This is a genomic window from Nostoc sp. UIC 10607, assembly GCF_047228265.1.
In the GTDB taxonomy this organism is placed as follows: Bacteria; Cyanobacteriota; Cyanobacteriia; order Cyanobacteriales; family Nostocaceae; genus Nostoc; species Nostoc foliaceum_A.
In genome coordinates this window covers 168194-225864 of sequence record NZ_JBIQNW010000002.1, presented here as the reverse complement: position 1 = coordinate 225864, position 57671 = coordinate 168194, and the positions used below count along the sequence as shown (strand labels likewise).

51 protein-coding genes and 5 pseudogenes (2 of these 56 running past the window's edge) are annotated in these 57671 nt (G+C 41.9%); 23 read left to right on the top strand and 33 right to left on the bottom strand.

The annotated features are described in order from the left end of the window. Together ACEYW6_RS03165 and ACEYW6_RS03160 are read right to left on the bottom strand one after the other, a co-directional pair. Positions 1–1128: the beginning of a bifunctional acetate--CoA ligase family protein/GNAT family N-acetyltransferase gene (locus ACEYW6_RS03165; protein WP_412978585.1), read on the bottom strand. The gene continues 1644 nt to the left of window position 1, outside the view; the window shows 1128 of its 2772 coding nt (coding positions 1–1128); the start codon lies at positions 1126–1128; its stop codon lies beyond the left edge, outside the window. A 44-nt stretch (positions 1129–1172) separates the two neighbouring features. Further along, positions 1173–1646, bottom strand: coding sequence for a hydrogenase maturation protease (locus tag ACEYW6_RS03160; protein ID WP_242059189.1), 474 nt, complete (start codon positions 1644–1646; stop codon positions 1173–1175). A gap of 188 nt (positions 1647–1834) precedes the next feature. Here ACEYW6_RS03160 and ACEYW6_RS03155 point away from each other — a divergent pair, with 188 nt between their 5' ends. Then, entirely contained in the window at positions 1835–2164 is a 330-nt protein-coding gene (locus tag ACEYW6_RS03155) for a chitin binding peritrophin-A domain-containing protein (RefSeq protein WP_412978584.1), read from the top strand. Between the two features lie 104 nt (positions 2165–2268). Here the strand turns inward: ACEYW6_RS03155 and ACEYW6_RS03150 are convergent, their stop codons facing one another. The 11 genes and pseudogenes from ACEYW6_RS03150 to ACEYW6_RS03100 all read right to left on the bottom strand — a co-directional run bounded on the left by ACEYW6_RS03150 (position 2269) and on the right by ACEYW6_RS03100 (position 10279). Then, positions 2269–3123 (bottom strand): sulfurtransferase, encoded by an 855-nt coding sequence (locus ACEYW6_RS03150; protein WP_412978583.1) that lies wholly within the window; start codon positions 3121–3123, stop codon positions 2269–2271. A 147-nt stretch (positions 3124–3270) separates the two neighbouring features. After that, positions 3271–4719 carry a Ni/Fe hydrogenase subunit alpha gene (locus ACEYW6_RS03145; protein ID WP_412978582.1) on the bottom strand — a complete coding sequence of 483 codons (1449 nt, stop codon included), beginning with the start codon at positions 4717–4719 and terminating at the stop codon, positions 3271–3273. A 122-nt stretch (positions 4720–4841) separates the two neighbouring features. Next, entirely contained in the window at positions 4842–5387 is a 546-nt protein-coding gene (locus ACEYW6_RS03140) for an oxidoreductase (protein WP_412978581.1), read from the bottom strand. Between the two features lie 40 nt (positions 5388–5427). Continuing rightward, positions 5428–5952, bottom strand: coding sequence for a DUF3122 domain-containing protein (locus ACEYW6_RS03135; RefSeq protein ID WP_412978580.1), 525 nt, complete (start codon positions 5950–5952; stop codon positions 5428–5430). 36 nt (positions 5953–5988) lie between these two features. After that, the gene (gene hoxU / locus ACEYW6_RS03130) at positions 5989–6705 is read right to left on the bottom strand and encodes a bidirectional hydrogenase complex protein HoxU (protein ID WP_412978579.1); all 717 of its coding nucleotides are present in this window, start codon (positions 6703–6705) and stop codon (positions 5989–5991) included. Positions 6706–6842: 137 nt separating this feature from the next. Then, positions 6843–7040 (bottom strand): hypothetical protein, encoded by a 198-nt coding sequence (locus ACEYW6_RS03125; RefSeq protein WP_412978578.1) that lies wholly within the window; start codon positions 7038–7040, stop codon positions 6843–6845. A gap of 9 nt (positions 7041–7049) precedes the next feature. Further along, positions 7050–8735 carry an NADH-ubiquinone oxidoreductase-F iron-sulfur binding region domain-containing protein gene (locus tag ACEYW6_RS03120; RefSeq protein ID WP_412978577.1) on the bottom strand — a complete coding sequence of 562 codons (1686 nt, stop codon included), beginning with the start codon at positions 8733–8735 and terminating at the stop codon, positions 7050–7052. Beyond that, entirely contained in the window at positions 8722–9255 is a 534-nt protein-coding gene (gene hoxE, locus ACEYW6_RS03115; RefSeq protein WP_412978576.1) for a bidirectional hydrogenase complex protein HoxE, read from the bottom strand. Before hoxE ends, ACEYW6_RS03120 begins: the two co-directional genes overlap by 14 nt. 280 nt (positions 9256–9535) lie before the next feature. Continuing rightward, a pseudogene (locus tag ACEYW6_RS03110) lies at positions 9536–9625 on the bottom strand (Uma2 family endonuclease); the annotation flags it as partial. A gap of 98 nt (positions 9626–9723) precedes the next feature. Beyond that, a complete protein-coding gene (locus tag ACEYW6_RS03105) occupies positions 9724–9993 on the bottom strand; it encodes a hypothetical protein (RefSeq protein WP_412978575.1) in 270 nt (89 codons plus the stop codon). After that, positions 9941–10279, bottom strand: a complete 339-nt coding sequence (locus tag ACEYW6_RS03100; RefSeq protein ID WP_412978574.1) for a DUF6972 family protein — start codon at positions 10277–10279, stop codon at positions 9941–9943. The genes ACEYW6_RS03105 and ACEYW6_RS03100 overlap by 53 nt, the downstream gene beginning before the upstream one ends. A 519-nt stretch (positions 10280–10798) precedes the next feature. On the opposite strand from ACEYW6_RS03100, the gene ACEYW6_RS03095 reads away from it, so the two are divergent. The 3 genes from ACEYW6_RS03095 (at position 10799) to ACEYW6_RS03085 (ending at position 13170) form a co-directional block, all read left to right on the top strand. Next, on the top strand, positions 10799–11866 hold the full coding sequence (locus ACEYW6_RS03095; RefSeq protein ID WP_412978573.1) for a reverse transcriptase domain-containing protein: 1068 nt from the start codon (positions 10799–10801) through the stop codon (positions 11864–11866). Between the two features lie 26 nt (positions 11867–11892). Further along, positions 11893–12429: a hypothetical protein gene (locus ACEYW6_RS03090; RefSeq protein WP_412978572.1), complete on the top strand. Its 537-nt coding sequence runs from the start codon at positions 11893–11895 to the stop codon at positions 12427–12429. A gap of 84 nt (positions 12430–12513) precedes the next feature. Continuing rightward, positions 12514–13170: an RNA recognition motif domain-containing protein gene (locus ACEYW6_RS03085; protein WP_412978571.1), complete on the top strand. Its 657-nt coding sequence runs from the start codon at positions 12514–12516 to the stop codon at positions 13168–13170. 159 nt (positions 13171–13329) lie between these two features. Here the strand turns inward: ACEYW6_RS03085 and ACEYW6_RS03080 are convergent, their stop codons facing one another. Together ACEYW6_RS03080 and rimI are read right to left on the bottom strand one after the other, a co-directional pair. Next, entirely contained in the window at positions 13330–15798 is a 2469-nt protein-coding gene (locus ACEYW6_RS03080) for an ATP-dependent Clp protease ATP-binding subunit (RefSeq protein WP_292740456.1), read from the bottom strand. Between the two features lie 418 nt (positions 15799–16216). After that, the gene (rimI, locus tag ACEYW6_RS03075; protein ID WP_412978570.1) at positions 16217–16768 is read right to left on the bottom strand and encodes a ribosomal protein S18-alanine N-acetyltransferase; all 552 of its coding nucleotides are present in this window, start codon (positions 16766–16768) and stop codon (positions 16217–16219) included. Between the two features lie 92 nt (positions 16769–16860). On the opposite strand from rimI, the gene lysA reads away from it, so the two are divergent. The 4 genes and pseudogenes from lysA to ACEYW6_RS03055 form a co-directional block, all read left to right on the top strand. Next, a complete protein-coding gene (gene lysA, locus ACEYW6_RS03070; protein WP_412978569.1) occupies positions 16861–18270 on the top strand; it encodes a diaminopimelate decarboxylase in 1410 nt (469 codons plus the stop codon). Positions 18271–18371: 101 nt separating this feature from the next. Continuing rightward, positions 18372–19295 carry a diadenylate cyclase CdaA gene (gene cdaA / locus ACEYW6_RS03065; protein WP_190895093.1) on the top strand — a complete coding sequence of 308 codons (924 nt, stop codon included), beginning with the start codon at positions 18372–18374 and terminating at the stop codon, positions 19293–19295. Continuing rightward, positions 19292–20041, top strand: a complete 750-nt coding sequence (locus ACEYW6_RS03060) for an isoprenyl transferase (protein WP_196511731.1) — start codon at positions 19292–19294, stop codon at positions 20039–20041. The genes cdaA and ACEYW6_RS03060 overlap by 4 nt, the downstream gene beginning before the upstream one ends. 477 nt (positions 20042–20518) lie before the next feature. Beyond that, positions 20519–21094: pseudogene (locus tag ACEYW6_RS03055) on the top strand (N-acetylmuramoyl-L-alanine amidase family protein); the annotation flags it as partial. Positions 21095–21212: 118 nt separating this feature from the next. Here the strand turns inward: ACEYW6_RS03055 and ACEYW6_RS03050 are convergent. Both ACEYW6_RS03050 and ACEYW6_RS03045 read right to left on the bottom strand, forming a co-directional pair. Beyond that, positions 21213–21485 (bottom strand): DUF3143 domain-containing protein, encoded by a 273-nt coding sequence (locus ACEYW6_RS03050; RefSeq protein ID WP_069071493.1) that lies wholly within the window; start codon positions 21483–21485, stop codon positions 21213–21215. A 31-nt stretch (positions 21486–21516) separates the two neighbouring features. Beyond that, positions 21517–22041 (bottom strand): J domain-containing protein, encoded by a 525-nt coding sequence (locus tag ACEYW6_RS03045; protein ID WP_412978655.1) that lies wholly within the window; start codon positions 22039–22041, stop codon positions 21517–21519. Positions 22042–22188: 147 nt separating this feature from the next. On the opposite strand from ACEYW6_RS03045, the gene ACEYW6_RS03040 reads away from it, so the two are divergent. Then, entirely contained in the window at positions 22189–22548 is a 360-nt protein-coding gene (locus tag ACEYW6_RS03040; RefSeq protein ID WP_412978568.1) for a type II toxin-antitoxin system prevent-host-death family antitoxin, read from the top strand. Further along, a pseudogene (locus tag ACEYW6_RS03035) lies at positions 22545–22843 on the top strand (type II toxin-antitoxin system RelE/ParE family toxin). The gene ACEYW6_RS03040 and the pseudogene ACEYW6_RS03035 overlap by 4 nt, the downstream one beginning before the upstream one ends. Before the next feature lie 153 nt (positions 22844–22996). On the opposite strand, the gene ACEYW6_RS03030 reads toward ACEYW6_RS03035, so the two are convergent. Further along, the gene (locus tag ACEYW6_RS03030) at positions 22997–23992 is read right to left on the bottom strand and encodes a DnaJ C-terminal domain-containing protein (protein WP_190895096.1); all 996 of its coding nucleotides are present in this window, start codon (positions 23990–23992) and stop codon (positions 22997–22999) included. A gap of 186 nt (positions 23993–24178) precedes the next feature. Beyond that, positions 24179–26257 (bottom strand): molecular chaperone DnaK, encoded by a 2079-nt coding sequence (dnaK, locus tag ACEYW6_RS03025; protein ID WP_412978567.1) that lies wholly within the window; start codon positions 26255–26257, stop codon positions 24179–24181. A gap of 317 nt (positions 26258–26574) precedes the next feature. On the opposite strand from dnaK, the gene ACEYW6_RS03020 reads away from it, so the two are divergent. The 4 genes from ACEYW6_RS03020 (at position 26575) to ACEYW6_RS03005 (ending at position 32614) form a co-directional block, all read left to right on the top strand. Further along, complete coding sequence (locus tag ACEYW6_RS03020) at positions 26575–27423, top strand: M28 family peptidase (protein WP_412978566.1); 849 nt, start codon at positions 26575–26577, stop codon at positions 27421–27423. A gap of 407 nt (positions 27424–27830) precedes the next feature. Continuing rightward, complete coding sequence (locus tag ACEYW6_RS03015; protein ID WP_412978565.1) at positions 27831–29177, top strand: class I SAM-dependent methyltransferase; 1347 nt, start codon at positions 27831–27833, stop codon at positions 29175–29177. 328 nt (positions 29178–29505) lie between these two features. Beyond that, positions 29506–30096, top strand: coding sequence for a type IV pilin-like G/H family protein (locus ACEYW6_RS03010; protein ID WP_412978564.1), 591 nt, complete (start codon positions 29506–29508; stop codon positions 30094–30096). A 301-nt stretch (positions 30097–30397) separates the two neighbouring features. Continuing rightward, a complete protein-coding gene (locus tag ACEYW6_RS03005) occupies positions 30398–32614 on the top strand; it encodes an O-linked N-acetylglucosamine transferase, SPINDLY family protein (RefSeq protein WP_412978563.1) in 2217 nt (738 codons plus the stop codon). An 85-nt stretch (positions 32615–32699) separates the two neighbouring features. Here the strand turns inward: ACEYW6_RS03005 and ACEYW6_RS03000 are convergent, their stop codons facing one another. Further along, complete coding sequence (locus tag ACEYW6_RS03000; protein ID WP_412978562.1) at positions 32700–33332, bottom strand: transposase; 633 nt, start codon at positions 33330–33332, stop codon at positions 32700–32702. 113 nt (positions 33333–33445) lie between these two features. Then, positions 33446–35056, bottom strand: coding sequence for an FkbM family methyltransferase (locus ACEYW6_RS02995; protein ID WP_412978561.1), 1611 nt, complete (start codon positions 35054–35056; stop codon positions 33446–33448). A 1009-nt stretch (positions 35057–36065) separates the two neighbouring features. Here ACEYW6_RS02995 and ACEYW6_RS02990 point away from each other — a divergent pair. Beyond that, on the top strand, positions 36066–36284 hold the full coding sequence (locus ACEYW6_RS02990; protein WP_012407469.1) for a DUF4327 family protein: 219 nt from the start codon (positions 36066–36068) through the stop codon (positions 36282–36284). A 54-nt stretch (positions 36285–36338) separates the two neighbouring features. Here the strand turns inward: ACEYW6_RS02990 and ACEYW6_RS02985 are convergent, their stop codons facing one another. The 3 genes from ACEYW6_RS02985 to ACEYW6_RS02975 all read right to left on the bottom strand — a co-directional run bounded on the left by ACEYW6_RS02985 (position 36339) and on the right by ACEYW6_RS02975 (position 40341). Further along, complete coding sequence (locus ACEYW6_RS02985) at positions 36339–37610, bottom strand: protein kinase domain-containing protein (protein WP_412978560.1); 1272 nt, start codon at positions 37608–37610, stop codon at positions 36339–36341. 208 nt (positions 37611–37818) lie between these two features. Continuing rightward, on the bottom strand, positions 37819–39795 hold the full coding sequence (locus ACEYW6_RS02980; protein WP_412978559.1) for a serine/threonine phosphatase: 1977 nt from the start codon (positions 39793–39795) through the stop codon (positions 37819–37821). Positions 39796–39903: 108 nt separating this feature from the next. Then, positions 39904–40341, bottom strand: a complete 438-nt coding sequence (locus ACEYW6_RS02975) for a transporter substrate-binding domain-containing protein (RefSeq protein ID WP_412978654.1) — start codon at positions 40339–40341, stop codon at positions 39904–39906. Between the two features lie 224 nt (positions 40342–40565). Between ACEYW6_RS02975 and ACEYW6_RS02970 the strand changes: the two genes are divergently transcribed. Beyond that, entirely contained in the window at positions 40566–41765 is a 1200-nt protein-coding gene (locus ACEYW6_RS02970; RefSeq protein WP_412978558.1) for a PLP-dependent aminotransferase family protein, read from the top strand. 156 nt (positions 41766–41921) lie between these two features. Here ACEYW6_RS02970 and ACEYW6_RS02965 read toward each other — a convergent pair whose 3' ends face one another. The 3 genes from ACEYW6_RS02965 to ACEYW6_RS02955 form a co-directional block, all read right to left on the bottom strand. Beyond that, positions 41922–42548 (bottom strand): J domain-containing protein, encoded by a 627-nt coding sequence (locus tag ACEYW6_RS02965; RefSeq protein ID WP_412978557.1) that lies wholly within the window; start codon positions 42546–42548, stop codon positions 41922–41924. Positions 42549–42774: 226 nt separating this feature from the next. Further along, complete coding sequence (locus ACEYW6_RS02960) at positions 42775–43386, bottom strand: ATP-dependent Clp protease proteolytic subunit (protein WP_196513260.1); 612 nt, start codon at positions 43384–43386, stop codon at positions 42775–42777. A gap of 104 nt (positions 43387–43490) precedes the next feature. Continuing rightward, entirely contained in the window at positions 43491–44153 is a 663-nt protein-coding gene (locus tag ACEYW6_RS02955; protein ID WP_412978556.1) for an ATP-dependent Clp protease proteolytic subunit, read from the bottom strand. A gap of 238 nt (positions 44154–44391) precedes the next feature. Here ACEYW6_RS02955 and ACEYW6_RS02950 point away from each other — a divergent pair, with 238 nt between their 5' ends. Together ACEYW6_RS02950 and ACEYW6_RS02945 are read left to right on the top strand one after the other, a co-directional pair. Then, positions 44392–45669, top strand: coding sequence for a vWA domain-containing protein (locus ACEYW6_RS02950; RefSeq protein WP_412978555.1), 1278 nt, complete (start codon positions 44392–44394; stop codon positions 45667–45669). Further along, entirely contained in the window at positions 45666–46946 is a 1281-nt protein-coding gene (locus tag ACEYW6_RS02945; protein ID WP_412978554.1) for a vWA domain-containing protein, read from the top strand. Before ACEYW6_RS02950 ends, ACEYW6_RS02945 begins: the two co-directional genes overlap by 4 nt. A 343-nt stretch (positions 46947–47289) precedes the next feature. On the opposite strand, the gene ACEYW6_RS02940 is transcribed toward ACEYW6_RS02945, so the two are convergent. The 3 genes and pseudogenes from ACEYW6_RS02940 to ACEYW6_RS02930 all read right to left on the bottom strand — a co-directional run bounded on the left by ACEYW6_RS02940 (position 47290) and on the right by ACEYW6_RS02930 (position 49657). After that, complete coding sequence (locus ACEYW6_RS02940; RefSeq protein ID WP_190891518.1) at positions 47290–47718, bottom strand: MAPEG family protein; 429 nt, start codon at positions 47716–47718, stop codon at positions 47290–47292. A 9-nt stretch (positions 47719–47727) separates the two neighbouring features. Further along, a pseudogene (locus tag ACEYW6_RS02935) lies at positions 47728–47898 on the bottom strand (pentapeptide repeat-containing protein); the annotation flags it as partial. 832 nt (positions 47899–48730) lie between these two features. Next, positions 48731–49657 (bottom strand): AraC family transcriptional regulator, encoded by a 927-nt coding sequence (locus tag ACEYW6_RS02930; protein ID WP_412978553.1) that lies wholly within the window; start codon positions 49655–49657, stop codon positions 48731–48733. 240 nt (positions 49658–49897) lie between these two features. On the opposite strand from ACEYW6_RS02930, the gene ACEYW6_RS02925 reads away from it, so the two are divergent. Both ACEYW6_RS02925 and ACEYW6_RS02920 read left to right on the top strand, forming a co-directional pair. Then, positions 49898–50974, top strand: a complete 1077-nt coding sequence (locus tag ACEYW6_RS02925) for an alpha/beta hydrolase (protein WP_412978552.1) — start codon at positions 49898–49900, stop codon at positions 50972–50974. 192 nt (positions 50975–51166) lie between these two features. Next, on the top strand, positions 51167–51553 hold the full coding sequence (locus tag ACEYW6_RS02920) for a VOC family protein (RefSeq protein ID WP_412978551.1): 387 nt from the start codon (positions 51167–51169) through the stop codon (positions 51551–51553). Between the two features lie 207 nt (positions 51554–51760). Here the strand turns inward: ACEYW6_RS02920 and ACEYW6_RS02915 are convergent. After that, positions 51761–51883: pseudogene (locus tag ACEYW6_RS02915) on the bottom strand (Uma2 family endonuclease); the annotation flags it as partial. 422 nt (positions 51884–52305) lie between these two features. Then, entirely contained in the window at positions 52306–53382 is a 1077-nt protein-coding gene (locus ACEYW6_RS02910) for a PIN/TRAM domain-containing protein (RefSeq protein ID WP_190891524.1), read from the bottom strand. Positions 53383–53632: 250 nt separating this feature from the next. Between ACEYW6_RS02910 and hemW the strand changes: the two genes are divergently transcribed. The 3 genes from hemW (at position 53633) to ACEYW6_RS02895 (ending at position 56982) form a co-directional block, all read left to right on the top strand. Continuing rightward, positions 53633–54814 (top strand): radical SAM family heme chaperone HemW, encoded by a 1182-nt coding sequence (gene hemW, locus ACEYW6_RS02905; RefSeq protein ID WP_412978550.1) that lies wholly within the window; start codon positions 53633–53635, stop codon positions 54812–54814. A 69-nt stretch (positions 54815–54883) separates the two neighbouring features. Then, entirely contained in the window at positions 54884–55771 is an 888-nt protein-coding gene (locus ACEYW6_RS02900; RefSeq protein ID WP_412978549.1) for a sugar phosphate nucleotidyltransferase, read from the top strand. Positions 55772–55860: 89 nt separating this feature from the next. Then, positions 55861–56982, top strand: a complete 1122-nt coding sequence (locus tag ACEYW6_RS02895) for a THUMP domain-containing class I SAM-dependent RNA methyltransferase (protein ID WP_412978548.1) — start codon at positions 55861–55863, stop codon at positions 56980–56982. Between the two features lie 236 nt (positions 56983–57218). Here the strand turns inward: ACEYW6_RS02895 and ACEYW6_RS02890 are convergent, their stop codons facing one another. Continuing rightward, positions 57219–57671: the 3' portion of a PEP-CTERM sorting domain-containing protein gene (locus tag ACEYW6_RS02890; RefSeq protein ID WP_412978547.1), read on the bottom strand. The gene runs 195 nt beyond the window's last position; 453 of the gene's 648 nt are visible here — the last part of the coding sequence; its start codon lies off the right edge, out of view — the gene reads right to left on this strand; its stop codon occupies positions 57219–57221.

Below are 57671 nucleotides of genomic sequence, written 5' to 3'. Positions count from 1 at the left end.
AGCGTCGCCCAGAATATCAATCGGGTTGCCGTGACTCCAATGTGCTGGTAATAGTTGGTTAAGGGATGCGCTAGTTTCTTCAGAAATTGGTGCAACTTCTCCACCAGCAGCAATCAGAGCATCGGTGGCAAGTACTCCAGGGCCACCTGCGTTAGTTAAAATTGTCAGGCGTGGCCCTTTGGGACGGGGTTGTTTTGCCAGCACCTCCGCCATATCGAACAAGTCAGAGATGCTGTTGACGCGCAACACTCCACAACGCCGGAAAGCTGCATGAAGAACCTCATCACTTCCTGTTAGTGCACCAGTATGAGAAGCTGCTGCCTTTGCTGCGGCTTCAGTACGGCCTGCTTTAATCACAATAATCGGTTTGGTTAAAGCAACTTCCCGCGCTGCTGAGAGAAATGATCGCGCATTCCCAATTGATTCCATGTAAATGACAATACTTTTGGTATGCGGGTCATCACCCAAATAGTAAATCAAATCTCCCCAACCCACATCCAGCATTGAACCAAGGGAAATAAAGGCACTAAATCCGACGTTTTCCCGAAAACTCCAATCAAGGATAGCAGTGCAAAGCGCTCCACTTTGACTAATAAAGCCGACATTTCCAGGACGTGCCATTGTACTGGCAAAAGTTGCATTTAAACCTGTTCGTGGACTCATCACACCTAAGCAGTTCGGGCCAATAATCCGCATTTTGCCACGATGTGCTTGCTCAAGTATTTGCTGTTCTAAAGCTACACCCTCTGCACCAGCTTCTTTAAAACCAGCACTAAGAATAATTGCACCTTTGACACCTGCATCCACACACTCATTAATAATGCTTGGGACTGTTGGTGCTGGGGTGGCAATAACTGCTAAATCCACTAGTTCTGGAACATCAAAGATAGTCGGGTATGCTTTGATTCCCAATATGCTGTGCCGCTTGGGATTGACAGGGAAAACAGTTCCACCAAAAGGATTGCTAATCAAATTCCATAGCAGGGTGCGTCCAACACTATCAGCTTTTTCGCTAGCACCAATTACAGCAACACTTTTTGCGGCAAAGATAGCATCAAGGGGATTAGCTTTCTCGGTTCGCAAAATATCATAGGCGCGATCAACGGATGACTGGATAGGCTTTTGCATGATTCGCTGTTACCTGTGGTGGAAAGTAACCGTTCAGGAAAATTTTAAAGAAGTAAGCTGAAATTTTCGTCTATAATTTGGGTAATTTTTTTTAGGGCGATCGCTACTCCAATTTCAGCAAATGGTGATAAGTAGCAACCTAATTCAAAGTTTACTCCTGGTACTTTTATCCACCAAGCTGGCGGACAACGACCGTATACAGCTTGAGTCAGAGCTAAGAGCGATCGCGGATCGCCTATATGCCCTGCAATAATCTTGAAAGATTCAGGTGAAAGCGATTGTACTTGTACCTGAGAACTTTCAGAGGTGAAACAAGCATCGATAAAGACTGCCAAATCAGCATTTGCTAAAGCTTCAGCCAGTTCAGGGGTGAGTTGGTGGACAGCAAGAGATTTCACGTTTGATAGATGCAACGCCTTAGCTACTCGTTGCCCAATGCCATCATCGCTACGCAATTCATTACCGTAACCAATGGCGATCGCCTCCGGCGGCGCGTAGCCCATCGCATTGCAATTCATAGTTTTTGGCTGTCTAACACTACTTTCAAGTTATGCAAAAAACTTGAAGAACTTGTGAAGAACTGCTCAATCGACAAATTTTCTGGTTTTTTCTTTAACTGTCTTATCTGTCCTTGCATTCTCACTTTTATGCTGAGAATATATTCAAATTGATACACCAACTCGTAATTTATAAGTAAAAAGAACCCATGAAAAAAATACTGTTGTGCTGTTGTGCAATGATTTTAGCAATGTGGGTCGCCATTAGCCCTGCACTCGCTGCTGATAGCAACAGTCCTGCACCTGCTACGGATAGCAACAGCACTGCACTGGCTGGCAAATGTACATCTGAGGGATTTTTCGTCAATCCAGAGGACTGTACCAAATTCTTCCGTTGCGTAGATTTCAGCCAAGACGGGAAATCCTTTACAAAGTTTGACTTTGACTGTGGGGAAGGCACAATTTTCGATGAATCCATCTCAGTATGTAACCATCCTTGGGCAGTTTCTCCAGCTCCTAAATGCAAACAGGCTAGTTAAAGTATCTATCTAACAGCAAGAAACCTCGTCTGCGATGCCTAGGTTGGGCTACGCCTACGCGCAGGGAAAATGCACCTAAAATTGATTCGCTAACTATCTGAAGCTCACATTAATCTATTATCAATAGGTAGTGAAAAATCACGAGACCATTCATTCCAAGAGCCAAAATAATTTCTGCCAGAAATTCCAGCCTGTTCAAGGGCTATTAATGTATTAGCAGCCCTTGAACCCTTAAAGCAGTAAATATACACAATGGACTCTGAAGTAATACCTACTGACTGACAAATTTCTCGGATTTCATCTGGCGATCGGAACGTGGGGATTTCCGATTCAGAATTCATTAGATGATGCCATTCTAACCATACAGAGTTAGGGATTCTACCTTTGCGGGGACAAAAATCAGGATTGTAGGGAGAAGAACTTAGCCCAAGCCATTCGTTGCGATCGCGCACATCTAATTTAATAATTGCTGGATTGTCAATTGCTTGCAACATCTCGGCGGTAGTCACCATCATGTCAGCGTTGGGATGCAATCTAAATATGCTGCTTTCACGTAATGGTACTTCATCGGTAGTAAATAATCCCTCTCTGAGCCATGCTCTATATCCTCCGTGTAAGATAGATACCTGAGTGCAACCCAAATACTTCAGTAAGAAAGCTGCTCGACAAGATTGACCATAACCTCTATTTAAAGCATCTTCATACACAATTATCCGTTCTGCACCCGATATTCCCAGCTTGCTCATAATTTCTGCAAAATACTCTTGCAATACCTTTAATCCTTCTGGAGAGGAATTCTCTAAAAGATAGGTGAAAAAATCTCTAATATTTATGGATTGAGGAATATGAGAAATAGCATAATCTTCGGGAGTTCGCGTATCGATAATGACAGCCTGTGACGATTTTTCTGCTGACAGCGACGTGAGTTCTTGAGGAGAAATGAGGAGTTTTGTATTCACGCTTTCATGCTTCTGTTATCCTACCATTAGGCATTATCGCGCCCGGTAGATTTGCGTTTTGGAATGCAAATCACAGAAGAAGAAATATTGAATGTTACAAGAGAACTTTTGTGGCTGTATTGTTTTCAAGCAAGAATTCAGAATAGATTAATCTCGCCAAACTTCATTTACAATATTCCCATCTGTCCCAATTAATTGAATATGCAAAGGCATTTGTCCTGCCGCATGAGTTGAACAACTCAAACAAGGGTCAAAAGCTCTGATTCCCGCTTCAACACGGTTTAACATCCCTTCAGCAATTTCTGAACCGTGAATAAAATGCCGCGCGATTTGCGCTACTGTGCGATTCATTGCTAAATTATTCTGACCTGTGGCAATTACTAAATTTACTTTCTGAAGTAAGCCATTTTCATCAACTTGATAATGGTGAAATAATGTCCCACGTGGTGCTTCACTTACACCCACTCCTTCTAATTGATTAATGCCAGCATCAGCACGCAATTTTTTAGACATTAAATCTGGGTCATCTATGATAATTTCTATGCGTTCAATGCAAGCCAGAATTTCAATTAACCGGGCATAGTGATAGAAAAATGATGAGGTGACAGTGCCTTTTCCTCTGTCTCTAAATTCTCTCAATTCTGCATCAGCTAAAGGTGTACCAATATGACTGCAAATATTCAGACGTGCTAGCGGCCCTACCCGATAAATACCACTATCTAAACGACAATGGTCGCTCTGGTCAGGATAACCTAAAGGGCGATAGTAGGGAGATTTTAAATAAGAATCTGGTTGAACTGCTTCACCGATAAATTCTTGATAATGAGTTGGATCGAGTTTATCAGCAATAATATTCCCGGCGCTGTCTACAAAACGAATATGTCCGTCGTAGTTTTCCCACAAACCATCAGGAGTGACTAAACCCATAAATAAGCTAGGAAAATTACCAAAGGTTTGCACTTCTCTTTGATAATCATTGAGTAAGCCTTTAAACCTACCCAGTGCATCTAATATTGTGGTGCGTGCTTCCGGGATGCGGTTCTGAATATGGGTGCGTCCTTCCTCGGATAAGGGTTCGCGGACACCACCAGGAACCGCCCATGATGGATGTATCTTGCGCCCTCCCAATTGTTCAATAATCTCTTGTCCAAATTGACGCAAGCGGATTCCTCCACGCGCCAGTTCTGGTTCGGCTGCAATTAAGCCAAATACATTGCGTTTTTGGGGGTCGCTATCCATTCCTAATAATAAATCTGGGGCGCTGAGGTGGAAGAAACTCAAGGCGTGGGATTGGATAATTTGTCCCAAGTTCATCAAACGGCGCAGTTTTTCAGCAGCTTTAGGAATTGTAACCGCAAGAATGCGATCGCCTGCCTTTGCTGATGCTAATAAATGACTCACCGGACAAATCCCACAAATTCGCGCTGTAATTCCTGGCATTTCCCAAAGCGGACGGCCCTCACAAAACTTTTCAAAACCACGAAACTCTGTGACATGAAAACGAGCATCGCTTACTTGTCCCGTGTCATCTAGATAAATAGTGATTTTGGCGTGTCCTTCAATTCGGGTAACTGGGTCAATGATTACTTTTTTCATAACTAGTTCAGGTCAAGCAAATTTCTAATATTGCTGATGCAATATGGGTATAAATTGCTTTTAAGATCCTTTTGTAATTGCCTCACTCCAACTTAGATAAATAATCTGAGTAACTTGTGAAGTTAACCAAACTTGATAAATTCACGTCCTTCTAGCTGTGGTTTTTCTCCCCTTAACAGTGGCTCTAACACTGCTCTAATCCGAGTTGCTGAAGGTGGACATCCTGGTAAGTACACATCAACTGGTACTACTGTATGTACTGGTATCACCCGATCTAGCAAGGTTGGCACAATACCAGGTTCATGGGGAATTGTGCCGTGAATATCTGCTGCTTCGATGTAACAACGTTGAAGAACCGGTTCAGCACTACCTAAAGGATTGCGTAAAGCAGTAACATTACCAGTAACAGCACAATCACCAAAGGAAACAAGAATGTGCGATCGCTTTCTTACTATCTGAATCATTTGCAGATGATCTTCATTGGCAACTGCACCCTCAACTAACACCACATCCACCCCTTGAGGATATTCTTTGGCATCAGCAAAGGGACTAAAAACTAAATCTACTTGTTGTGCTAAATCAATCAGCCATTCATCCAAATCGAGAAAAGACATATGACAGCCAGAACAGCCGCCTAGCCAAACCGTCGCTAATTTTAAACGAGCCATTTTCTTTTTTTGAGGAGCAAATGAATTTTGACCTTAGGACTTAGGACTTTAGTGCCACTTCTTGCCATTCCTGCACGATGTATTGAGGTATTGATAGATTGATGAAGTGTTGTTTACCTACAGGTATACCAATCAACAAATCTTCCGTTGGCAATTGAGGTAAAACATCCTTGAAGTCATACTGACCAATAGTTGGTGCTGGTGCTTCATCGAGGAAAATATCGGGAGCAGTCAATACTTTACCTGTATCACTAGTAATCTTCAAGGGTAAGGGATGGGCCAGTTCCTGAGAACCGGGAAATCCCACCAACCGGAGATTTATTGAAGATATTTTCTTGCTATTAGAATTAACTCGCTTAAACAAGACAACCTGCCAATAATTTCCTAATTCATCATTCAATTTTTGCTGTGAGCGATATACTATTTCTCCTGGCGCTTCTTCTAATTGAATAACAGCAGCAATCGCCTGTTGAGATGTGAAAGTTGCTAAACCCAGGTATATATATATTGTTAATATTCCCAGCAATAGGAGCCACCAAAAAGTTTTTAAGATGCGGCGTAACATTAGATTTACCTCATTGTGCTAATTTATGATTAGTGACTAAATAAGCCATTGTTGTTTTTCCCGTGCTGTAACTAGGAAATCAAGCTTGGCGCGATCGCGTTTCATTTCTCCGACGCTTGATCCTTTGTTAAAAAGCGCACCTGTCGGGCAAGCATTAACGCATTTGCCGCAGGAAGTACAAGTATCTGAGGTTCCCCAAGGCTGATTTAAATCAGTGATTACATGTGAATTTGTGCCTCTACCCGCCATATCCCAAGTGTGCGCTCCTTCAATTTCGTCACAAACACGGATGCAACGAGTGCAAAGAACACAACGGTTATGATCAACACCAAAGCGATCGTGAGAAACATCGACTTTGCGATCGGGGAAATGGTAATCTAACCGCACATGATCCATACCCATCTCAATCGCCAAGTCTTGCAATTCGCAATTACCATTGGCTACGCAAACCGAGCAAATGTGATTACCTTCAGCAAATAACATTTCGATAATTGTGCGACGATATTTTTGTAAGCGATCGCTATTTGTCTCAACTTCCATACCCTCAGTAACTTTCGTCACACAAGCAGGTTGAAGTTTATTACTGCCAGCAATTTCTACTAAACAAAGCCGACAAGCCCCAACATCTCCAACTCCTTCTAGGTGACACAAAGTCGGAATGTGAATCCCTGCATCCTGCGCTGCTTGGAGAATGGTTTCTTCCTCACGGGCGCTGATTAATTGTTCATTGATTGTTAAAGTTTTGACTGCCATTTTTACCTCACTTTTTTAGTCATTCATCAACACAAGAGTGATTGTTTTGAGTTCCGGTAAAGAGCATATAGATTAGGACATTTTGAGAGTGTAAATGTTAGGAACAGTAATGTTTAACCTCCTGCCTCCTGCTATACTCAACAAAACTCAGCCCGCTCAATCTTTGCTTGAAAGAACTCTGAATTGTGTTCAGTGAAACGATCGCTTGTTGGTGACGATTCTAGCGATCGCCAAATCTTACTCACTTCTTTTTGGTTCTTTATCTGAATGATGACTAAAACTATGAATGCGATCGCCAGCAATGCACCAATGCCGAAGAAAATTTTGGTAAACATTTGACCCACCTATTTAGATATGGCGGTTTCTTTAATCAAAGCCAAATATTCATCACGGAAATAACGCAAGGTACTAAATACCGGATTAGGTGCAGACTGACCAAGACCGCACAAGCTGGTATGTTTTACCATGTCGCAGAGTTCTTCTAGCAGTTCCAAGTCAGCAAAGGATGCCTTACCTTCACTAATTTTTGTCAACAATTTATATAACTGCACCGTCCCCACCCGACAGGGAATGCACTTACCACAAGATTCATCCATGCAAAATTCCATGAAAAAGCGGGCGACATCCACCATGTTGGTAGTTTCATCCATGACAATCATGCCGCCGGAACCCATCATTGAACCAAGTTGAGTGAGTGATTCATAATCCACCGGACTATCAAAAGCTGCTGCTGGAATACATCCCCCAGAAGGGCCACCAGTTTGGACTGCTTTTACCACACCGCCATCTGGTACGCCACCGCCCATTGCTTCCACAATTTGCCGCAGTGAAGTTCCCATCGGTACTTCTATTAAACCTGTGTTACGGATTTTGCCAGCTAGAGCGAAAACCTTTGTGCCTTTGCTCTTTTGAGTGCCAATATTAGCAAACCATTCAGCACCTTTGCGAATAATGGGTGCAATATTGGCGTAAGTTTCAACGTTATTAATTAAGGTTGGATAGCCCCACAAACCAGACTCGGCAGGGTAAGGTGGACGGGGATGAGGAGTACCGCGTTTACCTTCAATAGAAGCCATTAAAGCGGTTTCTTCACCACATACATAAGCACCAGCACCAATACGAATATCAATTTTGAAATCAAAGCTAGAATCGAAAATTTGACTGCCTAAGATGCCAAGGCGTTGTGCTTGACGAATTGCAGTTTGCAAACGATTGATGGCGATGGGATATTCTGCCCGGATGTAGATGTAGCCTTGGTTTGCGCCTACAGCATAGGCTGCGATCGCCATTCCTTCCAAAACGCGATGGGGATCGCTTTCTAAGACGCTGCGATCCATAAACGCCCCCGGATCGCCTTCATCGGCATTGCAGATTACAAATTTGCGATCGCTTCTCTTTTCTACGATAGGCTGCGCCAACGAGACACTATGCGATCGCTCGCCGTAGGCATCGCCTTTTGCTTTAGCAACTGTTGCCCATTTCAAACCTGTAGGATAACCAGCACCACCACGTCCCCGTAAACCACTGCGGGTAATAGCATCTACTACTTCGCTAGGATTCATCTCCCGCAAGACATGGTAAAGCCCTTGATAACCTTTGGCGGCAATATAAGATTGAATGCGTTCTGGATCGATTTTGCCACTGTTTTCTAAAACAATCGGCATCTGGTATGTAAAAAATGGATGAGTTAAATCACCTTGTTGGACTGTTGTCTCTCCCCCATTCAGAGCAGCAATAATTGAGGGTGCATCATCAGGTGTGACTTTCTCGTAAAGTGTACCTAGACTTTCTGATTCGGTGTTTCTCTCAATCTGTACTAATGGCCCTTGACAGCACAAACGCATACAGCCAACGCCACGAACTTCTACTTTTTCCGCCAAATTTTCTGCTGTGACAGCTTCTTCCAAACGCTGTTTGACGGCTTGTGAATTGGCAGACAGACAACCAGCCGCAACACAACAACGAATTTGCACAGGTTTCTCTGAAGCACTTTCTTGTTGTGCAATTTCAATTAACTCAGGTAGATCCATCTTGTAACCATCCTTTGATGCGATCAAGGACTGATTCAGCAGTTTGATTGCCTAAAACGGTACCATCAAACACTACAGCAGGTGCAATTCCACAAGCACCCAGGCACCTTGCTGTTAGCAGTGAAATTTGTCTATCTGCTGAGGTTTCACCAGCGTGGATGTGAATAGACTTTTCTAAATTTGCCAGGATAGCTTCAGCGCCTTTAACGTAACAAGCTGTACCCGTACACACCACGCAGGTATGTACGCCGCTAGGGGCAAGTGAAAACAAATGGTAGAAAGTGGCAACACCATAAACTCGGCTAGGTGGCAGTTTGAGATTATGAGCAACGTAAATTAATACATCGTTTTCTAAATAACCAAACAGTTCTTGCGCTTTATGCAATATCTCAATGAGTGCATCCTGTTGATACTGGTAGCGTTTTATAGTTGCTTCCAGCATTTTAAAGCGCTTATCACCGCGAGTTACGGAGGGTGTTTTTGTCGTGTTGTTCCTCTTAACAGCAGATTCTGCATTCATCGTTTGAGCCTCTCGTCGCTTCAGATGTTGCGAGTCTCACAGTTATGATGATAGGAGAACAATTTGAGAAACTTGTGAGATACGCTAGCTCATGTTGACCAGAAGAGAACAAGGAGAGCGGGAGGTATTGCTAAAATCTGTTCAGCCTCTTCAACTGGGTTAAAACTTTATGGGGAAAAGGAATGGAAAATCGGAAGCCGCAGAACTGGTGAACGATCGCACCTTGGTATTTTTGAAACAGCATTTGGGCTATGAGTGGAATTAATACGGTTTCTCCCTAAAGTAGTTCCACTTTGCGATCGCTCAAAATGCCAGCGTCAATCATCCGGTGATATTCGTCAATCGTCCACTTAGCAACTATCACACTCATGACGATTGATTTCTCCCAATGATTCTTGATATTCTCCGATATTGACAAAGACTTACACAAGTGTTCTCAATCATCTTCTCTAAAAAGTCTTTAGTAACTTAGACTAATTCAGTAGCTAAAAGCCTACCTTCAATTGGTTCATACTCATCTTCTAGTAACCATAACTTGGCTGCATTATAGTCATTACTAGAAAATACAATTTTATAACCCTGCGCCGGATCATAAACTTGACAGTTATCTTCACTGTCGCAAAGCAATAAAAGAATATATGGAGGAGATAACATTGGATCTATCCATACTTCTGTAAATTCCCAGTTATTCTTCACTGGGTCTTGTGCGGGGGATGACGTGGTATTGGTCGTCTGCATTGATTTTTATCTCCCCATAGTAAAGTAAAATACGGCTACCATCTGGACTGATTCTATAACCTATTGGTTCATTAAAAAACATCCCATAACGGTCATATCCTCGAATTATTCCGGTGAACTGCCCATTTTCTATTATGGCTTGAGTAACTCTATTCATTGTAGGTTCATCGTTAAATACATGAGCGGCAAGTCCTCGTTTGAGAAGTCTTTGACTTTGAGGCGTACCTGCTATGTGCTTGGAAACTTGTCTAACGTCAAGGCTAATTTGACGATTAATTCCACTCATGATTAAGGGTTAAGTTTTTTGTATTTCCAGGATTTACACTGAAAACAGCTAAATTCCACAATTACGATAAAAACAAAAATTTATATAAGTTGGTCTGAGGCAATAAACCCAACGATACCAATAGGATTTGTTAAGTTTCTTTATTACTCAGCCCAACCTACCACTAATTTAGTTATTTTCACGCAATACTTTGAGTTCATTTGCCTGTAACATAACCAAAAGGTAAGTCTGAATCATTAGCAATGATTCCTTAGACAAACCACTTCAATCACTTGCGGGAATAGGTATTGATTTCCGTTGTTGATCCTGCGACGGTGTATTTCACGGTCAGCTTTACGAGCTTTTTAGCCTTCTAAATTGCTCTTGATCCTTATACGAATAGGCGAGAATACATCCGCAAGTGATATTTTTTTATTTTCAATCGTAGAAATTAGCATGATAACTATGTCAATGCTAAATCTAAATATTGTTGTTACATCGCTAAAAAGATAGCTGATTAAGGATAACTCAGGGGACAAAGTGAAAAAAAACTCTCAGTTACTTCTTACAGATAGCCCCGAATCTTTACGAGAGAAATTTTACTCTCTCAAACAACCGATGGATATAGCTGACCTTTTAGAGGTTTCCTATCCTCGGCTTGTTTATCATATATATCTTGTTGAAACTGACAAACGTTATAAAACTTTTGAGATTCCTAAAAAGTCTGGTGGTATTCGTCAGATATCAACTCCGATAACTGCACTTAAAATTATTCAGACAAAACTTAATCAAGTATTACAAACAGTGTATGAGATAAAACCATCAGTGCATGGGTTTGTGATGGGGAAAAATATTGTAACTAATGCTCAAGCTCATACTAAAAAACGCTATGTTCTAAATCTTGATTTAACTGATTTTTTTCCGTCGATTAATTTTGGTCGAGTCCGGGGTATGTTTATGGCTACACCCTATGGTTTACATCCAGATGTAGCGACAGTTTTAGCACAGATTTGTTGTCATAACAATCAGTTACCTCAAGGTGCGCCAAGTTCACCCATCGTGACTAATATGATTTGTGCCAAGATGGATAGTCAATTGCAACGTTTAGCTAAAGAGTACAAAGCAACTTATACAAGGTATGCAGATGATATTACTTTCTCAACAACTTTACCTAAGTTTCCTGAAGAATTAGCATATATAGTAGCTGAAGAAGTAGATAAAATTTTTATTGGTAATAGATTACTATCAATTATTAATGATAATGGATTTGAGGTAAATGAAAAGAAAATAAGGCTGCAAAGCAAAGGGAATCATCAAGAAGTAACAGGATTAACGACGAATCAGTTTCCTAATGTTGACCGCAACTATGTACGTCATATTCGCGCTATGCTACATGCTTGGTCTAAATTCGGACTAGAAGCTGCTGAAGAAGAGTATTTAACAAAATATGAAGCTAAAAGTAGATTACTTACAAAAGACAAACCAACTTTTCAGCAAGTACTTCGAGGCAAGATAGAGTTTATTTCTATGGTTAAAGGAAAAGATGACCCAATATATAGAAAATATATAAAGCAATATAAAAATCTGGTTAGCTTTAGCCAGACATAACTAAGCAATTAAGGAAAAGTGCTTTTATGATGGAAGGAGATTTGTTTAAAGAAATTGAAAATCTCAAAGAGAAACTTAACAATTTAGAAAATTATATCAAAGTTAATGATTATGAATCATATAAGCGAGTTCAGCAATATATGTCAATAATTCCATATTTTGCTTTGGATTATCTTAAGAAGAATGAATGGCTGAGGAAACAACTTGAATTTGACTATAGGATGATGGTCAGAGCTAGAATTGATGATGACTTTTTAGAGTTTTGTAGATATGCCAATTTTCAAATTGAATTGATGATTGATGTGTTTATAAAGGCTCAAGAACAAAAAGGTGATATTACCATCGAAAGAGGAAATTTTGGTGAAATTAAGTCAATTATCAATAACAAACAAAAAAATTATGGAGGTACAAATCTGGAAAAACTAGATTTTTGTCTAGACTCAATAGGACATAATAAACGTCCAATGAAAGAAATTATTAGGAAAATTATGAAATTAAGGAATATTGCTAGTCATAGAGATGCTGCATACGAGAATATCGTATCTCGGATTAATGATTCATAGTTAAGGTTCATACTAGTAATATTAATATTACTGTTACACTTATTTTATTTATAATTTTTTGTACATTTTTATAGTCTAAAGACAATGACAATTAGCATATTTTTACAGAGTTGGGCTATTGAAGGTAAAGAAGATGATTTAGTGAAAAATGATTTAATTAAAATATTTACTAATAATGGTAGTCAAGTAAAAACAATAGAATTAGTAAATCATAAAGATGGTAACGGAAAATACGTTAATGTTGAAATAGAAAATTTAGATTACGAGAAGCAAGTAGTCGAAAATATTAGCCAAATTACATATAATAATTTAACACTCAAACCAAAAATATCTCATGATATTATTATAAAAAATCTACCCGAATGCACTGAGGAATATATAAAACAAGAATGTGAAAAGATTGGTAAATGTATGAGGGTAAACATCAAGGGCACAACAAATAAATATACCTATGTCAAACTAGATAGTCTAGAGGTTGCACAAAATTTAGTCACCAATCTTAATAACCAAATTTGGCATGGTAACAAACTTCAAGTAGAGTTCAGTCAAAAAAATCCAAATAAACAAATAGGAAAAAATAATTTAGAATCACAAGAAAGTATAGATAAAACACCAGTCAAAACTGAACTAAGTTCTCTGAAAGATTTTTATAAAAGTAGTGACTACGATCTAGTTACCCAAAATTTGAAAATTTTTATATCTGAAATATGTCAAAATTTAAGCAACCCTCCATCTAATTAAAATTAAATAACTATTTAAACAGCACAGTAAGAGAATAACTGCGAAAAAGAGTGAAATATGACCGTCAATTGTACCCTCCAAACAGAAAAACGGTAGAGCAATACATACTCTACCGTTTTCTAATTTTTTATTTGAGATTTAAATCCCAAACTCTAAATTTTACTCAACACCTTGGGGTAACAATTCCCGACGCTGTTGAGAACTAACTTGAACAATGCCATTTTCATCCACATCAACTAAGGCTGTATCGCCATCTTTGATACGACCAGACAGAATTTCTTCTGCTAGGCTATCTTCTAACAGGCGCATAATTGCCCGACGTAATGGCCTTGCGCCGTAGCTAGGACTGTAACCTTCAGTGATCAACCGATCCTTGAAGCGGTCTGTGACTTCTAAGGTGATACCCTTTTCGGTCAGACGACCAAATACTTCCTTGAGCATAATTTCGGCGATTTGGGTCACTTCCGGCTTGTTCAACTGACGGAAGACGATAATTTCATCGAGTCGGTTGAGGAACTCTGGACGGAAGTACTGCTTGAGTTCTTCGTTGACTAAAGAGCGAATCCGGTTGTAAGTTGACTCGCTGGCATCTTCGGAGAATTCAAAGCCGATACCGCTACCGCCTTTTTCAATTACCTTAGAACCAATATTGGAAGTTAAAATCAGCAAGGTGTTCTTGAAGTCCACCGTGCGACCTTTGGCATCAGTTAACCGACCGTCTTCCAAAATTTGCAGCAGCATGTTGAATACATCGGGGTGCGCTTTTTCGATTTCGTCGAACAACACCACGGTGTAAGGTCGTCGCCGCACGGCTTCGGTCAGCTGACCACCTTCGTTATAGCCAACATAACCTGGAGGGGAACCAATCAGCTTGCTGACGGTGTGACGCTCCATGTATTCGGACATATCTAAGCGGATCATCGCTTCTTCGGAACCGAAGAAGTAAGCAGCTAAGGACTTCGCCAACTCGGTTTTACCTACACCAGTAGGCCCAGAGAAGACAAAGCTAGCTATGGGTCGATTAGGATTTTTCAAACCGACACGAGCGCGACGAATTGCCCGTGAAACTGCCTTCACAGCTTCATCCTGACCAATTAAACGCTGATGCAAGGTGTCTTCCATGTGCAGCAGCTTTTCAGATTCAGATTCGGTGAGTTTGTTCACCGGTACTCCAGTCCAAGAAGCGACAATGTGGGCAATGTCTTCTTCTGTAACTACAGGTTCTTCACCTTCTGTGCCTGTTGCATTGGTCTTGCTTTGAGCGATCGCCCGGATTTCGGCTTTGATTTCCATTTCGCGATCGCGCAGCTCTCCAGCTTTATCAAAGTCTTGAGAGCGCACCGCATCATCTTTTTCTTTTAATATCTGACGCAGTTCTTTGTCTAACTCCTTAGCTGCGGGTGGCAGTTGGGAGTTAATCAAGCGCACCCTAGAACCAGCTTCATCAACTAAGTCGATGGCTTTATCTGGGAGGTAGCGATCGCTAATGTAACGATCTGATAACTTCGCCGCCGCTACCAATGCTTCGTCGGAGATTTTCAGTTTATGGTGTTGCTCGTAGCGTTCGCGCAGACCATATAAAATTTCAATTGTTTCATCAACTGTAGGTTCACCAACCATTACTGGCTGGAAACGCCGCTCTAGAGCTGCATCTCGCTCGATGTGCTTCCGGTATTCATCTAGGGTTGTAGCACCGATGCACTGCAACTCACCTCTTGCCAAAGCTGGCTTGAGGATATTCGCTGCGTCAATGGCACCTTCTGCTGCACCCGCACCAATTAAGGTGTGTACCTCATCAATCACGAGAATGACATTACCCGCAGAGCGGATTTCATCCATGATTTTTTTCAAGCGTTCTTCAAATTCACCCCGGTACTTGGTTCCTGCTACGAGCAAACCAATATCCAACGTGACGACGCGTTTATCTTCCAGGATGTCAGGGACATCTTTGGTGGCAATGCGTGAAGCTAAACCTTCAGCGATCGCAGTTTTACCAACCCCTGGTTCCCCAATCAGCACTGGGTTATTTTTGGTTCGGCGACCCAATATCTGGATCACCCGCTCAATTTCCTTGGCGCGTCCCACCACTGGATCGAGCTTATTGTCAATCGCCATCTGGGTCAGGTTTGAGCCAAATTCATCCAGAGTCGGGGTTTTTGTGCGCCCGGATGAGCCACCTGGTGAAACTTCGGCAGTTTCTCCCAACATACGGATGACTTGGGTTCTTACCTTAGATAGATCCACACCGAGGTTTTCTAGCACCCTGGCTGCGACACCTTCCCCTTCGCGGATTAGGCCCAACAGCAGATGCTCGGTGCCAATGTAGTTATGCCCCAGTTGGCGTGCTTCTTCCAAGGAGAGTTCTAAAACTCGCTTTGCCCGTGGCGTAAACGGAATTTCCACGGCAACAAAGCCTGATCCCCGTCCTATAATTTTTTCAACTTCAATTCGGGCATCTTTGAGATTGACGCCCATTGATTTCAGCACCTTGGCAGCCACTCCAGTGCCTTCGCCAATCAGACCCAGGAGGATCTGCTCGGTTCCAACAAAGTTGTGACCTAAACGGCGGGCCTCTTCTTGGGCCAGCATGATTACCTTAATGGCTTTTTCTGTGAAGCGTTCAAACATGGCATTTTTCCCATCACCTGCGGTCGTGCCGGTATGCTGATTTTAGCACAGGCAAAGCTTTTGGATGCCTGTATAACAGATTATAGACATCCTGAAGCTATGACTTGGGGTGATGGGCTAATTGTTAACTATTGACTACTTTTATCTGGCTAGTGTACTGAGGAGCTTTAGTTCACCAGCCTTTTTGGGATTTATTACAAACAGTTCACTGCTTACATTGAGAGTTGATTCACTCAATCCCAAACAACTACTAATAACATATTTTCTTTTAAATATCAACCAAAACCTATTTGCATAGGTTTATATTATATTTTTCTAGTTTTTTATAAAATATTTAAATTTAAAAAACGCAGCAAAGTTGCATTTTTTTGCTGAAGCTGATCATCAACCCGGATAATTCAAAATTAATAATCCTCAACTACCTAAAAAGCAAGTGCCAAGAGGATTTGCCCAAGCGATCGCTAACTAGGGTATGCCAATTGTCCAAAGTCCTTTGAAAATGGGGGTGTTGCAGGTCTGACATCCAAAGGATTAACGCGTCTTCATCGTTATCTTGGTAGTAACGCCGCCGCCGCCCTGCTGTTTTGAAGCCAAATTTTTGATATAAAGATATTGCCGCCAAGTTGGAGGCTCGGACTTCGAGGGTAGCTCGCTCCATTTTGCGATCGCAAGCTGTCTTAATGAGTGAATATAGTAAAGCTGCACCCATTCCTTGACGGTGATATTGGGGATGAACCGCCAAAATTGTAATGTGGGCTTCCTCTAAAATTGACCAAAAGCAACCCATTCCTAGCAAACTTGTGCTGGAGGATGGGGAAAATAAACCGAGTAAATCGCTGTTGGGACTATCCAATTCTCGTTTGTAACCGTCCCGAGTCCAAAGTCCACCAAAACAGGCTTGATCGAGTTCTAGAATAGCACTGAGATTTTCTAGTGTCAGTAATTTAATTTCTAAATCTAATGAGATCACATTTATTGAATAAGATTACAAACCCTTTGTAAACTGGGAATCGGGAGACTAACTCAAAGCCCCTAATTTGAACAAGGACAATTTTTATAGTTATGGTATCGACTCACCCCACTGGGGTTCAACATTCTGGAAGTCAATATTTACCTCACAGGCACGACACCAAGGCAAATCCATCGCCTAATCAAGAACTTTTACCCTTAACTGCCAGAGTTCATAATCATGACTCCCTGGAAATTGGTGGGTGTGATGTCACAACCCTAGTTGAGCAGTTTGGTTCACCTTTATATATTTTAGATGAAGAAACCCTGCGTTCGGCTTGTCAGCAATACCGAGATGCTTTCAAGCAGTACTACAAGGGCGAATCTCAAGTATTGTATGCCTCAAAAGCTTGGAATTGTTTAGCAGTTTGTGCGATCGCCGCATCAGAAGGTTTAGGAATTGATGTCGCATCAGGCGGTGAACTTTACACTGCGCTGCAAGCAGGCGTCAATCCTGAGAAAATCTATCTTCATAGCAACAATAAATCTCGTGAAGAACTGATTTTTGCCACAGAAGTCGGTTGCACTATTGTGGTGGATAACTGGCATGAGTTACGCACTTTGGTAGAAATTGTTGAGACAGCAAATTCCCCCTCCGTACAGCCTAGATTCTTGTTGCGCTTGACCCCAGGTATTGAATGTCACACACATGAATATATCCGCACGGGGCAACTAGATAGTAAATTTGGCTTTGATCCAAATGAGTTAGAGGAATTATTTACTTTTGTCAGCAAACAGTCTTTCCTTAACTGCTTAGGGTTACATGCTCATATCGGTTCCCAAATTTTTGAGCGCCAACCGCATCGAGATTTAGCGGCTCTGATGGTACAGTGGTTACGTGATGCGGCGAAGTATGGGTTAAATTTTACAGAGTTAAATGTCGGTGGTGGTTTAGGTATTAAGTATATAGAATCAGACGATCCCCCCAGCATTGAAGAGTGGGTGAAACCGATTTGTGAGGTAATTCAAGAAGCTTGTGTAGCCGAAAATTTACCTTTGCCAAAATTACTGTGTGAACCGGGGCGATCGCTAATTGCCACAGCTTGCGTCACTGCCTATACTATTGGTTCATCCAAAGTTATCCCAGAAATTCGTACCTACGTAGCGATCGATGGGGGAATGTCCGATAATCCCCGCCCGATTACTTACCAATCAGTTTATCGGGCAGTAGTTGCCAATAAAATGTCTTCTCCTTTAACCCAAACAGTCACAATTGCTGGTAAACATTGTGAATCAGGAGATATTCTGATTAAAAATGCACTACTCCCAAAGACTGAACCAGGAGATATTCTCGTAGTTATGGGAACTGGTGCGTACAATTACAGTATGGCATCTAACTATAACCGCTTGCCCCGACCGGCAGCAGTTGTTGTGGCGAATGGCGAAGCAAATTTAATTTTGCAACGTGAAACTTATGAAGATTTAATTCGACAAGATCGCCTACCAGAAAGACTGAAAATGTAGTCATTAGTCCTTGGTCATTAGTCATTAGCCAGGAACTAATGACCAATGACTAATGACTAATGACTAAATGTAATTAGAGGCAAAAGTGTAATCCAGATGTCATGAGAGATTGGTGGAAGCAATGGCTGATAAACCTAGGATGGTCACAGTCCTTGCTACTTGGGACTCTGGATATTGTGTTAGTGCTGGCGCTGACTTACATGATACTAGTTATCATTAGTGAGCGCCGAACACTATGGATGGTGAGGGGATTCATTATCTTAATGCTAGCCTCAGCACTAAGTGGCAGATTAGGACTACCTCTGCTAAGTTTTGTACTGGAAAAGTTGGTGATTGGTTGTGCTGTGGCGATGGCAGTTGCTCTACAGTCAGAGTTTCGACGATTTTTGGAGCAATTGGGGCGTGGCGAATTCCGCCAGTTGTTTCAACCCGATCGGCTGGCAATCCCCAAATCTGATAGTGTAATTGATGAAATTGTTGAGGCTGTTAAAGAATTGTCAAAAAACCGCATTGGAGCTTTACTAATTGTGGAAACCACAGGGCCAATTGATGAGCGAGATTTTTCTGTGCCAGGAGTAAAGCTAAATGCGGAAGTTTCTAAAGAACTAATCCAGACAATTTTTCAGCCAAAAACTTTGTTACACGATGGAGCAACATTAATTCGTGGCTCACGGATCGTTTCATCGGGTATAATTTTACCACTTTCGGGACGCACAGCCTCGCGCCAGTTGGGAACACGCCACCGGGCGGCAATGGGAATTACTGAGCGGGTCGAAAATTGCATTTGTGTCGTCGTATCTGAAGAAACAGGTTCCATTTCCTTAGCGGAACGGGGAACCCTAAATAGACCGCTGACGATTAGGAAACTGAAAGAGTCATTAGAGGCTCTTTTATCCCCAACCGTCGATAGGGAAGCTGTTGCTCCTGGTCTGTTGAGTTTTGTTCGTCAGATAGGTGGGAAGACACTAGCACTGGTTTCACGTTTACTCGGATTACCATCGACCGCTTCTCGAGATAAAAAATGACAGCACAACAAACTAAACTGCAAGATTTACCTAATGACTTAAAACGAGAACTATTGCCCCAGCACGTTGCAGTGATTATGGATGGCAATGGTCGATGGGCTAAACGTCAGGGTCTACCTCGGATTATGGGTCATAAGCGAGGGGTAGATGCTCTCAAAGATTTACTTCGCTGTTGTCAAGATTGGGGGATTCAGGCACTTACAGCTTATGCTTTCTCGACAGAGAACTGGAAAAGACCACAGGAAGAGGTGGATTTTTTGATGACTCTGTTTCAAAGAGTTTTGCGCCAAGAATTGCGGGAAATGGTCGAAGAGAATGTTCAAATTAAGTTTGTGGGAAATTTGCAGGACTTGCCGCGATCGCTCCAACAAGAAATATCCCGTTCAATGGAAGAAACTAAGGATAATCGGGGTATCCGGTTTTCAGTAGCTACTAATTATGGCGGACGGCAGGAGATTTTACAAGCTTGTCAAGCGATCGCCAAACAAGTTCAGCAAGGTCTGCTACAACCCAATGAAATTGATGAACAGGTGTTTGAAAGCCACTTGTACACAGCCGGAATTACTGACCCAGATTTGTTAATTCGCACCAGTGGAGAAATGCGCCTCTCAAATTTCCTTCTCTGGCAAATGGCTTATGGAGAAATTTACATTACCGATGCTCTCTGGCCCGATTTTGACCGGGCTGAGTTTCACCGCGCCTTATGTGCCTACCAACAACGGGAGCGGCGGTTTGGGAAAGTGTAAATCAAGACTTCAACAACTTCGCCCCGCCCGGATGCTTCCCACCCAATACGCGCTTCTTGTTGCAAGTCTTGTAGTCGTCCTTGATAGATGTCTTCTTGCTGTTCCAGGAGTTTTACGCCTGCAAGAATAACTGCGATCGCGTTCTGATACTTACCGAAGCGTGATTTGGCGTTGAACTAGGGCTTCTACTTCAGGTGACAGAACGATTTGCATGGGTTTTTATCGGATTAGGAGTAACTTTAATTGTAAGCGATCACTTTGGATGGGCGTTTTTGTGAGCTATACCTACTTTAAGTAAACCAAAAAGTTTTTACTAAGGGCGATTATTCATTTTATGGTTACGCAATTTTATAATTAGCGTCAAACATAGCAGTGCAAGCTGATTTCATATAGGAGTCTATATCAGTGAAACCAATTTTAGGTTTAGCGATCAGTTGCATATTCATTTCTTCACCAGCTTTTGCACAGGTACAATTACAACCATTATCTGGTATCAAGATTTTAGTTAACCCAGGACATGGAGGGCAAGAAACTGGCGCAGCTGGACCAACAGGATATTTAGCTAAAGATGTCAGCCTGACAGTATCTAAGTTGCTGCGTGATGAACTGGTCTTAAGAGGCGCGTTAGTAGTGATGACGCGAGAAGATGACAGAGAACTAGCATTGTCTGATCGCCAAGCCATGATTGATCAACAACAACCAGCGATCGCTCTAACTATACATTACACAGCAGTACCTGACGATGGAGATGCAGAGAATACCAAGGGCATTAGAACTTTTTGGTATCATTCCCAAGCCCATAGCCTAGCCGTTTTTCTCCACAATTATCTAGTTAACCAGCTAGGACGTTCATCAATGGGGGTATTTTGGAATAACTTGGCGCTAACTCGTCCCTCTACAGCACCATCAGTGGTAATGGAACTGGGTTTTATGACCAACCCCGAAGAATTTGAATGGATAACCAACGCCGATGAACAACAAAAATTAGCGCGAGTCTTGGCAGATGGCGTTGTTGAGTGGTTTCAGGGTGCAATCACTCTGCGATCTAAATAGCATCGATGCAAATAAAGTTAATTTGAGAGGGAAAAACTTTTTGGTTTACCTACTTTATAAAATTGGCGATGCCTACGGCGGTAAACTACGCACTTATTACGGTGAACTGTACTCTTCCTTATGGCCCAGAAAACACCGCTTGTTCTACATCATCCCGACTAAGAGAATACTTGAATGAACGTTGGATATCTTGTCCATTTTCCCCAGATTGGACATATCGCACTACGATTTGCTCAACATCGAGCCATAGTTCAGCTTTCCAACTAGGGCGCTGCACATGCCAGCAATGTCTCTGTGTGTCGTCTTGTTGACAGCCTTGGTCTTTTAGCCACTGTTCAATTTGTGGCAGGGGATGATTATATAACGGGGTATCAGAGGGAAGAAGAGGCATAGGAATTTGCGATTTTGGATTAGGAAATCTTTTAATTTTTAATTACCATAAGGGTAATTAGTTGCGATACATGAGTAATCTGCTGTTGTACAGATGGAGTTGGGTGTAGCAAATGCGTTTGGAAAGCAGCATCACCACGAGTTAAGCCAATGGTAATTGCTAGTAGAAGACAACCTACAAATGTTAACACCAGCATAAATAAAGCAAAAATTTCGCCAGATGAGAGAGGGCGATCGCTCGCATCGAGGTAAGCTGATTTTGACCAGTCATGAGAACGCGAGACGGGACGGTTCAAGTCTGGAGGTGGTTGAATCACCGCAAAGCGAGAATAGCCAATTTTTGAATCATAGCTTAACCGCCGTTCTGGATGGCTTAGGGTAGCGTAGGCTTCGTTGATTTGCTGAAATTTAAGAGTGGCGATCGCAGTAGGCAAGTCTGTAGTATCAGGATGATAGCGTTTGCTCAGTTGCCGATAAGCACGACGAATGTCGATTACCGATGCCGAGGGATGCAGTCCTAGCAGGGAGTAATAAGTTGGTTTACTGCTTTGTGGCATTGCCCCGTTGTGGTTCACGGCTGTTTGAGTCACCTTGCTCAAAGATATTTTTTATATTCTAAATCCTTTGTGATTGGCGAAGACGCAAGAAGACACAGCATCTCAAGTATCTGATAAAATATTTTATAAAGCATTTAATTAGATGCGATGGATATCAAAATTAATCTTGAGAATATTCAAACTCTCACCGACTTCAAGCGCAATGCTAAAGACTACCTAGAGCGGATCAAGACCACAAAATCCCCGCTTGTACTAACTGTAAACGGGAAAGCGGAGGTTGTGGTACATGAAGCGCAAGCGTTTCAGCAGATGATAGATAAACTCGCTCGCCTTGAGGAAGAACTGCAAAAACTTAAGCTAGAAGCGTTACGGAGTCAGATCGACATTGGGATTAAGCAACTTGAAAGCGGCCAGTATACTGAATATAATGACGAGTCAGTTTCGGCTTTTTTTGCAAATATTAAAGCACGAGAGCAGGAAAAATTGGCTGACAGCGATTCTGTATGAGTCGATTTCGGATTTCTACTCAAGCAGCGCAAGATATTGAAAATATCTGGAAATATGCAGCGCCAAATAATTTGAAAGTTGCTAATAGACTTTTTGATACTCTGCGAGAAAGTTTTCCAAAACTGGCTAAATTTCCCAAATGGGCAGAGAAAGGTTTGAATTAGCACCTTTTTTGCGAAGTTTTCCGATAAAAAATTATTTAATTTTTTATCGTCCAATAGACGAAGGCATAGAAATTATACGTATATTGCACGGCTCACAAGATATAGAAACTATTTTTCAAGATGAAGGCTGAGGTCAAAATAATTCGTAATTTATAGTTAAGTCCCCACGAATAGATGAGAGGGCTTGAAATATTGATTACATTTTTTATCCATTAATAAATTCAGGGATTTATAGCATTAATTACAAATTATTTTGGTCAATAGCTGGATATGCTATCTCATCCTTAACGGATTAAATCAGCACGAGGTTTAAAGGTTTCAATTTGCCGTAACTTTTCGTAAAGTTCTCGTTCTTCTTGACTAATATTTTTCGGTGTAACTATTTGAATTTCTACTAACTGATCGCCACGTTTACCGTCTTCACTGGGATAGCCTTTATTGCCTAATCGAAATTTTTGACCAGACCTAACTCCGGGAGGGGTAGTCATTTTTACAGGCCCATCAAGAGTAGGTGCTTCTACTTGTCCTCCTAAAACTGCCTCGCTGGGAGTAACCGGTACTTGGCAGACGATATTTAAACCTTCTAGCTTGAATAATGGATGAGGTTCAACGGTTATTTTTAAGTACAGGTCGCCACCACCAACGCCTTGGTTTCGCAAACGGATGGTTTGACCTGTTACCATCCCTGGAGGCATATTAACTTCTAGCGATCGCCCATCTTCCAAACGAATGCGTTCATTACCACCTTGATAAGCTTTTTCTAATGGGAGCGTTAATCTAGCTTCTATATCTCGACGGGTAGTGCGAGGTGGAGTGTTAACGGTGTAGGCAACTTTTGTTCTGGGGGAACGAAACGGATCGCTAGTATTGCCATTATTGGAGTTACTTGCTGCACTCTTATTTTTGACGCCGATAACTTGATTAATAAAGCTTTCAAAGTCAGAGAATTGGCTTGGATCTACGTCCTGATTGCCATTGCGATCGCTAGGAGCACTTTGCCAAGTTTTAGCTTTTGGTGTCTGTTTGTTGCCCGCAAAGCCTTTTTGCTTCCAGTAGCGGCTAAACTGGTCGTACTGCGATCGCTTGGCTGTGTCTGAAAGGACTTCATAAGCCTCGCCGATATCCTTAAATTTATCCTCAGATGCTTTATTACCCGGATTAAGATCGGGGTGATATTGTCTCGCTAACCGCCGATAAACCTTTTTAATTTCCTCGCTAGAGGCATCTTTAGATACTCCCAAAATCTCGTAGTAATCGCGGAAATTCGGCAAATTTTGCATAGTCAGTTATTTAAATTTTAGATTTTAGTCTTCGGCGTGAGCGCTCGGTCGAACGATTTTGGATTAATTAGGAGTTAAGGGTTAGGAGTTATGAGTTGAAAATTACGAGTTGAAAGATTTAATTTTTAATTTATTACTCCTCACTTCTAACTTCTCACTCCTAACTTCTAACGTTTATTAGGAGTATTACAACCAATCATTGTCTTCTTCATCATCCCAGTTATCTTGGTAGCTGGGACGGGATTTGCGTGGAGGACGGCTGTCATAGGAGGAAGAACGACTGTCTCGGCTATAGTCTCTGCCATAGTCTTTACCGTAATCTCTGCCATAGTCGTTACCATAGGAATCGCGTTCCCGATATGTATCTCTGGGGGATTCGCGTTCTTTATCTTTATCACCAGTAAAGATGTCACGGATTGTACCAAACAAGTCGTCATCTTCATCTTCAGCATAAGTCTGGCGGACTTCCCGATTTAGCTCATAGAGAGCATCTTGTAAATCGGCGTAGGCTTGGTCAATACCGCGATCGCTATTTTCCTTGAGACTCTCTTTCAGGTCTCGGCAAATATTATCAATTCTTTGGCGGCGGCTGCGGGCAAACTGCATACCAAATTCGAGTGCTACTTCTCTAAGCTGTCGTTCTGCTTGGAAAATCAACGCCTCAGAACGAGTCCGCTTTTCTACTCTTTCTTTACGTTCGCGATCAACATCGGCGTATTTTTGTGCATCTTGAATCATTCGATTCACTTCTGACTCGTTCAAAGTAGAAGCGCCTTGAACAGTGATACTCTGTTCTCGCCCAGTGGTTCTATCTAGGGCTGTTACCTGTAAAATACCGTTAGCATCAATATCAAATGACACCTGAACTTGGGGAATTCCTCGTGGCGCTGGCGGGATGCCATAGAGCTTGAAACGACCTAAAGACTTATTGTTTGCAGCCATTTCCCGTTCGCCCTGAACTACGTGGATTTCCACAGTATTTTGGTTATTTTCAGACGTGGAAAAAATGTCAGAGCGCCGGACTGGAATGGTAGTGTTGCGGGGAATAAGTTTTTTCATCACGCCGCCGATGGTTTCCAATCCCAAAGATAACGGTGTGACATCTAAAAGCAGCACATCTTTGAGTTCACCTGCGAGAATGCCTGCTTGAATTGCTGCACCCACTCCCACTACTTCATCCGGGTTGACGTTTTCGTTAGGTTCTGTGCCAATCAAGTCCCGCACTAACTGCTTCACCATTGGCATCCGTGTAGAACCGCCAACTAACACCACTTCTTCAATATCTCTAGGTGAAAGTCCGGCATCTTTAAGGGCGCGTTTCACTGGTGTCCGCAATCGCCCTACCAAATCACCACACAAACCTTCAAACTGGGAACGAGTTAGACGAGTTTCCAGATGTTTGGGGCCATCTTCCGTGGCGGTGATGAAGGGTAAGTTAATATCAGTGACGCTGACAGCAGAAAGCTCAATTTTGGCTTTTTCCGCCGCTTCCATTAGACGTTGTAAAGCTTGGCGATCGCGTCTTAAGTCTACCTCTTCTGTTTCCAAAAATTGCTCTGCTAACCAATCTACTATTATTTTGTCAAAGTCGTTACCACCAAGTTGCGTATCTCCACTGGTAGCTTTGACTTCAAATATTCCATCGCCTACTTCTAAAATCGATACGTCAAAGGTGCCACCACCCAAGTCAAAGACTAAGATAGTTTCCGTGTCACCCCGATCTAATCCATAAGCCAAAGATGCAGCAGTCGGTTCATTAAGAATCCGCAGCACTTCTAAACCGGCAATTCTGCCAGCATCGCGGGTTGCTTGCCGTTGAGAATCGTTAAAATAAGCGGGTACTGTAATCACTGCCCCTGTCACTGGTTCACCCAAATAGCGACTAGCATCGTCTGCCAATTTCTTCAGCACCATTGCCGAAATTTCTTCTGGGGCGAAATCTTTATTGAGACGGGGACAGGCAACTTTAATATTACCTACTTCATCCTTACGAATGGTGTAGGGTACACGCTTGGAATCAGGATTAAGTTCGCCATATTTCCGCCCAATAAAGCGTTTGACTGCGAAAAAGGTATTTTGTGGATTGAGGACGGTTTGTCGCCGTGCCATTTGCCCAACTACCCTTTCGCCTTCTTTGCTGAAGCCAACTACGGAGGGGGTTGTTCGCATTCCTTCTGCATTGGCAATCACCACCGGCTTGCCACCCTCCATAACGGCGACTACTGAGTTGGTTGTACCCAAGTCGATGCCGACTACCTTGCCCATGCGTTACTCTTCTCCTAAAGTGTCTTATATATTTATTATGATTGGGCGGAACTACCTCTAGCTTTGTGCTATTGGATGAAAACACCTCAATGGTATAATAGTCTTCATTAAGGCAGTAAGCTAAGAAGTGCAGCTAGAGGAGATAGTTGCAAGACTAGGATAGCATTGACGATGATTGGTGTGTCCAAGCAGCCTCAATTCTTGTTATCTAACTACTTCTATGCACTGTATCTGCAAATTTGTAAATGCACCTTAATAATACTTGCTCTGGTTCTTTGAGTGCCTGAAAACCTTAATATTACTAGTATTTTAAACATTTGAATTTAACAGAGCGATTACAAACCTCCCTGAGTGAGATTGCGCGAGAACGTGATCCTTACATGGCAACCGCTGGACATTTCTTTGTCCAAGAATACATTCGCCAGCAATTTTCCCAATGGGGGAGTGTGGAAATCCACACCTTTGAAGTCAGGGGTAAAGCTTGTAAGAACTTGATATTAAATTTACCTTCCCAAGCGAGACGACAAAAAAAGGATTTGCCACCTATTTTAATTGGTGCTCATTATGATGGCGTTCCCGGAACACCAGGGGCTGATGATAATGCCACAGGTGTGGCGGTGTTGCTGGAATTAGCCAGAAAGTTTGCTGCTGAACCTGTGAGATATCCCTTAAGGCTAGTTGCTTTCGATATGGAAGAATATGGCTTACTGGGTAGTGCTGATTATGCAGCCCTGTTGCACCAACAAAAGCAACGATTACGCTTAATGATCTCCCTAGAAATGCTGGGCTATAAGGATTCTACGCCTGGTTCCCAAAATTATCCCTCTCCTCTGGAACGCTTCTATCCAGACAGAGGTGATTTTATTGCTTTAATTGGCAATTTACGGACATTACCCGACTTAATTGGCATGAGCCGTAATATTCGCAAAGCTGGCGTATCTAGTCAATGGCTACCCGTGCCGAATCGAGGTTTAATAGTTCCCCAAACTAGACTTAGCGATCATGCACCTTTCTGGGATTTGGGTTATCCAGCAATTATGGTTACAGATACGGCATTCTTGCGAAATCCACATTATCACAAACCTAGTGATGCGATCGCTACTTTGGATTTAGATTTTCTTAGCGGTGTATGTGAAGGGTTGGAAATTGCGATTCGGCTGTTGTAATCAAATTAATAGTAATGGTTTACCGATTAAACCAAGCTCCAGTGGTGTTGCAAAATGGACACACACTTACATTACCAGACTTGCTACTAGGTTGGGAACTATAAGTTTGTAGTAAGGACTTTAGTCCTTGTTTTAAGCACTTCAGTGCTTACTACATACCAAGCTTTAGCTTGATGGACTAGTAGGTTTGGCAGTGCTTACCCTACGGTTATTGAAAAGGTTTCAGGTTTTCAATGCATAAATCCTAATGTTGTGATAGAAAGCCTCAGAAGTTGGGAATACTCAAGGTTGGGTGTGCCGCTAATTTGGGCAGCATGGTAAATATTCGCGTGTGTGTCAAAACTCAAAAATGAGTTTATGTAGCTGTGGAATGCACCAGAAAAAAGTTAGTAACAGGAGCAATTTCAATGATTAGTCCATCATCTGATTTACTAGATAAAATTCGTCAGCAATTTGACGCTTCTCCTTATCCAAGAGTTCCTCTTGATAAATCTCCTAAAGATGATACTAACTTACTCTACATTCATAACTTAGTAACACCTTACTATTTGAGGAATCAAAAAGTTATCGATCCTAAAGGCAAAGTAATTTTAGATGCTGGATGCGGCACTGGCTATAAATCATTAATCTTAGCAGAAGCTAATCCAGGGGCGAAAGTTGTTGGAATTGATATATCAGAAGAATCGATTAAATTAGCACGGCAACGTTTAGAACATCATGGATTTGACAATGCAGAGTTTCATGTATTGCCAATTGAGGAATTACCAGAGCTAGATTACCAATTTGACTATATAAATTGTGATGAACTTCTGTATCTTTTTCCTGATTTAACTGTTGCATTACAAGCAATGAAATCAGTTTTAAAATCTGATGGTATTATTCGCAGCAATTTGCATAGTTCAATCCAGAGGTTTAATTATTTCCGCGCTCAGAAAGTCTTCACAATGATGGGTTTGATGGACGAAAATCCAGAAGACCTAGAAATGGAAATTGTAGTAGAAACGATGAAAGCTTTGAAGGATAATGTTCAACTCAAGGCTACTACATGGAATTCTAATTATGAAGGAGAAAATGGAAAAGAGCGAATCTTAATGAATTATTTGTTTCATGGTGATAAAGGTTACACCATCTCTGATTTGTTCACAGCTTTGAGAGCCGCTGACCTAGATTTTATCAGCATGGTTAACTGGCGTAAGTGGGACTTGATGAATCTGTTTAAAGAACCAGATAATTTACCTGCTTTTCTGGGGATGAGCTTACCAGAGATTTCTGTAGAACAGCAACTACAGCTTTTTGAACTTATACATCCTATTCATCGGCTAATTGACTTTTGGTGTGGTCATCCCAACCAAGCACAAACTTTCGTACCAGTTTCAGAATGGACTGACTCTGATTGGCGAGTAGCGAAGGTGCATCTATATCCTCAGTTAAAAACTCCTAATTTCCGAGAAGACCTCGTAGCCTGTATTACAGAGATTAGAGCGTTTCCCATTAGTCAATATTTATCGCCAACTGAGGAATTTGTTGGTATTGATAGCTCAATAGCACTTTGCTTGATACCTTTGTTAGAGCAACCCCAGTCGATGATATCTCTAGTGCAGCACTGGAAGCAATTCAGACCAATAGATCCTGTCACTTTAAAGCCTACAGATGAGAAACAAGCCTTTTATATAGTGCAACAGCTGCTGCTGAGTTTGGAGAGTCTTGGTTACGTAATGCTGGAACGCCAATCGGATGAGGATGTTACTCATTGATCAGTAGCTAGGCGTAAATAAATTAAAGTTTGTAGTAAGGACTTTAGTCCTGATAATCCTGAAGAAGCGATGAATCGCTCACTACGAACTAAAATTTTATTTTACGTCTAATTATACCTACCTACTTACATCTGTTTTTTTCAATTGTATGCAATATCAGGTTGTTCGCACGGTAGCACAGCTTTGCTACCAAAGCACTAATAGCATCCAAACTATAACCGCTATATTTGGTTAAAAAGTTTTTTTGGTGGGGTGATATGAAACAAAACGGGAGTGGGTAAGTTACATCTAGAACACACAACCACTTCCTATCCCAGGGAAAACACTTATGAAAACCGAATTGAAAGCCAAGTTTATCCAACACATCCTCAACAAAAAGAAGGAAAATGAGGGTTTCACACTTATTGAACTACTTGTAGTAATCATCATTATCGGTATTTTGTCTGCTATTGCATTGCCTTCTTTCTTGAACCAAGCAAACAAAGCTAAACAGTCTGAAGCTAAAACAATAACTGGTTCAATGAACCGAGCGCAGCAAGCCTACTATCTTGAAAACGGTAAGTTTGTCTTTGGCACTGACGATGCAACTAGTGCTGCGGCTTTTGGTAGTTTAGGTCTAGGTGTGAAAACACAAACTGAAAATTACAAGTATGGAATTGTCGGTGGTGACAAACTTGTTACCAATCAGGCCCAACTCAAAACTCCACTTGCTCCTCTTAAAGTTTATGTTGGTGGAGTAGGTGTTGCTGTTGTTTCTGACACAAGTGAAGCAACTACTGTAGCTCTATTGTGTGAATCTAAACTACCTGGTAACGTTACTGACGCAGCAGATGGTACAGAAACATTTGTTGACGCTAATATTCCTGCTGCCGGAGGTGCCACAAGTTGTCCTGATAAGTACGACTCCTTAGCTAAGTAAAGAATTTAGATATTCATAAAGTAACGACTCAATACTTCAATCAAGTTCTTCAGTTGAGTTAGGTACTGTACATCAGTGGTTAGAGAATTCTATCCACTGTTATTTATTTAGATAATCATCAAATACTCCCTGACCTCCAAAAGATTACCCATCTTCTTATTTTGCTTTCTAAATGGGTATTATTAATTGAGACAGGGAGTATTTCCTATTTGTAGTAAGGACTTCAGTCCTTAAAAAAACTCATCCTTAGGGCATCAAAGCTCCCTACAGCTAATAACTACATATACTTACTTAATTACTGATGATTACTAATATCACGAATTTTCAAACAGAAGGCTATCAAAATTTTCTTGCAGGTGAATATGCTCAAGCAGCATATCTATATGAACAAGCAATCGCTGATGAACCTGATGTAATCTCCAATTACTGGCATCTGGGGCTAACCTTACTGTTACAAGGGCAAGAAGCAGAAGCACAAATGACTTGGATGCTAGCAATAGCAGAAGTTGAAGAAGAAAAAATCCAATTTCACACAACAGAATTAATTAAAGTTTTACAAATAGAAGCAGAACGACGAGAACATCTCGAAGAATTTTCTATATCCTGGCTAATCCGTCAGCACATCCAAGAAATTCATCCTTCTGATATCAATAACCTATTAAATATTATTCAACTGTCCATTCAATTAAATAATTTTGATGGCGCACAGTTAAATGATGTGGGTATTATCCAATTATTAAATTCCAAAGAAATTGGAGATTTAAATTTAGAACTATTAAATCAAGTATTACAACAAGTTCTTGACACTCAACCTTTACATCTATCATATCTAGACTTAGTAGAAGCTTGTTTACCTTATTTTGCAAATCCACATCAAGGTTTCTGCATACTTTTACCTGCGGCAATTAAAATTGGTCATACATTCAAGCAGCCTAAACTAGCAGCGCAGATTTTAGAGTTGTACTTGCGCCTAGACCCAGAAGAAGTAGAAACTTTACGACATTTAGCTATTTTTTATCAAGATTCTCAAAACTATACATTGGGAATAGAAAAAGCTAAATTGTGTTATTCTCTATCAAAAAAATTACCTGATAAAATATTTGCCCTTCATTTAGTTCTACGTGGATTAATGTCTGCTGGCGGATATTGGCAAGAAATATGCTCAACCAGTCAAGAATTAGAATGTGTGCTGCAAGAATTTATCAAAGCGCAGCCACTTGCAGTAGATGAAGTCAGGACTCTACGTTTACTTACGCCATCCTTTGCATTACCACATATTAAAGACAGTCCAGCAGATTTTAGAAAAATTCATAATCAAGTAGCGCAAATATTCCAGAATAATATTCAAGCCATAGCTCATGAGGAAACACAGCGTTACTCGCAGCGGATTATAAATAATCAAAGTTCAGGAATTTCCACCAAACCCTTAAAAATTGGATATATATCTTATGCCTTAAGAAGACATTCTGTAGGCTGGCTAGCTCGCTGGCTAATACAGCATCATAATCGAGAAAAATTTGAAATTTATAACTATTCAGTTAGCTATAAACTAGTAGATGATTTTTTGCAAGAATGGTATGTAAATAAATCATCTAAGGCTCGAAAATTAGGAATTAATGCCTTTGAAATTGCGGAACAAATATATGAAGATGAAATAGATATTTTAGTAGACCTAGATAGTATCACCCTAGATATTAGCAGTGAAGTGATGGCACTCAAGCCAGCACCAATTCAAGTTACTTGGCTTGGTTGGGATGCTTCAGGTATACCTGCAATTGATTACTTTATCGCCGACCCTTACGTATTGCCAGATTCAGCCCAGGATTATTATACAGAGAAAATTTGGCGATTACCCCATACTTATGTAGCCGTTGATGGTTTTGAAGTGGATGTACCTACACTACGTCGAGATGAGTTAAATATTCCTAATGATGCTGTAATCTATCTCAGCGCTCAACGTGGATATAAACGTCACCCTGAAACGACAAAATGGCAAATGAAAATAATCAAAGAAGTCCAAAATAGTTACTTCTTGATTAAAGGTGATGCGGAAGAAGAAGCGATTAAACAGTTTTTCTACAAAATAGCTGAACAAGAGGGTGTGGAGTGTTCCAGGCTGCGATTTTTGCCTCAAGATCCCTCTGAAGCTATCCACAGAGCGAATTTAACAATTGCTGATGTTGTATTAGATACATATCCCTACAATGGCGCTACTACAACCCTAGAAACCCTCTGGATGGGTATCCCGTTAGTAACTAGAGTTGGACAGCAATTTGCGGCTCGTAATAGTTACACCATGATGATGAATGCGGGTATCACAGAAGGTATTGCTTGGACTGATGAAGAATATGTAGAGTGGGGTGTGCGTTTGGGGAAGGATGAGGCTTTACGCCAGCAGGTGGTTTTGAAGTTGAAAGCATCTCGACAAACAGCACCCCTGTGGAATGGTAAGCAGTTTACCCGTGATATGGAGAAGGCTTACGAGCAGATGTGGCAAAGCTATATTGAGGGTAAATAAGCTCGTAGTGAGCGGCTCTAGCGCTCAAAGTTGAGGTTAATAAGGGCTGAAGCCCTTACTACGAACTTTAGGAACGTTAGGAAGGTTACAAATTATCCCAGTCTTTGCCATAATCTTGCAGTGGATATTTAGTCCAAGAATCACGCAGCCATTGCTTTCCACAAGTTTCTAAATACCAGTGAACAATACTTTCAAGCCAATCATAAGGCGATTGAACTAAACTATGCTTGACTGGGTTGTAATGAATATAGTTAAGAGTTGTGTAGTAATGTCGTTCAGAGCGGATAGCGCGATCGCTCCAAGAATACCAGATTTTACGCTTAGTGATATTGTCTTCTATATTCCACTGTCGCGAAAGCGCACCATGTATTCTGCGAAACAAATCACTCAAAACATCAAAATTTACAACCTGAACTAGTAAATGATAGTGGTTAGGCAAAATAATCCAAGCACAGATTGTTAAGTTTGTAGTCAGCGCTTCAGCGCTTTCATGATCATTTTCACTAATGCTAAACCTATCAAATATCATATTTAATAATTGCTGACGGCGCGATTCAGATTGCATGTAACACTTATGCTCATAACAAGCTGCTGTTAACAGATAAAATTTCCTATCCCGTATTAGATGTGGTGGCGAGTGGGGTGGATAGCCACGACTTAAGCGTTGTTTAACTAATTCAGCTTTTTGTTCTGGTGTGAGTTTATGATATTCATACATAAATTTGTTTAAGCACTGAAGTGCTTACTACGAACTTTTTGTTTGTAGTCAGGACTTTAGTCCTGCTGGTTTCTGAAGCACTGAAGTGCTTACTACGAACTTTTTGTTGATAGTCAGGACTTTAGTTTTGTTGCTTTATGGGGCGGAAAAGCAATGAAATTTAGCTGTTCTTGAAAATCTTTAACTGAATCTACTTCTATCAGTTTTTGTGTATAAGATTGATAGTGAAATAGTTCATATCCTTTATTAGTTAAATACTGTGCGACCTCAATATTACTGCCTTGGCTACCTGCAATATTTTCATATAAAATGATTGGTGAAAACTCAGTCAGTAACCTCTGGCTACCAGTAAGAACTGCCATTTCATGTCCTTCTGCATCTATCTTGAGAAAATCCACCCTCTCGATATTTTCTTGCTCAATCAGACTATCTAAAGTAAAACAGGTGGCTTCCTCAAAAGACTCTGAAGACATATTTTCTGCTGCATCACTAGAAATCACCTGGTTCAGTTCGTTCGCAGAATGTAGTAGTAATTTTACAGTGCCATTGCGATCGCTAGCTGCCCCTGCACAAACATTAACCCATGACAATTGATTAATTCTACAGGTTTCTTGCAAACAACGTATACAACCTGAGAAAGGCTCAACTGCTAACACTCGTCCCTCAGAACCAACTTTTAAAGCAGCGCTGAAAGTATAGACTCCAACGTTAGCACCGACATCAATTATCGTCATACCGGGTTTAATACTATTGCGCCAAAACTCCATTTCTTTCTCAAACCAGTCTTGTTCGGCAATTAACACACTGGTGGCAATACTACGCAAGCTTGGCTCAACTGCCATTATTAAATTACCTTCAAAAGGCACATAAGTAAATAGGCTATTACTTGGTAATTGCGTCCAGTGCCACTCTGAAAATGGAGAGTTGGGCTGATAAAATTTACGAGAAACTTCTTGCCAATAATCTGAGACTTCTATCTGGTTTAAATCTCGGTAAGCTAAGTAGAGTGCCTGAAGAATAGGCGCGTAATTTGGCGCTAATTTTCTAGCTTGATGTAAATATAAAACTCCTTCTAGTTCTCCAGACATTAAACTAGATATTCCCAGCTTTAGCCCAACATCAACTGAATTTGGTAAAATTTGAGAAGCTAGATGTAAGAAACGGCGGCTCACCGCAGTGTAAAAAACTAACTGCGAACGACATATTATTTCAATTAACAAAATCACTACTTTTTCGTAGCTATTTTCAGCTAAAAAAAATTGCTCAAAGCATTTGCGATCGTTATCTGAAAAGTTTTTTTTGTGTCCAAATATATATATTAGACTATGAGAGAAATCGTTAGAATTTGTATAAGCAGGTTGGAGAGTATTAATAAAGGTATTAAGCGCTATCTCTATTGCTTTTTGGTTTTCTCCAACCATGCTATGAACTAAAGCAAGATGAGCAGCACAAAGTGGGTGTCTATCTATGTTTAAACCATTATTCAATGCTTCAAAAGCCATTTCAAGATAGACTGAGCGTAAAACTAGATTATCAATACACTGTTCTGCCTCGCTCAACGCTACCACTGCTAAGTTATTCCAATCATCTGAACAATCAGGATTATCCCAAGAAGTGTGTGACAGTATTACAGAAATCTTTGATAAAGCATCAGCGTTAATACTTGGCAGTAATTTTTTAATATATTGTAAATAGACATCATCAGCAGCATGGTCAGAGTTCATATTGAAAATAGGGTAAATGTATCTAAAGACTAAATAAAAGTTTAATTTTTAACTTTTGAATTCTACGTAGTTACACTAATGATTGCTTGCATTTTTTTGCGGCAAATACTTAAGTATCAGCAGGACTTCCGTTATGAGGTTACCCATCTGCACAATAGAAACTAACATCTTGGTTAGAAATTTTTTACACAAACTTTAAAAGCTGACTCTGAAGACGAGGGAACTTTATGGTGAGCTTATGCTGTACTGACAATTTTGCCATGCGATCGCCCCCGCCCCTATGCTTCAAAACAAAACCCTCTCCTGCACCTAAACAGGGCAACTTTCCAGGTCTTATTTACTGAACGAAACATTAAAATTATATAAAGATTTGCGATGATTCTACCTAATGCCAGATGTTTGCGATATTCTAAATAACGTTTAAATAAACAGAAGTAGTAGATATTTCTACTCAATTTCAAATTTACCTGTCAGTCAAAAAGTTTCAAACTAGCCCGTGTCCTATGGGTTCTTCAACAACAACACATATTTTTTGTGATTAAAACAAATAGAATTTTCCCAGTCGTCCTCAGTCACACTACTTAGTGCAACTTCCCAGATGACTAATTATTTTGCTCGGCGTTCACAACAGATATCTTACAAAAGGTACTGTTGCACTCTTGTGTAGAAAGGTTAAAGGTTAAGAGGAAAAAGAAGACGGCGAAAGGTTAAAGAGAAAAGGGGAAACAGAAACATCCCTTACCCCTTCATCCCTTAAGCCTTTCCCCTGAACCTTTGCCTGACTTCTGCAAAAAGTTTAAGGAGTGCTTGGTAAAATTGGAGTTTTGTGGTGGTAATTACCGTACAAAAGTGAATTTACCAGTAATTTAGTAGAGTTTGTTATGGTATAGTTAAAAAGTTAAGACTAGCTTTACCAAAATTACACCACTCTACGGCCCGGCAACAATTGCAGAATGGGAAGCAGTTTTAATTAAGTATTTACCAACCAAATCTGAATTCAATCGAGGTTATGACTCAGCAAGTGATTCACCCAATGGTGAAATTGCAGCGCAACGTGCAATCACTCATAGAATCGAATATTATCAAGCCAAGCGATAGCATCTGGAAAATCGCTTTGCTCTACGGTAATGAATGGCAGCACTGGAAACAGGAACTGCTAGACTTTGGCTTTAGTATGCAAGACCCAGTTAGTGAATTGCTAGCTGTAGAAACTTGGGATGAGGAATAGGGATTTTCAATATTCCCTACTCCCCCAGTGCAGGCGCGATTAATCGCGTCTGTATTATACTTTGCAAGCAGCTAACGCCGCAGCTAATTCCTTTGCAGTTTGATAGCGATCGCGTGGCAATGGTTCTGTAACGCGATCAATCACATCTCTTAATTGGGAACTAATGGTGGGAACTTTTGCCACATCAAACCTGAAGTTTCGCCCCCGTTGGCGGTAATACTTGAAAGGGTTTTCGCCTGTGAGCAGAAAAATCAGCGTTGGCCCAATTGCATACAAATCAGATTGAGTCAAAGGTTGTCCTCGTTCTTGTTCAGGAGCGCAGTAACCTTCTGCACCAATCCGAGTACCGGGCGCTGTGCCAATTTCCTTAACTGCGCCAAAATCTAGCACTACTATGCGATTTCCTGAACTTCGCACCATCAAGTTGGCGGGTTTAATGTCGCGGTGAATCAGTGGAGGTTCTTGGCTATGAAGATATTCTAAAATATCGGATGTTTGGATCATCCAAGCGATCGCTTGGCTTGGTGTAACTGGCCCAGTAGTATAGACACGTTTCTCTAAATCTTGTCCGTGGATTAGTTCCATTGCCAAGTATTTTTTTCCGTCTTCTACAAAGAAATCGTAATACTTGGGAATTCCAGGATGGTTAAGGGATTTGAGAGTATACGCCTCACGCTCAAATAATTCTTGAGCTTTGGCAATTCTTACCATATCAGCATTCATTTGCTTCAACACCAGCAGTTGTGGGATACTCCCAATCTGACCAGTGCCATCCCAAGCGAGATAAGTAGTACCCATACCTCCTTGTCCGAGAGTTCGCAACACTTGATAATGGCGAATTTTTTGTTGCACTGAGAGAGGTTGACCGCAGTGGATGCAAAACAGATTGTTTGGGGAGTTGCCTTCATGCGTGCAAGTGTATCTACCTTGGGCTGAGTAGAGTGTTGCAGCGGCGTTTTCTTCTGTTTCTTGCATTTGTTGCGATCGCACACCAGTTTCTAGTACTGTTACCTCCTGAATTTGGAATTGCAGTATTGGGCCTCCCTGTGCCAGTTGCAAAAGGGAATTATCTGGTAACGGACTCTGAATCACAAGGACACCGTTGAGGAAAGTCCCATTAGTACCCTGACTAATCAGCCGCCAACTACCGCCATTGACGGCAGAATCGACTTGTCTCAGTTCTAAATGATGCCGCGAAACTAAACTATCAGTTAAGACAACGTGATTATCTGCCGCTCGACCAATCCGAATTATGGAAGAGTTCTCAAAGCACCACTGCTGGAGGGGCGTTTTCTGTTGCGGTTCTAACAGAGTCAGACTAACCACAATACAACCTACAAGGTAAAAGGATCAGGGATTGGGCATTGGGCATTAAGCATTGGGCATTGGGCATTCAACTTATCCGTAAATTAGGTTTTAACCCTTAATTTATAAGGTTTGAGGTTAATACGCTGATATGTGTATTGGGAATTGGTGATTGTTCTTTCTTCTTATTACCCATGCCTCATGCCCCATTCCCTATGCCAATTTATTTCTAACTTTCTAGATTTGGGCGTACTTTTGCCCGAATTAGTATACCAGTAATGTTGTCATGACCATTGTGTTGGTTCGCTAAATCAATTAACTCTGTAACACCCCGTTCTAAGTTAGCGCCAGAACTAAGTAAGGGTTCTAAGTGAGTCTGCCAATGGGTTTCTAGTAAATCATTATCTGATAGACCGTCCGATGCCAACAGCAGAAGTGTATCTTCATTGATCTCGAAAAAGCCTACATCGGGATTAATCGAGTTTTCATCACGAGGCCCCAAGGCTTGGGTAAGTTGGTAGGCATCTGGGCGGGCGTAAGCTATGCTTGCTTCCACTCCTCGGTTAATTTCCCGTTGTCCAACTTCGTGATCTACTGTGACTTGTTCTAGTCCTCGCTTACGCGTCAAGCTATAGAGACGGCTATCTCCCACATGAGCAACTGCTGCTTGAGTATCTTGAATTAAGAGCATTACCAGAGTTGTACCCATGCGCCCCACTCCAGAACGGGCATCTTGTTGATTAAGCTTGTAAATCGCCTCATTAGCTAAATACACTGCCTCACGAATGCTATCTTCTGTTGGCAGCTGGTTGGCAGTCCAGTGTTTTTGAAAGTATTGCCGTAGGGTGTTGACTGCTAACTCACTGGCTATTTCGCCGCCAGCGTGTCCACCCATACCATCACAGAGAATATACAAACCATGCCCTTGCAAGACTCGACTTTTGGGGAACTCCAGCTTTTGAATTTTGGTTTCAATGCCAAAGTAGTCTTCGTTATGATGACGTTGACGCCCCACATCTGTGCGTCCTGCATCTTCCAAGCTACTTAACTGCATCGCCAGCACAACAGTTGGCATATCATCAGTTTTGCTAATGATATCTTCTGGCTCATCTGATTGCGGGATAGTGGGCACAGCAGTATTTTTCTCCTTTATTGGGGGCAAAGTTGCGGTTCCTAGTGCTTCCAGTTCAACAGAGATTTCTTCCAAACGCGATCGCAATTGTGCGATCGTCTGAATCTTACCTACATCTAAATCCCCCAACATCTGAACTACAGAACCAAATTGAGTGCGTTGAGACTGCCTAAATAGCGCTTGCCAAACCCGCCCCAAAGCTTGAATAGTTAACGGTTGATCTGGAATCGCAGATGTTTGAACTTGGGCATCTTCTGGTGACTCGGTGGCGGGCACAGAATTCGATGATTCCACATACAACCTTTGTAGCGCTAGCGTTTGGTCTTCATCCAATCGCAAATTAGACAAATCTAAAAGGCTTTGACGACAATTTACTGGTTCCAATAATGCCCAAAGTTGGGTCATTTGATAACACCAGTGTAAAATTTTTAACGAACTCGTTGTTTCTTCTTGCCACAAGTCGAGTAAAGGCTGCCAATGTGAGCGGTCTTCAATTATGACTACCTGCACATCCCCCTGCTGCCATGCATCGTGAATCGGCGGTATCCCACGCTGACCTTGGGATTGTAAGGCAATATAAACCTTAGCAAGGTGAGGAATTCCATTTGCTTCCACTGATGGCGTTAGCAAATCTGGTTGCTGACTTGCTAGCACTGCCTCAATGGGTGATATTTGATACGGCTGAGAGTCTAGAACTCTCACACCTACATCAGTAATGATTGCAGTTTCAGTTTTGGCAGGTAGCGGATCTAACAATTGATACCGCTCTTGGGAGTCTAAATAGGAGCCTAATGCAATCTGAGAACTAGGGGATAGATGAGATGAAGAGGATATTGCTCCTTCATCTCCCTCATTTTTCTCTATTCCCAAAGCTTCTCCAGTCGTTTCCTTAGCAATAATTGCCCAAAACACTGTTCCACATTCCGTGCCACAGTTATGACAACGTAGTGCATTCACAGGTACATCATCAGTACTGCATTCAGGACAAACCTTGTGAGTCAGGGACGTGCCACAGCTTTGGCAGAATTTGTTGCTATTGGGGTTTTCAAATTTACACTGAGGGCAAATCAGCATAGTGGAAGTTCCTTTATTCCCGTTCCAAGGTGCTTCTAGCCACTAAGATCCAAGGTGCCGCAATTGGCTGTCCCTGACTACAGTAGACCTAGAAAAGATTGTAGTTGATCAATGAATTTTGGTGGCAGTATTAATTGTGACGCATATTAGATAAATATTTAATATATTGGCAGCCAATTCCTTATAAATGGCGCATGAAAAAGTAGCGAAAGCATCGCTAACTACAGCATCAACATTGCCATTGAGCAAATCTTGGAAAAATTCTGGCCCAGAATTAAAAGTACTAATTTTGGCGTTGGAGATGGTTTTGGCAAAATCTGCCCCAGTGGAACCAATTTGTACGGCAATTTTTTTAGCTTTAAGACTATTGAAGTCTTTAATATTTTGGTTGTCTTCGCGGACAGCGTAGGCGTAGCCCGTCATAGACATCGCTAGTCCGGCTTTAAAATAAGGTCGTGAAAAAGCAATTGTTTTCAGGCGTTCGGCGGTAATCGTGATTCCACTAATTGCGGCATCAACTCTTTTCGCTTGCAAAGTCGAGATTATGCCATCAAAGTTCTATCAGTCAAGATTCACGATACTTGTCATGATGTTATAAGAAAGAATACATACGTCAGCAGCCACAATCCATCATGAATTCTAGGCGATTAACGAAATTTTAAGACCGCCACTCTCTTGAAAAGTCGAGATCACAGGAAGTTTCCGATCTGACTTGTTGCCAATTGCCTTCTTGTGTGTTCTGTATTCTGACTTCCAATTTTGAACTACTTATGGTTTCTACAACCCCTGCTTACCGAATTACTGATTTGTTTGCCGAACGAGCAAAAAACCTCGCACCACCAACCTACGGTACAGAGTTAACCAAAATCGCCACTGTCAGTTTTACCTACGGTCTAGCTGACCCAATTCTCTTTCCTCATGCTGACTTGGCGGCTGCAAGCGCCGCCGTGCTGGCAGAAGAGGCTCCGATCGCCCTCAATTACGGCCCACCTTCAGATCAACTTTATGAGCAAATTATCCTCCGCTTGCAGGCTAAAGGAATCGCTACCGATCGCGATCGCCTAATCATTGGCTACGGTTCTGGTCAGATTCTGGGCTTGCTACCAGATGTGTTTATCGAACCTGGTGATGTGGTAATTGTGGAAGGCCCAACCTTCCTGGGAGTAGTTGTTAGATTTGTCCACGCTGGCGCACGCGTAATTACCATTCCTGTGGATGAGTTGGGGATGGATGTAGATGCCCTAGAAGAAACATTGAGCGACTTGAAAAAACAGGGTATCCGACCCCGGTTTATTTACACCATCCCGACCTTTCACAATCCCACAGGCGCTACTATGCCCTTATTTCGCCGCCAAAAACTGGTAGCATTAGCGGCTGAGTATGGCGTGCTGGTAGTAGAAGACGATGCTTATAGCGATTTGCGCTTCCAAGGAGAAACTGTGCCCCCCCTCGCAACCCTAGACCAAGAGGGGTGGGTATTATATGTAAGTACCTTCTCGAAAATTATTGCGCCTGGTATAAGGTTGGGATGGGCTTGTGGCGATCCAGCAATTATTGAGCGGCTAGCAATGTGCAAAAGCGAGGGGCCTGTGGGGCCATTTGTCAGTCATGTGGTCGCCCGCTATTGTGCCACAGGCAAATTAGAGAATCACATTCAGGAGTTAATTGCCTGCTACAAGCATAAGTGTAATTTGTTGTTAGAGGCGATCGCTCACGAGTTTCCAAGTGATATAGTTGCTTTGCGTCCCGATGGCGGCTTCTTCGTTTGGTGTAAATTGCCGTCAGATATCAGCGCCAAAGCACTCCTAATGGCTGCTAGCGAACACGGCATCAGTTTTCTGCCAGGGACTCGTTGCTACGCCAATGGACAGGGCGATGATGCCATCAGATTAGCTTTTAGCTTTCAGCCAACACAGAAGATTGTTGAGGGAATCGCTACATTAGGAGCAGTGTTGCACGGATTGCGGTAATTCGTAATTCGTAATTCGTAATTCGTTCCCAGTCTGAGACTGGGAATGCTCTTTGGGAGGCTCCCGCCTCCCATCTCAGTGGCGCAAGACAATGAATACCATTTCCTTCTTTGACCGGGAAACGAGATTTTGATTTTCAATAAATTTTGTAAATCTTTAAAAAATTTGTTCTAATCGTTGAAAATCGCGCTGCACTTCGTACCAGAGACTTTTATTATGGGGGTCTGTTTTCAGAGCTTTTTTGAGATAAATTCTGGCTTTGAGGAGTTGATTTTCGGAGATTAGCGCCCGTCCCCAAATTTGATAAGCGATCGCTAGCCATTGGCGAACTTCTGCATCTGTTGACAAACGATCTGCTAAAGCTTCCGCCAGGGCGATCGCTTGCGGAAATCGTCTTTCTTGCAAAAACCGCTGCAATTGCTCATAAGTCTTCCACTTCAGCCGTTCTTCTATTTCCAACAGATTAGGCGGCTTTGGTTTTCCTGGTTCTTGGCTTGTAGCCGTTGTTCCTGGTGATTTCTGCCTATGCGTTGCCCTAGCATCATCACGCCCACCAGATGTTGACACCTGACTTGAATGTGCAGCTGTTTCCTCTGGCAGTACTACCGTCAGCAGGAGTTTGTAAGCCTCTGTTAAGGCAATAAACTTATCTTTGGCTTTGTTGTCATCTGGGTTGATATCGGGATGATATTGCTGCGCTAATCGTCGGTAAGACGCTTTGATGTCAGCAAAAGAAGCTCCCGATCTTAAACCTAGTAAACGGTAGCAATCTCCAAGATCCATCTTGAGCTATGAGCTATCGAATATCCAGTTAGAGGCTATTAGCTATGAGCTTTAAGCCTGAACTATTAATAATAAGGGCTAATTTGGTATTTTAAAGTTCAATCTTGACAGTTTGATTGGGGGAGGGGAGTGGAGAGGCGCGATTAATCGCGTCTGTACGAGGGAGTTAGGAGTTAGGAGTTATAATTCTTCCTCTGTTTCCCCTGCTCCCTCACCTCTCTATTCCCTACTCCCCTGCTACTATAGAGGTTCGTTCTTCAATCACACGGTCAATTAAACCGTATTCTTTTGCTTCTTCAGCAGACATGAAAAAGTCACGATCCATATCTTTTTCAATCTTTTGTATGGTCTGACCGGTTTTATCGGCATAAATGCCATTGAGCTGGTGACGAATCCGCAGAATCTCTCTAGCTTCAATTTCGATATCGGTAGCTTGTCCACGGGTGCCACCAGATGGCTGGTGAATCATAATCCGTGAGTGAGGCAATGCTAGCCGTTTGCCCTTAGTGCCAGCTGCCAGCAAGAAAGACCCCATTGAAGCAGCTAAACCTACGCAAATAGTCACTACATCTGATTTGATATGTTGCATGGTGTCAAAAATAGCCATGCCAGAAGTGACCATCCCACCTGGAGAATTGATGTATAAATAAATATCTTTACCTGGATCATCTGAGTCCAGATATAGCATTACAGCAATAATTTGATTGGCAATTTCATCATCAATATCTCGCCCTAAGAATATAATTCGTTCCCGGTAAAGGCGATCGTAGATGCTAATCCAATCTGTATATTGTCCTCCGGGCATCCGGTAAGGAACTTTAGGAACGCCTATAGGCATAATTTACTCCGTTCTTAATAATTTGCGGACGGTGGGAGAGTTAGGATTTAGGAATTAGGAGTTCTCAATAACTTATAACTCCTAACTCATAACTCATAACTAAGTTAAAGGACACTGGCAGGGAGGGGGGGATTTGCGAGTTCTTCTTTCTCAAAAACTCGGTCAATAAGACCGTATTCTTTCGCTTCGTAAGGTGTCATATATAACAGTCGATCCATGTCTTTAGTAATTTTTTCTGGAGGCTGTCCAGTAGTGCGATGCAAGATATCAACTAAGGCCCCTTTATTTACCAAAACTTCTCTGGCGCGAATTTGAATATCCGTTGCTTGACCTTGGGCGTAGCTCTTAGGCTGATGCAGGATAATCGAGGAGTGAGGTAAACTAGCGCGGCAACCTTTTGTACCAGCACTGAGAAGCATCGCTGCCATACCCATCGCGGAACCGACGCAGATGGTGTGGATAGGAGGCTTGATATATTTCATGGTGTCATAGATGGCGAAGGCTTCGGTTTCAAAGCCAATGGGTTCGCCACTGTAACCGGAAGTGCCGGTGGAGTTGATATAGATTTTAATCGGCTTATCTGGGTCGTCGGACTGCAAAAACAGCAATTCGGCCACGATCAATTCCGTGACAGCAGGCACCAGTGGCATCCCAAGATAGACAATTCGCTCCTTCAATAAGAGGGAAGGTAAATCTGGCGGCGGTGTCCGGTAGAAGTTATCGCCGTAATATGGGGCTTGAACAGCCTTAATTGGGGAAATGTCCATAGCAACTGATCGCCTGAAACTATGCCGTTAACTGTAATACATCCTAGCGCGATGGTAGCTTTCCTCAAGGTGCGGATTTCTCCCTAATGCTTCAGGCGGCTTCGCATCTGCCAATGTTTGGCTTCTAAGATATTCTGATTATATTAATGTATTTGTGTTGGATAGGTTTTCCGTAGAGCTAAAGTGGTGCTTTGAAGTTATTTATTAATATGTATATCCTGAATAAGGACTTTGAGTTATGAAGGTTAGTTTGCAGCCTGCCTTGAATGATGGTAATTTGGACGCAAATCAACTGAACAGTCAACGTCAGTTGGGAATTTCGATTTCGGCGATGCCTTCGGCGGGCTTCGCCAACGCAGAGACTCAAGACCGGAATGTGCCCCTGAATTTATGCTTAATTCTCGATCATAGTGGTTCGATGAATGGGCGATCGCTAGAAACGGTCAAAAAAGCAGCGAATCGTCTGGTAGATAGACTTAATCCTGGCGATCGCCTCAGTGTGGTAGTTTTCGATCACCGTGCCAAAGTCTTAGTACCCAGTCAAAGTGTCGAAGATCCAGAAAAAATCAAACAGCAAATTAATCGCCTGGCCGCCGATGGTGGAACTGCGATTGACGAAGGACTGCGCTTGGGCATTGAGGAGTTGGCAAAGGGCAAAAAAGATACTGTTTCCCAAGCTTTTTTATTAACCGACGGTGAAAATGAACACGGTGATAATAATCGCTGTTTAAAATTCGCCCAATTGGCTGCTAGCTATAATTTGACTTTGAATACTTTGGGATTTGGTGACAACTGGAACCAAGATGTTTTAGAAAAAATTGCCGATGCTGGCTTAGGTACTTTATCTTACATTCAAAAACCCGAACAGGTAGTGGATGAGTTTAATCGCCTGTTCAGCCGCATTCAAACGGTAGGATTAACTAATGCTTATCTGTTATTCTCCCTAATGCCCCATGTCCGGCTAGCGGAACTCAAACCGATTGCTCAAGTTTCTCCAGACACAATTGAATTACCACTGCAACAAGAAGCTGATGGACGTTTTGCTGTGCGGTTGGGAGATTTAATGAAAGATGCGGAACGCGTAATCTTAGCTAATATTTATTTGGGACAATTGCCAGCAGGTGAACAAGCGATCGCTAATGTGCAAGTCCGCTACGATGACCCAGCCGCCAACAAGGTAGGTTTAGTTACACCAAATGTCCCAGTTTATGCCCATGTAGTGAAAAATTATCAAGCAGATCCGAATCTGCAGGTGCAACAGTCTATTTTGGCATTAGCTAAGTATCGCCAAACCCAGCTAGCCGAAACGAAATTGCAACAGGGTGATCGTTCTGGTGCAGCGACAATGTTACAAACGGCTGCGAAAACTGCCTTGCAAATGGGAGATACTAGTGCAGCGACAGTGTTGCAAACTTCTGCCACCCAGCTACAATCTGGTGGAGATTTATCCGAAAGCGATCGCAAGAAAACCAGAATTGTCTCCAAAACAGTTTTGCAAGATACCCCTCCTCAATGAAAGTTAAATTGCTCTCGGCGTTAAATGACAATAATGTTGATGTGGCTCAAACAAGTAGCCAACGTCAATTGGCAATTACAATTTTTGCGCTCGCTGGTGAGTCCGATCAAAATCTTCCCCTTAATCTCTGCTTGATTTTGGATAAAAGTGGTTCCATGCATGGACAACCAATAAAAACGGTGATCCAGGCTGTGGAAGGATTAATCGATCGCTTGAAAGTAGGCGATCGCATTTCAGTTGTGGCTTTTTCCGGTACTGCGGAAGTCATTATCCCTAACCAAGTCATCTTAGACCCCGAAAGCATCAAATCTCAAATTAAAAGCAAACTCACTGCTAGCGGCGGTACTGCGATCGCTGAGGGTTTGGAACTGGGAATTACAGAACTGATGAAGGGCACAAGAGGCGCTGTTTCCCAGGCGTTTCTGCTGACGGATGGGCATGGTGAAAGCGGTTTGCGAATTTGGAAGTGGGATATTGGGCGAGATGACAATAAGCGCTGTCTTCAACTGGCGCAAAAGGCTGCCAAGCTGAACCTAACTATCAACACTTTCGGATTTGGCAATAGCTGGAATCAGGATTTGCTAGAAAAAATTGCCGATGTCGGTGGTGGGACTTTAGCTCATATTGAGCGTCCTGAACAAGCTGTGGAGCAATTTAGCCGACTGTTTGGACGGATTCAGTCTATTGGGCTAACTAATGCCTACTTGCTGTTATCTCTAGCGCCCAATGTCCGACTAGCAGAACTTAAACCTATTGCTCAAGTTGCCCCAGACACAATCGAGTTACCAGTGGAACCCGAAGCTGACGGTAGCTTTGCTGTCCGTTTGGGAGATTTGATGCAGGATGTAGAAAGGGTAGTTTTGGCAAACATTTATCTGGGACAATTGCCAGAAGGTAAACAAGCGATCGCTCATCTGCAAATTCGTTATGATGACCCGTTAGTTAATGAAGAAGGTTTACTTTCGCCGCTTGTGCCAATGTATGCAGATGTAGTGCGTGCGTATCAACCGACATCTAATCCCCAAGTGCAGCAGTCTATTTTAGCATTAGCGAAGTATCGTCAGACCCAGTTAGCCGAAGCGAAATTGCAGCAAGGCGATCGCACTGGTGCAGCAACGATGCTACAAACTGCTGCTAAAACCGCTTTACAAATTGGAGATAAAGGGGCGGCGACAGTGTTGCAAACTTCCGCCACTCGCCTGCAAGCTGGAGAAGAACTTTCAGAAGCAGACCTCAAGAAAACTAGGATTGTATCAAAAACCGTTTTACAGGAATAATAAAAATTCAGCGTTGCTGATTAACGGGATGAAAGTTTCGCGCTAAAGCGTAGAACCACTGCCAGAAGATGAACTCCAGCAATGGGAATGAGCTACCTGATCGACTAATCTTTTCACTGCTAAAGCAACACAAGCTTTTAACCTAATTCCGTGGATTTAAGTCCCCGATTCTATAATCGGTAAGTTTTGTGTTGGGTTAAATTCCCATTACAAAACTTAATTACGAATTACGAATTATTTTAAGGGTGCTGAGAAGATTATGCGATTATTTAGATAAATTTACTAATAGTCAAAAATTATAGAGATATTAATATTCGATTAGCTTTTATCAGATCACTAGTAGTTATTGACTGAAGTGGATAAGGGCTGCGCGGATAGCGATGAACCATACCGCAAGCGTGGCAAATAGGTAGAGGTAGAACCGAAGGATGATGAGATTGAATGTGCAATGGACAGCGCTATGCAATGCGCGAAACACAACGAAGACCCATGCCGCATTCACATACACCGAATCCACCTGATTTGTGACAAAAAGATATAGTACAAGCGCATAGAAGAGTACCGGAATCTCAAACAGATTCTTTAGGTTATCTGATGGATTGGATACGTTTGGTGGCGAGAGTTGCGCCAGTGTGCCAGGTACAGCAAGGTCTTTTGAGCTGATCTTTGTACTGATGATGAAACTGATACGACGGATGTACATATACACCCAGACTAGGAGTGTTAGAAACACTGTCGCAAAGAAGGGGCTGAAGATTGCATCTTGCGTCATTTCCACATCTCAAACTTGCTCATTAGTGATAAATCTTGCTCTGCATAAGTCAGCCTTTTTAAGGCTGGTGCGATCAAGGTTTGCATTTTCAAGGTTTGCATTTTCAAGATTAGCACTTTGAAGATTAGCTTTTCTCAGATCAGCAAACCGTAAATTAATGCCTGCTGCTCTAGCTGCCTCAAGATTAGCATTTTATAGTAACGCGATCGCTTTTCTTTCGGCTCAACGATATACCAAAAGGAATGCGGAAATTACTTAAATAAACAAGTAAACTGGGGTTTGAGAAAGTAAAAGCTTCTTTTACTTGCGGAAAACACCAAAATGAGAAAGCAAACCGGGATTTGAGAAAGTAAAAGCTAATTTTGCTTGCGGAAAACACCAAAATGAGAAAGCAAACTGGGGTTTGAGAAAGTAAAAGCTTCTTTTGCTTGCAAAAAATATCAAAATGAGAAAGCAAACTGGGGTTTGAGAAAGTCAAACGCCATTTTGAGTAAGCAATATGGCTTTTTGCTTATTAAATATGAGGTTTTGAGAAAGTAATATGCCTTTTTGGTGATTAAATATAAATTTAAGTGAAATATGCGAAAGTTTAGACATCCGGCAACAAGGGTAAACGATAATGTCGATACCTGCATCACTTAGCAATGTTGCCGCAGAGAGTGGTAATCATTGACGGGGCAACAATTTCATGGCGGTTATACCAATTTGAAAAAAGAATGCGACAGATAGACCATTTGTAGAGACGCGATTCATCGCGTCTTTACCCAAGGATGTGTTGCGATCATTAATTGAATTGGTATTAGGTAGTTAAATGATGCGATCGCCAAAGTAGGACGATGCAAAAATTAAGGCTTGTTGAATATCTTCAAAATAGCTGTTTCGCCCTCACGCCCATTGAATTGTTAGTCCGCCGTTCGGTTTTACCACGCCGTTTTTGCTTACGCCCAACGCGGCAAAACAAAAAGCGAGCAACTTTGTATTAGTCCTTTGTACCAATAAACCTGTCCGATTCTTATTGCCCTAAATTGCTGCGTAGCTTGGCGATGTCACGATGCGGGGGAATACCAAATAGTTTTTTATATTCCCGGCTGAAATAAGACGGGTCATCGTAACCGACACGAAAGCTGGCGATCGCTACATCCATGTTTTCGCCGAGCATCAGACGGCGCGCTTCCTGAAGCCGTATTTGTTTCTGGAACTGCAAAGGACTCATCGCCGTGACGGACTTAAAATGTTGGTGAAAGCTTGACACGCTCATGCCGAGTTCGCGGGCTGTATCTTCGATTTTCATCGGCCGATCGATGTTCTCGCGGATTTGCTTGACCACCCTAGAGATGCGCTGCGCGTCGCCTTCGGTAGTGATAAGCTGACCCAGGCGTGCGCTTTGTTTTCCCTTTAAAAGCCGATAGATGATCTCGCGGATGATGAGCGGCGCGAGAAACTTCATTTCGTCCGGCGTGTCAAATAGTTTTACCAGTTTGACGATCGCTTCCAGCAAATCGGCATCAACCGGGCTGACATCCATCGCCTTGACTCCGGTGCCACTTTTTTTAGTTTCGATGCCAGATTCAATCATCACCGCAGCAACAAGTGCCGGATCGAGGTCTATCCGAAGATTCAAATAAGGTTTTTCCTCGGACGCTTCGACGACATTACTCATAATCGGCAAATCAAGCGTCGAGATTAAGTAATGACCGGAATCATAGTGAAATAATTCATCGTTCAAAAGCACATCCTTGCTGCCCTGCGCGATGACGCAGAAGGCGGGCTTTAATACGGATATCTGGCTCTCAGTCGGTTTCGACGATTGATATATGAAAATACCCGGAAACACTTCCAAAAGGCTGTTTTCGGGAGCGAGACGAATCATTCTTTCGATCAGCTCTTCCCGATTGATCTGCATCTTTCGCTTTTCAAATTCTGCTTCTTTTGGGTTCATAAATTTATATTAGACATTTTGTTTTTGTTCAGCACGTTGCACGGCAATTTTTTGGAGAATTGTCCGGTTTTTTTCGATGAACGTCCTCACGCTATCCGTTTTCACGCCTGCATAATTGAACTCATACAGCAAAAGGTAGAAACGCTGCTGATAAAACCAGATTAATATTTGGAGAAATTTAAGATTAATAGAGCAACAATTTCAATCTGTAAATCTCACAATGAAAAGGGGAGAAATTATATGAAATATATATTAATTTTAGCGATGATGGCTCCTATGATAAGCGGGCAAGCTTACACACAAACAGAACAAAAAGGACAATTAGAAAAAACAAAAGAAATGGAACAAATAACACCAAAGGGATATACAACTTTTAAAGTAAGCGACAACGTTGCGATGTATAAGGTTACTTTTAAAAACCAATACAAAATGAATGTTGCGGGACATCTATTTATTCCCAAGAATTTAGATCAGAGTAAAAAACATTCGGCGATCATTGTTGGGCATCCTATGGGAGCTGTAAAAGAACAAAGTGCCAACGTGTATGCTGCGAATATGGCTGAACGAGGGTTTGTGACATTATCTCTTGACTTGTCTTTTTGGGGTGAGAGTGAGGGCGAACCACGCAACGTTGTTGCGCCTGATGTTTATTCTGAAGATTTCAGTGCAGCAGTTGACTTTCTTGGGACGCGTCCATTTGTTGACAGAAACCGAATCGGAATAATTGGAATTTGTGGTAGCGGAAGCTTTGTTATCAGTGCCGCTAAGATTGATCCGCGAATGAAAGCGATCGCAACTGTCAGCATGTACGATATGGGAGCAGCTAACCGAAATGCACTTAACAATTCGCTGACCCTTGAGCAGAGAAAGAAAATCCAAGAGGAGGCTGCAAAGCAACGTTATGTAGAGTTTACCGATGGTGAAACCAAATACACCAGTGGGACTGTACATAAGTTAGATGAAAACACACACCCTATCCAGCGTGAGTTTTATGATTTCTATCGTACACCGAGAGGTGAATACACGCCCAAAGGAGGATCGCCGGAACTCACAACGCACCCGACGTTAAGCAGTAACGTTAAGTTTATGAATTTTTACCCGTTTAATGACATAGAAACGATTTCCCCTCGTCCTATGCTCTTCGTCACAGGTGATAAGGCTCACTCAAGAGAGTTTAGTGAAGATGCCTACAAACGTGCAGCCGAACCCAAAGAATTGTATATCATTCCGAAAGCAGGACACGTTGATTTATATGACAGAGTTGAGTTAATTCCCTTTGATAAACTCGCGTCATTTTTTACCGAACATTTAAAGTAACGTGAGTTTGAAATAAGAACCGAAGAGTTATAAAGAAACCGTCGTTTTGGCACTATTGGCTTGTTCATGAAAAGAAAGGTAATATCAATCAAAAACATTAAAGCTTAACCTCGACTTAAGAGGGTGTAATGTGGTTGGGTTCCCACCTACGTACACTCTCTTAATAATTGTACTAAAAAAAGCAAAACTCCAATGAAAACCACTGGTATTCATCATGTAGCTGTTATTTGTTCTGACTACGATCGCTCCAAAAAATTTTATGTAGAAGTTTTAGGCTTTTCGATTATTCAAGAGACTTTTCGCGCCGCCAGAAATTCTTATAAATTAGATTTAAAAGTTGCAGAAAATACTCAAATTGAACTATTCTCTTTCCCAAATCCTCCAGAACGAGCTAGTAAACCAGAGTCTTGTGGTTTAAGACATCTTGCTTTTCAAGTTGATGATGTAGAGGAAACTGTTTTTTATTTAAAATCAAAAGGGTTAGAGGTAGAAAATATCAGAGTTGATGAAATTACAGGCAAAAAATATACTTTCTTTAAAGACCCAGACAATTTACCATTAGAAATTTATGAGCGTTAAAATTACTTATAGTCAAACTTCTTATCACTGTAGATAAACAAGCGATGTCTACGATGATCACTGAGCAACTGGTGAGCGAAGTCGAACCATGTCGTTCGCGCAGCGTCTCGTAGAGAAGTGCGGGCTACCCTTACGCACCAGTCTAATTACTGTTTCTTATTGCCAATATTTCTATATTAATAACTATGCCTACACTTCTAAATCTTCTTCATGCGGGCCAGTGGGTTCCATGTCAATTAGTTCTCCATCTGCTAGTTCATAGCGGTGATTGTCTTGATATTGGGAGATAAAATTTTCAAATGTGAGAGCTTTTGGGGAGATATATGTCATGAAAATCAATCTCCTGAAGACAAGTTATTTTGATTCTAAGTCAACTTTACGGCATAAAATTTATTTGGTTATTTGGGGGACAGTAAATACTTCTACCAAGAAACGCTGCACGAACAAAATCGAGTGTAATTATTAATTATGAATTATTATTTTAAGCGATCGCCTCCGGTGAGTGTTTGCATCATCCCACCACAAACTCTGTTTTGTCAGAGCATTAAGTTTAGCCAGAGTAGCTGAGTCTGGTGATTACCAATAAATCAATACAGCTCAGAATAAGCAATAAAACCCTCATGTAGAGACGCGATTCATCGCGTCTTAAAATACCAATAACCCTTAACCCAAGCGTATTGACCAATAAATAATCGGTGCAGGTTGGCTGCACCGATTGCACAATTTATATTTAATTGCACCGGACATTTCCCTCACGCCAATGCGGAAGCTTGGGGTTTGGCAAAAATCATTCTTCCTGCGGTGGTTTGCAAAGCACTAGTGACTACTACTCGCAGTTCACCACCCACATAACTGCTACCTTCTTCAACGACTACCATTGTGCCGTCGTCTAGATAGCCAATGCCTTGACTAGGTTCTTTGCCTTCCTTGAGAATTTTCAAATCCAGGTTGTCGCCTGGTAAATAACTGGGACGGACGGCATTTACTAAATCATTCACATTCAAAACAGGTACTTTCTGGACGCTGGCGACTTTAGACAAGTTGTAGTCGTTGGTTAGCAATGTACCGCTGATTTCTTGGGCAAAGCGCACCAACTTGGCATCTACTGTGGGAATATCTTCGTAATCAATTGCATTAATCACAATGCGATCGGGATATTCTTCTTTAATACGGTTGAGAATTTCTAGCCCTCGTCTTCCCCGCACCCGCTTTTGGTCTTTACTAGCATCCGCTACTTGTTGGAGTTCTTGCAAGACAAACTGTGGTACGAGAATTTGCCCTTCCAGAAAGCCTGTTTCTAGTAACGCTTCAATGCGACCATCAATAATGCAGCTAGTATCTAAAACTTTAGTATTAGCTGGTTTTAGCGTCCCTTCCACTACCATCGATTCGACGGTGTTGGGATTAATGAAGCGCAATAAACCTCGCCCGTGGGTATCTGCCAAATTCATGCCAGTAACGGAGAGGATAATACTGCCGACAACTGCCACTAGTGGCTTAATAAATCCAAAATCCGCCGGTATAGGTAGTAAAAATAGTGGGGCTAGCATGAGGTTAGCTAGCAATAGCCCAATCACTAAGCCAATGGCACGAGTTAAGATCACTTCCAGAGGCATTTCTTTGACTTGTGATTCTAGACGACGATATGTCGTCTGGAAACTCAGCCCGATCGCACCACCAATAATAGCGGCAAAGACGGCAACAACTAAGCGTAAAGCTTCAAGATTTGTTACCTGATCGAGAGTGCCATTGGGTAGTAGTTCAATGCTGTAGAACCCTATTCCCGACGCTGCCAAGATAAATGAGAAAATAATAATGGCGTCAAGCATGGTTGTCTTGTTTTCCTGCAACTGTGGTAACCGATAAAGTTAAGTATTTTTTATTTCATCGGTAAGATAGACTCATCAATATTGACTTACACTAAGGGTTTAGTAGGGCAATATCTGCAATTATTATAACCAAAGCCTTTTATCTTCATATTTTTCATTGTTTCGTTGTAAAACGACAAAAACTTGTAAATAAACTACTCATTTTCATTGTCTCTAATTCGCAGTTGGCTTAACTTAATTCTTTCTCAAAATGAGTCAAAAATTTAGTATTTCTGGAATTGCGAGTTCTGCTTATGTACATATTCCCTTTTGCAGACGGCGGTGTTTTTATTGTGATTTCCCGGTGTCTGTTGTGGGCGATCGCTTGCGGGGCGAAACATCTGGTACTATCTCCCAATACGTTGAGGTGCTATGTCAAGAAATTGCCATTACACCAGCATTTGGTCAACCCCTGAAGACAATTTTCTTCGGTGGTGGTACTCCTTCGCTGCTATCAACGGAGCAGCTACAACGGATAGTAACAGAGCTAGAGAAGCATTTTGGCATTGCTTCCGGGGTAGAAATTTCTATGGAAATTGACCCAGGTACCTTTGATTTAGCACATATAGTAGGCTACCGCAGTGCAGGCGTAAACCGGGTAAGTTTGGGTGTACAAGCCTTTCAATCAGAATTATTGCAAAGGGCGGGGCGATCGCACTCAGTTGAAGATATTTTCGCAGCTGTGGAACTAATTCACCAAGTCGAGATTCCCGAATTCAGCTTAGACTTAATTTCTGGGTTGCCACATCAGTCTTTGGATCAATGGCAGGATTCTCTAACAAAAGCGGTAGCGCTTCTACCCACTCATATATCTATTTATGATCTTACCATCGAACCAGGTACAGCCTTTGGTCGTTACTACAAACCTGGTGATACTCCCTTGCCAACGGATGAAGCCACAGTCAAAATGTACCAGATGGGGCAGCAGGTTTTAACTAGTGCAGGTTATGAGCATTATGAAATTTCTAATTATGCTCAATCTGGTCATCAGTGTCGGCATAATCGAGTGTATTGGGAAAACCGCCCTTATTATGGCTTTGGTATGGGTGCAGCGAGTTATTTAGAAGGGAAACGCTTCACTCGTGCGCGTAAAACTAGGGAGTATTACCAGTGGGTGGAAGCTGGTGGTGTGATTGATTGTGATGTGACTCCCCTAAAGGAAGTATTGTTAGAAACGTTAATGTTGGGGTTGCGTTTGGCGGAGGGTGTAAGTTTGGCGGTGTTGGCGGAGGTGTTTGGGGAAGAGAAGGTGGAGGAAATTTGCAGATGTTTGCAATTATATTTTGATAAAGGTTGGGTTGAAGTTGCAGAGGGAAGGTTGCGTTTGATTGATCCCCAAGGGTTTTTGTTTTCTAATGTGGTGTTGGCGGAGTTATTTGAGAAGTTGGGGTGACGAACCGCAGAGTCGCAGAGGGCACAGAGAGAGGAGGGGAGATTTTAAGCTGATGAGGACTGACAATTTATGCAGAAAAATAAAGTTAGAAAAGCTGTGATTCCAGTAGCTGGTTTCGGCACTCGTTTGTTTCCAGCTACCAAAGTTGTGAAAAAAGAACTTTTCCCGATTATTGATCGAGATGGTAGGGCAAAACCTGTCATTATCGCAATTATTGAAGAGGCAATTAATGCTGGGATTGCAGAAGTAGGGATTGTGGTGCAGCCAGATGACAAAGAAATATTTGAAAATTTATTGAAAAATCCACCTAAAAAAGAACTTTTAGATAAACTTTCACCGCAAAATCAAGAATATAGCCGATATATCGAAGATTTAGGTAGCAGAGTTACTATTTTATTGCAAGAGGAGCAATTGGGCTATGGTCATGCAGTATTTTGTGCTAAAGATTGGGTGAAAAATGAGCCGTTTTTGCTAATGTTGGGTGATCACATTTATGCATCTGACATTGAAAAGTCTTGTGCGCGTCAAGTTTTAGATGTTTATGAACAAGTTAATCAAAGCGTTGTTAGCTTAACTACAATGCCAGCAGAGATTATTCATAAAGCTGGGTGTGTAACAGGAGTTTGGCAAGAGTTAAACTCTATTTTGTCAGTTAAACAACTCTATGAAAAGCCTACCATTGAATATGCACAACAGCATTTACATGTAGACGAAATGGCAGAAAATGAGTTTTTATGTATATTTGGTTTGTATTTACTTACACCGAAAATATTTGACTTTCTAGCAGAACATATCAACCAAAACTTCCGAGAACGAGGTGAATTTCAGTTAACATCCTGTCTGGAAAGATTACGTCAGGAAGAGGGAATGACAGGATATGTTGTTAAAGGTAAATGTTTTGATATAGGATTGCCAGATACTTATCGTCAGACAATGATTGATTTTAAAAATATTTAGATTAATCTAAGTTCGAAAAGTCGCTTCTCTGAAAAACCAATAAATTGAGTTCCTAGTACGCATTAATTACGAATTACGAATTACGAATTATGAATTATTTTGCAACGGTTGCTCGTGGATTAGAAACCCTCGCGGCTCAGGAGTTAGAGCAACTGGGTGCTCATTCAGTGGAGCCAGGGTTTTGCGGTGTAGCCTTTGAGGGCGATCGCACTTTGCTTTATCGCGTCAACCTCTGGGCTAGGCTACCGTTCCGAATCTTGGTGAATATCCATGAGTTTCCATGCCTTGATGCCAAGGATCTCTATCGCGGTATCCAGTCCATCGATTGGGTAAACTATCTCACGCCAGACATGACCCTGGCGGTGAATGTCACAGGCAAAAACGCTCACCTCAACCACAGCCATTTCACATCTCTCCAGATCAAAAATGCGATCGTTGATCAGCAGAAAGAAAATCTGGGTGAGCGTTCAAATGTAGAGCTTCATGACCCAGATGTGCGGGTCAATGTTCATATTGAACGTGACTTTTGTACCGTTAAACTCGATAGTTCTGGAAATAGTCTGCATCGCCGAGGCTACCGCCCTGCGGTTGGAGCAGCCCCTCTCAAGGAATCTCTGGCTGCTGCACTCATTCAGCTTTCGGGTTGGGAGCCAAACCAGATGTTCTACGATCCTCTCTGTGGATCTGGCACTTTACCCCTGGAAGCTAGCTTAAAGGCACTGAACATAGCACCAGGGTTGTTTCGTGAGTGCTTTGGATTTGAAACTTGGCTCGATTTTGATCTGTCCCTTTTAGAAAAGCTGCTCCAAGAAGCTAAGGACAGTCAACTAGATACCCTTCCCGCACCTATTTGGGGAAGCGATCGCGATGAAAATATAATTGAGCAAGCGATTAACAATGCTCAAAACTGCGGCGTTGATAACCATGTATGGTTTTCTCAAATGGAGCTTGCCGATGTTGTCGCCCCCGCAGACAGTGGAATTTTATTCTGCAATCCACCCTATGGCGAACGGCTGGGGCGAGATAGTGATTTAGGAGCATTTTACAAACTTTTGGGCGATGTGCTGAAACAACGCTTCAAAGGCTGGACTGCATTTGTGCTGAGTGGGAACAAGGAACTGTCTCAATCGATTGGACTAAAATCATCCCAGCGGATTGCGGTATATAACGGAGCGCTGCCTTGTCAGTTAATGAAATATGAGTTGTACTAAGGAATAAGAATTAAATAACATACAATTTATGTTCCTGGCTTACCTCACCCTCAATCCGTAGCCTTATAAAGAAGAGGGAAGCTAGATAGAAAATGAAGTTTTGCATTTTATTTAATTCACGTTCCTAAGACCAGAACAGATCAGATTTTGCGATTTTTTGATGATCAAGACTGAAACTACTTCAGAGGTTGAAGTAGTTTCAGTCTTGTATTCTATGAAACCCTAAGAACGTGTAATCAGATAGCGCGACGGCGGCGAACCATTACCATTCCACTTGCTACTAAACCAAGACCTAACAAAGAAGCCGGTTCAGGAACGGAAGTAGGAGGAGGATTTTTCCCTATATTAGAGACGAATAATGAGGCATGAGATAAATCTTTCCCTGCCTTTCCACTGCCATCTAAAGCAACACCAATGGTATTGAATACTCCTGTTAAACCTTGAGAGAAATCATAATCTTTGAATAGGTAAGCAGTGTAAGCAGTACTTGTTTTGAGGCTAACTACAAACGTGTTACTGGACAATGCTGTGCCCAAACCCCATGTACCAGAATTAAAGTCATTGGCTGCTGTAATCGCAAAAGGATTCGGCTCATCAGATTTGCCAGCTAAAGTCCATTGCACACCAGTACCAACAAAGCTGCTAAAAAGACCATTATTTAGCTCAGGGAGCAAAGTACCTTGTGCCCC

Bases quoted from the DNA above. Each gene is read 5' to 3' on its own strand.
- ACEYW6_RS02925 (WP_412978552.1), top strand. From the start codon at position 49,898: ATGAAATATATATTAATTTTAGCGATGATGGCTCCTATGATAAGCGGG.
- ACEYW6_RS03100 (WP_412978574.1), bottom strand. From the start codon at position 10,279: ATGAGTGGAATTAATCGTCAAATTAGCCTTGACGTTAGACAAGTTTCC.
- ACEYW6_RS02960 (WP_196513260.1), bottom strand. From the start codon at position 43,386: ATGCCTATAGGCGTTCCTAAAGTTCCTTACCGGATGCCCGGAGGACAA.
- ACEYW6_RS03160 (WP_242059189.1), bottom strand. From the start codon at position 1,646: ATGAATTGCAATGCGATGGGCTACGCGCCGCCGGAGGCGATCGCCATT.
- ACEYW6_RS03015 (WP_412978565.1), top strand. From the start codon at position 27,831: ATGATTAGTCCATCATCTGATTTACTAGATAAAATTCGTCAGCAATTT.
- hoxE (WP_412978576.1), bottom strand. From the start codon at position 9,255: ATGAATGCAGAATCTGCTGTTAAGAGGAACAACACGACAAAAACACCC.
- ACEYW6_RS03125 (WP_412978578.1), bottom strand. From the start codon at position 7,040: ATGTTTACCAAAATTTTCTTCGGCATTGGTGCATTGCTGGCGATCGCA.
- ACEYW6_RS02895 (WP_412978548.1), top strand. From the start codon at position 55,861: ATGAATTATTTTGCAACGGTTGCTCGTGGATTAGAAACCCTCGCGGCT.
- ACEYW6_RS02970 (WP_412978558.1), top strand. From the start codon at position 40,566: ATGGTTTCTACAACCCCTGCTTACCGAATTACTGATTTGTTTGCCGAA.
- ACEYW6_RS02910 (WP_190891524.1), bottom strand. From the start codon at position 53,382: ATGCTTGACGCCATTATTATTTTCTCATTTATCTTGGCAGCGTCGGGA.
- ACEYW6_RS02930 (WP_412978553.1), bottom strand. From the start codon at position 49,657: ATGAACCCAAAAGAAGCAGAATTTGAAAAGCGAAAGATGCAGATCAAT.
- ACEYW6_RS02995 (WP_412978561.1), bottom strand. From the start codon at position 35,056: ATGAACTCTGACCATGCTGCTGATGATGTCTATTTACAATATATTAAA.
- ACEYW6_RS03005 (WP_412978563.1), top strand. From the start codon at position 30,398: ATGATTACTAATATCACGAATTTTCAAACAGAAGGCTATCAAAATTTT.
- ACEYW6_RS03155 (WP_412978584.1), top strand. From the start codon at position 1,835: ATGAAAAAAATACTGTTGTGCTGTTGTGCAATGATTTTAGCAATGTGG.
- ACEYW6_RS02900 (WP_412978549.1), top strand. From the start codon at position 54,884: ATGCAGAAAAATAAAGTTAGAAAAGCTGTGATTCCAGTAGCTGGTTTC.
- ACEYW6_RS03080 (WP_292740456.1), bottom strand. From the start codon at position 15,798: ATGTTTGAACGCTTCACAGAAAAAGCCATTAAGGTAATCATGCTGGCC.
- ACEYW6_RS03045 (WP_412978655.1), bottom strand. From the start codon at position 22,041: ATGCCACAAAGCAGTAAACCAACTTATTACTCCCTGCTAGGACTGCAT.
- ACEYW6_RS02980 (WP_412978559.1), bottom strand. From the start codon at position 39,795: ATGCTGATTTGCCCTCAGTGTAAATTTGAAAACCCCAATAGCAACAAA.
- lysA (WP_412978569.1), top strand. From the start codon at position 16,861: ATGGTATCGACTCACCCCACTGGGGTTCAACATTCTGGAAGTCAATAT.
- ACEYW6_RS03030 (WP_190895096.1), bottom strand. From the start codon at position 23,992: ATGCAAAATTTGCCGAATTTCCGCGATTACTACGAGATTTTGGGAGTA.
- ACEYW6_RS02920 (WP_412978551.1), top strand. From the start codon at position 51,167: ATGAAAACCACTGGTATTCATCATGTAGCTGTTATTTGTTCTGACTAC.
- ACEYW6_RS02950 (WP_412978555.1), top strand. From the start codon at position 44,392: ATGAAGGTTAGTTTGCAGCCTGCCTTGAATGATGGTAATTTGGACGCA.
- hoxU (WP_412978579.1), bottom strand. From the start codon at position 6,705: ATGGCAGTCAAAACTTTAACAATCAATGAACAATTAATCAGCGCCCGT.
- ACEYW6_RS03040 (WP_412978568.1), top strand. From the start codon at position 22,189: ATGGATATCAAAATTAATCTTGAGAATATTCAAACTCTCACCGACTTC.
- ACEYW6_RS03060 (WP_196511731.1), top strand. From the start codon at position 19,292: ATGACAGCACAACAAACTAAACTGCAAGATTTACCTAATGACTTAAAA.
- ACEYW6_RS03135 (WP_412978580.1), bottom strand. From the start codon at position 5,952: ATGTTACGCCGCATCTTAAAAACTTTTTGGTGGCTCCTATTGCTGGGA.
- ACEYW6_RS03145 (WP_412978582.1), bottom strand. From the start codon at position 4,719: ATGAAAAAAGTAATCATTGACCCAGTTACCCGAATTGAAGGACACGCC.
- ACEYW6_RS03105 (WP_412978575.1), bottom strand. From the start codon at position 9,993: ATGCAGACGACCAATACCACGTCATCCCCCGCACAAGACCCAGTGAAG.
- ACEYW6_RS03085 (WP_412978571.1), top strand. From the start codon at position 12,514: ATGACAATTAGCATATTTTTACAGAGTTGGGCTATTGAAGGTAAAGAA.
- dnaK (WP_412978567.1), bottom strand. From the start codon at position 26,257: ATGGGCAAGGTAGTCGGCATCGACTTGGGTACAACCAACTCAGTAGTC.
- ACEYW6_RS02940 (WP_190891518.1), bottom strand. From the start codon at position 47,718: ATGACGCAAGATGCAATCTTCAGCCCCTTCTTTGCGACAGTGTTTCTA.
- ACEYW6_RS02955 (WP_412978556.1), bottom strand. From the start codon at position 44,153: ATGGACATTTCCCCAATTAAGGCTGTTCAAGCCCCATATTACGGCGAT.
- ACEYW6_RS02990 (WP_012407469.1), top strand. From the start codon at position 36,066: ATGACTCAGCAAGTGATTCACCCAATGGTGAAATTGCAGCGCAACGTG.
- ACEYW6_RS03000 (WP_412978562.1), bottom strand. From the start codon at position 33,332: ATGTATGAATATCATAAACTCACACCAGAACAAAAAGCTGAATTAGTT.
- hemW (WP_412978550.1), top strand. From the start codon at position 53,633: ATGAGTCAAAAATTTAGTATTTCTGGAATTGCGAGTTCTGCTTATGTA.
- ACEYW6_RS02965 (WP_412978557.1), bottom strand. From the start codon at position 42,548: ATGGATCTTGGAGATTGCTACCGTTTACTAGGTTTAAGATCGGGAGCT.
- cdaA (WP_190895093.1), top strand. From the start codon at position 18,372: ATGAGAGATTGGTGGAAGCAATGGCTGATAAACCTAGGATGGTCACAG.
- ACEYW6_RS03010 (WP_412978564.1), top strand. From the start codon at position 29,506: ATGAAAACCGAATTGAAAGCCAAGTTTATCCAACACATCCTCAACAAA.
- ACEYW6_RS03090 (WP_412978572.1), top strand. From the start codon at position 11,893: ATGATGGAAGGAGATTTGTTTAAAGAAATTGAAAATCTCAAAGAGAAA.
- ACEYW6_RS02945 (WP_412978554.1), top strand. From the start codon at position 45,666: ATGAAAGTTAAATTGCTCTCGGCGTTAAATGACAATAATGTTGATGTG.
- ACEYW6_RS03140 (WP_412978581.1), bottom strand. From the start codon at position 5,387: ATGGCTCGTTTAAAATTAGCGACGGTTTGGCTAGGCGGCTGTTCTGGC.
- ACEYW6_RS03120 (WP_412978577.1), bottom strand. From the start codon at position 8,735: ATGGATCTACCTGAGTTAATTGAAATTGCACAACAAGAAAGTGCTTCA.
- ACEYW6_RS03050 (WP_069071493.1), bottom strand. From the start codon at position 21,485: ATGCCTCTTCTTCCCTCTGATACCCCGTTATATAATCATCCCCTGCCA.